A 57,671-nucleotide genomic window follows, 5' to 3' on the forward strand; every position below is an offset into this window, starting at 1 on the left:
ATTCCTTCAAAACAAATTGCTCAAGAATTAAAAAAACAATTTGATATTGAAGTTGATAAACGTAAAATTGAATTAGAAAGTAATCTAGCATCTTTAGGCTTTCATAATGTCCCTGTAAAGCTACATAGTGATGTCTCTGCAATAATTCGAGTAAAAGTTGAAGAAGTATAGCTTTTTAATTAAGAGGTGAAAAAATGGAACTTTCGCAAATGAATCAGATGCAGGCACCTCAAAATATTGAAGCAGAAAGATCAGTCTTAGGAGGACTTCTATTAGAACCTAAGAAGTTAGCAACAGTTCAGACCGTGATTCAAGAAGATGACTTTTATAAAGTAGCTCATCAACAAATATATGCAGCAATGGAGCGTGTCTTTGATCGAGATGGGACATTAGATCATTTGATGTTAAAAAATCAATTAGATGCCTTGGATCAATTGGAAAATGTAGGTGGATACGAATACATTATAGAATTAACAAGTTTTACACCAACGACTGCTAATATTGAAAATTACGCAAGGATTGTTAAAGAAAAATCCATTCTTCGCCAATTAATCTCTGCTTCATCAAAAATAACTCAAACTGCTTATGATGAAGATAATGAAGTAGAAGATATTATCGATCAAAGCGAGAAATTGATTCTATCAATAGGAGAAGGTTCTCAAAATAACCGTCCCCAAATGATGAGGCAACTCATAGCGGAAGCCTTTGACAAGATTGTAAAGTTAGCAGAAGAAAAACGCGACGTAGTAGGATTACCCACTGGTTATTACGAACTTGATAAGTTAACCAGTGGCTTTCAACCCGATCAATTAATCATCATAGCTGCGAGACCTTCTGTAGGAAAGACAGCTTTTGCTTTAAACATTGCACAAAATGTCGCAACAAAATCCAAGGTACCAGTGGTGATCTTTTCGCTTGAGATGGGTGCTTTAGATATGGTAAATCGAATGATTTGTGCAGAGGGAAGTATTCATGCTTCTAATTTACGAACAGGTCAACTGACAGATGATGAATGGAAGAGTTTTACAGTAGCTACGGATATCCTAAGAGATGCCCCAATTTATATTGATGATTCTGCAGGTATTCGTGTTTCTGAAATACGTGCAAAATGCCGCCGTTTAAAACAAGAAAATCCTGAATTAGGATTAATCGTTATTGATTATTTACAATTAATTGATGGTAATGGACGCGAAAATCGTCAACAAGAAGTCTCGGAAATTTCACGTCAATTAAAAAAGTTGTCTAAAGAGCTTTCGGTACCGATTATTGCACTTTCTCAACTTTCAAGAGGACTTGAGCAAAGACAAAATAAACGGCCTATTTTGAGTGATATTAGAGAATCTGGTTCAATTGAACAAGATGCTGATATCGTAGCTTTTCTCTATCGTGAAGATTATCACCAACAAGATAGTGGTGAAGATGATGGGCCTCAAGATGATTTACCTGATAATACAGTAGAAGTTATTATTGCTAAAAATAGAGCTGGTGCAAGGGACACGGTCAAACTCTTATTCAAAAAAGAATACAATAAATTCTCCAGTTTATCCTATCAAAAAGAACCTTTTACTGTATAATAGAGTAAAAGGTTCTTTTTACATTTTACTTTAATAGAGTATATGATTGACATTATTAAGGAGATACTATGGAAGATTATTTGACAGCTCAAGAATTTGCTGATGAATTAGAAGTGACTCGACAATTAATTTACTACCATGCTAAAAAAATTCCAAAGGAAGAGAAAGTCTATAATAAAGAGAACAAGCTTGTCTTTACTAAGGAACAACAGTATTTATTAAAATCATTTATGACTGACACCTTTGACACACAAACAGATCATGAAGCAGAGATGACAAAACAAAAAAATCAGACAAACATAGCAGATAAAAGTGACAAAGTGGATGATCTTGAACATTTGACAGAAATAAAAAGAGACTTTACTTACGATCCTGAATTGGCTAGACAAATATCGCTCGTTTTAGAAAATGAACGTGATTCATCCAATAGCCCACTAAGTGAAAATATTAAGGATCCAGAAACGATAAAGGCCAAGAATGCTATCGAAAAAGAAGAAAATGAAAAAACAAAAGAAGAATTATATTCGATGGAGCACATAGAAGCGATAAGGTCCTATATCGAAAACACGGTTAAAACGCAGCTTAAAGAAAAGTGGTTTAAAGATGAAGAGGAAAGAAAAATTCTGGTCAATGAGTTGAATGAGAAAAACAAACAAATCAATGATTTATTGCAGTTAGTTGATCAACAACAGCAATTGATGCTTTTGACAGAAAAGAAAAATAATCATTTACTTGAAACAATTGATAAGCTACAAATGGATAGTGGTTTAAATCAAACAATCTATAAATCAAATGATAAAAATACTGATTCGATTAATTCGCTGAAATCTAAAACTTGGCTTCAACGTCTATTTAGCTAGCCTAAAGGATCAGTAAGATATTTGAGGAGGAACTTATGAATTTTGAAGAAGTGGTAATTGTTTCGGCAAATCGTACGGCTATAGGACGTTTTGGTGGAAGTTTAAAAAATGTTTCTGTGATTGATATGTCAAGTCAATTATTAAAAAAAATGTTTGATAATATCGCTTTGGATCCAACGATAATTGACGAAGTCTACATAGGAAATGTACTTTCAGCGGGTTTAGGCCAAAATGTAGCTCGACAGATTGCTATTCAATCAGGTATTAGTGTAAAAACACCTGCAACGACTATTAATCAAGTATGTGGCTCAGGAATGAAAGCTGTGATGCTGGCCGCTCAATCCATCATGATAGGAGAAAATGAAATAGTTGTGGCTGGAGGATGTGAAAACATGAGTCAAGCTCCCTATGTTTTAGCTAACCACCGCTGGGGTCACAAGTTGGGAAATGATAGTATGATTGATACATTAGTTTTTGATGGATTAACCGATGCTTTTGAAGATTATCATATGGGAATGACTGCTGAAAATTTAGCTGATCAATATAATATAAGTCGACCAGAACAAGATACTTTTGCTCTAAAAAGTCAAAAAAAAGCAGAAAAAGCGAATTTAGCAGGTAAATTTATTCAAGAAATTATTCCAATTGTGCAAAATATAGGTGGTCAAGCAGTAATTTTTAAAGAAGATGAGAACATTCGCAAAGATCAAACGATGGATGATTTAGTAAAATTAAGACCTGTTTTCAAAAAAGATGGTACTGTAACCGCTGGCAACTCTTCTACACTAAATGATGGCGCAGCTTTTTTACTTATGATGTCTAGGAGCAAAGCTGAAGATTTAGGTTTAGAAATTATGGCAAGTATTTGTTCCATGGGTAAAGCAGGTGTTGAACCAGCTTTAATGGGAACAGCTCCTATTCCTGCTAGTAAAAAAGCCTTAAAAAATGCAGGCTTAACACTAGAAGATATTGATCTTATTGAAGGAAACGAAGCGTTTGCTGTCCAGTCTTTGGTTGTGAATCAAGAACTCGGAATTGATGAAGAAAAAATTAACGTTAATGGTGGAGCAATCGCACTTGGCCATCCAATTGGATGTAGTGGAGCAAGAATTCTTGTTACTTTGATTCATGAAATGAAGCGTCGCAATGCCCATCTAGGATTGGCTACCCTATGCATTGGTGGTGGTCAAGGTAATGCGGTCATTGTAGAAAGAGAGTTAAAATAATATGGTGCAATGTATATGCTTGCATGCAAAAAAGGAGTTTGTTAATTAACAAGCTCCTTTTTTTACTCATAAGGTTCTACATGAATATCAATATCCTTAATTTTGAATTGCTCCTGTAAAAGGGCTTCTATTTCTTCTGTGATTCGATGAGATTTTTGAACAGACATTTTAGGATCTAAAGCGATGGTGACATCTAGATAAACTTGTTGAGTGGCCATTCTTGCTCGAATGGCGTTAATCGCTATAACGTCTGGATGAGTAAGAATACATTTTTCATAGGTTAAAAGTGTTTCAGGGTCAAATCCATCCGATAATGTAAACGTCGATTCTTTAAATACCTCAAATGCAGAGAAAATAATCATTATGCCCACAATAATTGAAAGGAAAGTATCTACAATAGGAAAGCCCCATGTAACGCTTAAGCTACCTAAAAGAGTTGAAATTGAAATAAGTAAATCTCCTTGCATATCTTTGGCAGTGGCTTTTAAACCAACTGAATTAGATTGAACAGCTAATTTTTTTAAATAGCTTTTAGTTAAAGTAAGAACAATAATAGAAAAGACAGTAGCTAATAGTACATGGGGACTCGTTTGACTATATTCCTTTGAAATAAGTTGTTGAGTTCCAGCTAATATAACTTGAAAGCCAATGGTAAACATTAGTAAGGAAACAATGAAACTGGAAATGATTTCATACCTTTCGTGTCCAAATTTGTGATTATGATCAGCAGGCTTCTTGGATAGATGTAAACCAATCCAGACAGCAGAAGAAGCAATAATATCTGATAAGTTATTTAAACCATCAGCTTGTAAAGAACTAGCTTTAAAGATCGAAGCTGTAATTAACTTGATTAGAGCGAGCATTAAATATACACAGATGCCGATCACAGCACCCCGGGAGGCAATTTTATAATTATTCATTAAGAATAGACTCCTAACTATTTCGTTCTTAAGGAATAGTGAGTTAATCTTTATAGAAGGACCAATAATTAAGACCTTCATCTAGAAGAACATTTTCATCAATCGGTTGAAAACTGTACATTTTTTCAGGATTATCATTTGGATCGTTGACATAAACATAACCAGGTTCATAGCCACGAATAACGATAATATGGCCTACATCTGTGAAAAAACCTGGTTCAACAGAAGCAATAACTACTTGTCCGTTTTGCACAGCTTCCATAGCGGAATAAAAATTATTTCCATGATTATAAAAATTAAAGCCGTGATCGACTGCATAATCAGAGAAAATCGTCCAGGAAGTGCCTTGGTTCTCAACAAAATAGTCTCGACCTGACCATTCGAGTACTTCTTCAGGTTCAACGGTACGATTAGAGATGTATGAATAAACCATTGCTAAAGAGACAATTGCACAGCCGTTGTCTGCTAGAGTATCTTCTTTACTTACTCCATAGTCTATATTTGAATAAAGAGGCGACTTTTGTAAAATAAGGGGTACATCTAATTGTAGGTATGAGTTTTGACTAGCAGCAGCGGGTTGATCAGGTAAAAAGAGCGTACCCATATTTTCGATATTCATCTGACTATCATTTAGGGCTCTTAAAATGTCTGATTTTGCACTGAGTATATTCCCTTGATAATCAGATCGTATGATTTCATTAATAGATTGATGAATTTGTTGAACTGAGGCCCCCTCTTTGTCATATTGGGCTAAGAGATGGGTAAAAGTGTTTTCTTGATGATTGAGTGATTTATCTTTAGGCGTTTCATTTTTCATGACAGGAAGATCATTTGTTATAACAGGATTATTTGAGGGACTCTTCTCAATCTTTAGATCATTCTCTGTAGCGAGATGATTTAAATACAATGTTAAGCCCAAGCTTAAGAAGATAATGGTAATGGATAAGAAGGCAGCAAGACGATTTATCTTGTCTTGTAATGAATGCATAATTTTCCTCCTCAATAGAGATTCACTCCGGAAATTCTTGTTAATGATAGCATAAATTATAAGGGAAACCTATTGAAAAACAAAACTGAAAGATTTGTAATCAGATCGCAATTTGCCCACCATACATTTTAAAATATATTTTAATTGAGCACTAATTTGTGACTATTATAAGCCTATGTGTTTTAATAGAAGGGAAAAGAAGGGGGATAATTATGGAAAAGAATAGTTTAATGATGCAATATTTTGAATGGTATTTACCTAATGATGGACAACATTGGCTCAAGTTACAAAAAGATGTCGATCATTTACACGAAATAGGTGTCAATTATGTCTGGCTTCCCCCCTTTTGTAAAGCAACCTCAATTAATGATGTTGGTTATGGAATATATGATTTATGGGATATAGGTGAATTTGATCAATTAGGAAGTGTTCGGACTAAATATGGAAACAAAGAAGAATTGCTTCAAGCAATCCAGACACTTCATCAAAAAGGGATTCACGCGCTTGCTGATCTTGTGTTAAATCATAAGGCTTACGCAGATGGCAAAGAAAAGTTCCGTGTGATTAAAGTGAATCCTGATAATCGCCAAGAAACAATCTCAGATCCCTATGAAATTGAAGCATGGACTCATTTTTATTTTCCTGGTAGAAAGGGTAAGTACTCAGATTTTGAATGGCACTGGTATCATTTTAGTGGGATAGATTATGATGCGACGAATGACGAACAAGGTATTTATTTAATACTAGGTGATGAAAAGGGTTGGGCAGACGATCAGTCAGTAGACAATTCTTTTGGGAATTATGATTATTTAATGTTTGCTGATATTGATTACTCACATCCTGAGGTAAGAGAACATATTAAGAATTGGCTTGAATGGATGATTAAAGAAACCGGAGTAAGGGGTTTAAGATTTGATGCCTTAAAACATATTGATTCCCAATATATCAAAGGTTTATGTGAAGAAATTCGTGAAACTCAAGGTGAGGATTTTTATTTATTAGGTGAGTATTGGAATCCGGATCTTTCAAATAATTTGGATTATCTTGCGGCCGTCGATTATCAAATTGATCTCTTCGATGTGGGCTTACATATGAATTTCTTTCAAGCAAGTCAAGCGGGGAGCCAATATGATTTAAGTAAAATATTTAAAGGTTCACTGGTAGAGGATAATCCTTTAGTCAGCGTAACTTTTGTTAATAATCATGATACCCAAATTGGTCAACCTCTTGAATCACGTATAGAAAGTTGGTTTATGCAGCATGCATACGCCCTAATACTTTTACGCCAACAAGGAATCCCTACTCTTTTTTATGGTGACTATTATGGGATACAAAATGGCGAGAAATCTCCAGCCTATCAAGAAATAATTGATCCTTTATTACATTTAAGAAAATATCATGTATATGGCGAGCAAGTAGATTATTTTGATCATTATAATACAATTGGTTGGACATGTTTGGGTACACCTGAACATCCGTATGGTATTGCTGTCGTAATGACAAATGGTGATGAAGGCTTTAAAGAAATGACCATGGGTGAATTGAATGCGGGCGCAGTTTTTGTTGATTATCTAAACAATCACTCTGAAAAGGTAGAATTAGACGATCAGGGAGTAGGAGTTTTTCCAGTCAATAAAACATCTGTATCGGTTTGGATCGATCAAAAAGCTATTTGGAATTAATCATAAATCGAAGTTAGCTGTTAATAATTAAAATCAAGTTAAAGAAATTTTCATAAAGGATAGATAAATAGCAAGAGATTACGTATAATATTATTAAGCGTTTTCATTCAAACGGCTTATTTATCACGAAAAGAAAGGAAGTGAAATAAAATGAAAGAAAATAAGCGAGGATTTGAAGTCATAAAAGCTTATCAGGATAAATCAATTCGTTTACCTCAAAGGCAAACAAATTATTCAGCGGGTTATGATCTTGAAGCTGCTGAAACGGTAGTCCTTCCTTCTTTTTGGAAGCAATCCGTCTATTATTTATTGCATAATACGTTCTTAAAAATGAACGATCAAATTAGCAAGAAGCCAGAGGATTTATGGCAAGCAACACTAGTTCCAACGGGTCTCAAAGCTTATATGATGGAAGATGAATATTTAAAAATTGTCAACCGCTCTTCAGGCAGTTATAAACATCAAACAGCCTTGCCGAATGGAATCGGTATTATTGATCAAGATTATTACAATAATAAAAAAAATGAAGGTCATATTTATGTTCAATTAATTAATTATGGATTAAGAGATCGAACAATTCAAAAGGGTGAAAGGATTGCTCAAGGGATTTTTTCTAAATTTCTTTTAGTCGAAGATGACCAAGTAGTAAATCATGAGCGTAAAGGTGGTTTTGGCTCTTCCGATTGAAAGGAGTGGTGATGTGGCAAAAAATAAAATTATGTATGAATGTTTAGCCTGTGGTTATGAATCGCCCAAATGGCTAGGTAAATGTCCAAATTGTGGGAGTTGGAATCAGATGGAAGAACAATTAGTTCCAATGACTAATACGTTAACTTCTATACCGAAGTCTTTAGATGGAAGAGTTGGAAAGGCTACTCAATTAGATCAAATTCCAAGTCAAGTTGAAGAACGAATTGATACCCACATGGAAGAGTTTGACCGAGTGTTAGGTGGAGGAATTGTTCCTGGTGGTCTGGTTTTAATTGGTGGAGATCCCGGAATTGGCAAATCGACTTTATTGCTTCAAGTATCGATACGTTTGGCGAATTTAGGTCAACGGGTTCTCTATGTTTCAGGTGAAGAGAGTTTAACTCAAATCAAATTAAGAGCTGAACGGCTCGAATTAAATGGGAAGGATTTCTATTTATTATCCGATACAGATTTAGGTAATATTGTGAATGAAATTAAGGAAGTCAATCCAGCCATTGTGGTAATTGATTCCATTCAAACCATGTCTTCGCCAGAAAATCAAGGATTGGTTGGTTCTGTATCACAATTAAGGGCAGCAACTAATATTTTGATGCGGATTGCTAAAGATCATGAAATAGCGATTTTTATCGTAGGTCATGTAACAAAAGAGGGCAATATTGCTGGACCTCGAATGTTAGAACATATGGTGGATGCTGTTTTATATTTTGAAGGAGAAAAACACAATCGTTTTAGAATCCTAAGAGCAGTCAAAAATCGTTATGGTTCAACTAATGAAATTGGTGTCTTTGAGATGATTGATACAGGTCTTAGCGAAGTGACAAACCCTTCTGAATTATTTTTAGAAGAAAGAGTAGCTGGAGCGACTGGTTCCACTGTTGTAGCGGCAATGGAGGGCACACGTACGGTCTTGGCAGAAATCCAATCTTTAATGACCCCCACCGTTTTTGGTAATGCTAAACGCACAGCTTCAGGAATTGAATATCAACGTATTTCTCTTTTATTGGCAGTGATGGAAAAACATTGCGGACTTTTAGTGCAAAACCAAGATGCCTTTTTCAAAACGACTGGAGGGGTTCGCTTAGACGAACCGGCTATTGATTTAGCCATTGCTGTCAGTATTGCTTCGAGTTATTGGAATCGAGAAGTAAAAGTAGATGATGTCTTTATTGGAGAGATTGGCCTAACAGGAGAAATTCGTCGGGTTACTCAGATTGAAGAGCGGATAAAGGAAGCAAGTAAGTTAGGCTTTAAACGTATTTTTATTCCCTATAACAACCGCTCTAATCTTAAAAATCTTAATTTAAGTATTGAAATAATTCCTGTTAAAACAATTAAACAAGCAATTTCGTTAGTATTTCCTAAATAAATAAGATAGACCATTTAAAGGAGGTGATAATATGATAAAGAAAATGACCATTATTGTGATAATGATTGTAGGGTTAAGCTTTGGTTATACCCTTGGACCTGAAATTTGGCGTAGTATTCGCCTATACCACCAATTACTAAATAATCCTTTTGTAAATAGCTTGATTTTCGGACTTATTTTTATGTTATTAGGTATTTTATTTGCACCACTTTTTGAGCAGTTAATTCATAAATTACTTACTATTCTAGAAAAGCAATCAACGCCTAATCTTTTATTTGGAGCGTTAGGTGTCTTGTTAGGACTTCTAATCGGTTATATGCTGTCTTTACCGATAGGTTCGTTAAATATTCCATTCCTATCTAGCACCGTTCCTTTAGTCTTTACGGTCTTAGGAGGGATGATTGGTTATCTAATGATGATTAACCGTCGTGATGAAGTGCTTCATCTTTTTACGAAGTCAGGACATAAATTACAGTCTGTTTCCCAAGAAATGAACAAACAAGCTAAAAAAGATACGGTTGAGGCTGGTCAAAAACTTAAAATTCTCGATACAAGTGTTATTATCGATGGAAGGATAGCAGAAGTTGTTCAAACGGGATTTATTGAAGGCGGTTTATTAGTTCCTAAATTTGTTTTATCCGAATTACAACATATTGCAGATGCATCGGATTCATTAAAAAGAGCAAAAGGCAGACGTGGTTTAGATATTTTGAATCAATTACAAAAGTCTCCCAAAATAAGTATTGATTTTTTTGAAGGAGATTATCCAGATGTTGAAGAAGTAGATGCTAAATTAGTCCGTCTTGCTAAGGACCTTGAAGCAGTGCTAGTAACTAATGATTACAATTTAAATAAGGTTTCTGAATTTCAAAACGTTCCTGTTTTGAATATTAATGAGCTGGCTAATGCTGTAAAACCTGAAGTCTTACCGGGTGAAGAGATGCAAGTTCAAATTATTAAAGCAGGAACTGAACGGCGACAAGGTGTGGCTTATCTCGATGATGGGACCATGGTTGTTGTAGAGGATGGACAAGATCATATTAATAAGTATTTGGAAGTAGTTGTAACATCTTCCCTACAAACAGCCGCTGGTAGAATGATTTTTGCTAAAATTACTGATAACTAAGTGTATTTGAATCTAATAAGGTTAAGGAGTACAATAATCTTGATAGAATCAGATATAATTAAAGGAGAAATAAAATGAGTGAAAAAATTCGTGTGCGGTATGCACCAAGTCCTACTGGGGATTTACATATTGGAAATGCAAGAACAGCCTTATTCAATTACCTTTTTGCCCGTTCGAAAGCTGGCGATTTTATTATTCGTACAGAAGATACGGATACTAAACGTAACTTAGAACATGGTGAGCAAAGCCAGTTAGATAATTTAACTTGGTTAGGCATTGATTGGGATGAATCACCTGTTAATCCAGGAGAATATGGACCTTATAGACAGTCAGAGCGTTTGCATATTTATCAACCGCTGATTGATGATTTGTTGGCACGTGATTTAGCTTATAAATGCTATATGACTGAAGAAGAATTAGAAGCTGAACGCGAAGAGCAAAAAGCCCGCGGTGAAATGCCACATTATGGCGGTAAGCATGCACATTTGACTAAAGAAGAGCAAGCGGCTTTTGAAGCTGAGGGGCGCCAACCTGTTATTCGGTTTAGAGTGCCAGAAAATGTGACCTATCACTTTGATGATATTGTGAAAGGGCCAGTAACTTTTGAATCGAAAAATATTTCAGGCGATTGGGTGATTCAAAAGCGAGACGGAATGCCAACATATAATTTTGCCGTGACAGTTGATGATCATATGATGAAAATTACGCATGTACTTCGTGGAGATGATCATATCGCCAATACGCCTAAACAAATGATGATTTATGATGCTTTTGGGTGGGAATATCCAGTATTTGGTCATATGACTTTAATTATTAATGCTGAGACCAATAAAAAGTTGTCAAAACGTGATGGCGGTATTTTACAATTTATCGAACAATATCGCAATTTGGGGTATTTACCCGAAGCAATGTTTAACTTTATTGCCCTATTAGGTTGGTCACCTAAAGGAGAAGAAGAAATCTTCTCCCCACAAGAACTGGTTGAACAATTTGATCCAGAACGTTTATCAACTTCCCCTGCTTCATTCGACAAGAAAAAATTAGAATGGATTAATAATACCTATATGAAAGCAGCAGATCTGGATACAGTAGTCGCTTATGCACTGCCACATTTACAAAAAGAAGGCAAAGTGAGTGCGGACCCTGATCAAAATGAGCTAGCTTGGGTGAAAAAATTAATTAGCTTATATCATGAACAAATTTCATATGGTGCTGAAATTGTAGAAGCATCGAGCCTTTTCTTTAATGATAAACTTAATTTGACTGAAGAAGCTAAGGAAATCATGCAAGCTGAAACGGCTTCTATAGTCGTAAAAGCGATGCAAGAAAAATTACAAGCGCTCTCTGAAGAAAATTTTGTTGCTAGCACTATTAAACCATTAACCAAAGAAATTCAAAAAGAAACAGGAATAAAAGGCAAAAATTTGTTTATGCCCATTCGAATTGCGGTTTCCGGTCAAATGCATGGTCCAGAGCTACCTGATATGATTGAAGTATTAGGCAAAGAAAAAGTACTTAATCATATTCAGCAAGTTTTACAACAAATTTAATCTAAAATAATAAAAGTGGAGACCTTGGGGTTTCCACTTTTATACAGTTGTTGGTTAAAGCCGAATGCTTAAAATCTTTTTCTTGAGCTTTAAATAGTCTAATGTCATAATAAGAATGCACAAATATGAAGGAGGCTTTCTATGTATTTCGTAGATAATGAAAATAATTATGATGCAAGTGTCAATATTGCTTTAGAGACTTATTTAGTAGAAAATCGTTTAGTTGATGAGCCGATTTTACTTTTTTATATTAATGAACCGTCTATTATTATTGGTCGTAATCAAAATACCTTTGAAGAAATTAACCAAGCTTATGTGGACGAACATAACATTCGTGTCGTTCGCCGGATGTCTGGTGGCGGGGCAGTATACCATGACTTAGGTAATTTTTCTTTCTGCTTTATTAAAGATGACGATGGATCTTTTAGAGATTTTAAAGCATTCACTCAACCTGTAATCGATGCTTTACATAAGATGGGAGCTAGTTCCGCTGAGTTATTAGGCCGTAATGATTTACTCGTTGATGGGAAAAAATTCTCAGGTAATGCTATGTATGCTAAACGTGGTCGTATGACAGCTCATGGTACTATTCTATTTGACTCAGATCTCGATGAAGTGAATAACGCTTTAAAACCTAATAAAGCTAAATATGAATCTAAAGGTGTCAAATCTGTGCGTTCACGCGTCACAAATCTTAAACCCTATGTCGATGATAAGTATAAAGAACTGACCACTGAACAATTTCGTGACCTTCTCTTATTAGAAATTTTCGGTGTTGAAAAGCGTGAAGATGTTAAAGAATACCATCTGACAAAAGAAGACTGGGAAAAAGTCTATCAAATTCGTGAAGAGCGTTTTGGCAATTGGGATTGGAACTTTGGACATTCACCAAAATTTGATATTCAAGCTTCAAATAAATTTCCTTTTGGTTTCGTTGATATGCGCTTTAATATTAAAGATGCTATGATTACAGATACAAAAATTTATGGCGATTTCTTTGGACTAGGGGAAATTGAAGATTTAGAAAATGCTTTAACAGGTGTAAAATTTGAACGTCAAAGCATTCTTGAAGTTTTACAAGACATGGATTTGAAGAAATACTTAGGAAACGTAGAAGCTGAAGAACTGGTTGAGATGATTTTCTCATAATTGAATTGAAAAAGATAACTTAGTGGCCGGAAGATAATTCCGGCTCTTTTTAATCGTCTATTTTATAAAGACCATAAATCTAATACGACCCACCAGTATTATTCGAAAGTCAATGCTAGGAATGATATAATAAGCCTCAAGTTTAATGATAGAAAGAGGGTTCAAAAGATGGCCATTCAATTATTTAATACCTTATCACGTCAAAAAGAACTATTTCACCCAAACGAAGAAGGAAAAGTGAGCTTTTATCTTTGTGGGCCAACAGTATATAACTATATCCATATTGGTAATGCTCGTTCTGCTGTTGCCTTTGATACAATTCGCCGCTATCTTGAATATCGTGGTTACGAAGTGAATTTTGTAAGCAATTTTACAGATGTCGATGATAAAATTATTAAGGCATCTGAGAATGAAGGGATAACGGCTAAAGAATTATCTGATAAATATATTGCTGCCTATAAAGAAGATATGCGAGCAATTAATGTAAAACCAGCGACATACAATCCACGCGTCATGGAAAATATTCCTGAAATCATTCAGTTTATTCAAGTTTTAATTGACAAAGGCTATGCCTATGAAAGTCAAGGCGATGTTTATTATCGAACGGGTAAATTTGAAAAGTATGGCCAATTATCGGATCAATCAATTAGTGATTTGCGTGAAGGTGCCAGTCAAAGAATCACCGATGATGAACGTGAAAAAAAAGAAAATGCGATTGATTTTGCTTTATGGAAAGCCGATGAAAAAAGTGCTGTTTCATGGGACTCTCCTTGGAGCAAAGGAAGGCCTGGCTGGCATATTGAATGCTCAGTGATGGCAACAAAGTATTTAGGAGAATCCATTGATATTCATGGGGGTGGCCAAGACTTACAGTTTCCCCATCATGAAAATGAAATTGCTCAATCAGAAGCACATTCAAATCATGATCATCCTTTTGCTAAATATTGGTTGCATAACGGCTTTGTGACAGTGGGATCAAATGGTGAGAAAATGTCTAAATCCCTAGGTAATTTTGTGCTTTTGCGAGATATCTTAAAAGAATGTGATCCGATGGTTATTCGCTATCTCTTAGCCAGCGTTCAATATCGGCGCCCTATTCGATACGATCATAACGCGATTAATACCGCTAGTCGTGAAGTCGAACGTTTAAGAGAATTAGTCAGTCGACTGACTTATCGAATGGAGAATCCTGGAAGTGGTGAAATCAGTCTTGATATCGAACAAGAGGTTCGTCATGCGCTTGAAGTAGGACTTCAGTCATTTAATGAGGCCATGGAAGATGATTTCAATACAGCCAATGCTTTGTCAGCTGTTTTTGAAATGGCAAAGCAAATCCATCGCTATCTTGATCAGGAAAAGGTAGAACTTGAATTTCTACAAGAAACAGAAAATCAAATTAAACAAATCCTAGCAATCTTTGGTTTAGATTTAGGGACAAAAGAGGTCCTTGATAGCCAAGTTGAGAATTTAATTGAAGAAAGAAATCAAGCTCGAGCAGAAAAGAATTTTCACCGGGCAGATGAGATTCGTGATTGGTTGAAAGAGCAAAATATTTTACTAGATGATACCCCGCAAGGAACAAGGTGGAAAAGAGGATAGAAGTGACGATTGAAAACAATACCCTACCAGAAAAGTACTCTTTACTCAATGGAGCAGCATTAGCCTATGTAGGAGATGCCGTTTATGAGGTGGAGGTACGTAAATATGTGATTGAACTTGGCAAGACACATCCTAATAGATTGCATCGTGCAGCCATTAAATATGTTTCGGCCCAAGGACAGGCTAAAGTTATGCACCATTGGATTGAGCAAACAGACTTTTTGACACCAGAAGAAATTCAAATTTATAAAAGAGGGCGTAATCATAAAACCAATACGAAAGCTAAGAATGCCTCGATTGGTGATTATCGTCAGGCAACAGGATTTGAAGCCTTATTAGGGTGGCTTAAACTAAGTAATCAAGAAGAACGTTGTCAAAATTTGATTCAAGAAGCAATCCAATATATAAACCAAGAGGGAGCTTGATGAGATGAAAAAAAAGCACAAGACAGATATTTATAAGAAAAAACGCTCTGATCAAAACCTATCAGAGGAAGTTTCGTCACTCTCCAATTCTTTTGAAACGAAGGAAACGATATATGGTAAACATGCTGTACATGCCTATTTAGAAACGGGAAAACAAGCCAATAAGTTGTTTGTTCAAATAGGGATTGCAGGAGAAATAATATCTAGTATAATTAAAATGGCTAAAATTAATGGAATTGTTTTCCAAGAAGTGCCAAAGTCGAAGCTGGATGAGATGGTTGAGGGTGAAAGTCATCAAGGTGTTGTTCTTACTATTCCTCCTTTTGATTATGCGGAGTTAGAAGATGCTCTTCAATTAGCTGCTTCAAGAGGAGAAGATCCATTTATTTTAATTCTAGATGGGATTGTTGATCCACATAACTTAGGCTCGATCCTTAGAACAGCTGATGCTACTGGGGTTCACGGTGTGATTATTCCAAAACGTCGCTCTGTTGGCTTAACGAATGTTGTTGCTAAGACTTCTACGGGAGCAATTGAATATGTTCCAGTGATTCGAGTGGGTAACATTAAGCAAGTGATGGATCAATTAAAAGAAAGAGGGATCTGGATCTTTGCGACGGATATGTCTGGTGAAGATATGCGTCAATGGGATTCCCACGGGCCAATTGCTTTGGTAATTGGCAATGAAGGTCAGGGAGTTTCTGAACTTGTAAAAAAATCGGCAGATGGAATCGTTACAATTCCTATGGTTGGTCATGTGCAAAGTCTCAATGCATCTGTTGCAAGTGCAGTCTTGATGTATGAAGTCGCACGCCACCGAATTGGAAAGTAGGGATTACATGCGGTATAAACGTCAGGAAATTCTATTTGTTGACGGTTATAACATGATTGGTGCATGGCCAGAGCTCACACAACTTAAGAATATGGATCAATTAGCTCAAGCACGTGATCAACTATTATTTGAGCTTTCAGAATATCGAAAGTATCGTGAACTTAAGATAATCGTTGTCTTTGATGCGCAATTTGTTCCAGGAATAACACAAATTTATGATCACTATCAAGTTGAAGTTGTCTTTACGCAAGAGGGAGAAACAGCGGATTCCTATATTGAGCGTGAAGTTGCTGAGTGGATTTCTCCACTTAATCGCGTTGTGGTTGCGACAAGTGATATGGCAGAACAATGGTTGATCTTTCAAAGAGGAGCCATGCGAATGTCTGCAAAAGAGCTTTTAATGCAACTACAATACGACAAACGACAAGTTCGGCAAACCGTAAAAGACCATTACTCACAGTTAATCAGACGGAGGAGCCCTTGGAAGCTTGACCAATTGAAGCTATTAGATGATCTAAGATTTCGCTTAGATGATCACAAGAATGAGTAATGGAGCGATGAAATGAACGAGTCTAGCCACCTGACGAATGAAATGTTGATTATGCGTTTAAAACAAAATATCGCTGATGAGTTTTCATTTATGTTATTAGTTGATCGTTTTATTCCCCTCTTAAAGAAGTTTGCTTATAAAATGCCAATTGATGGCTATGAGCCAGAAGACATTGTTCAAGAAGGAGTAATTCTCATGTATCGGGTTATTCAACACTATAATCCTGCTTATGGAGGTTATTTTGCTCCTTATTTTGAAAGATCCATGTACAATTATTTAGTGAACTTACTCCGTCGAAATGCTAAAGATGCTGAGACTATTCGCTTTGGTATGGATGCTGAGCGTGACCAGATCGAAATTGGTGATTCTATTAAACATCAAAGTTTGAGTTATGATTATAAAATAGCGACCGTGCCCGAATTACAAGTTATCGTTAATGAAGAAAAAGAGCGTTATTATGCTAGTTTAAGTCCTTTTGAGCGACAAATTATTTATTGTTATAGTCATTTATCGATGAAGCCTAAAGAAATTGCAGAATATTTAGGTATTGACCGAAATCGTGTAAAAAACGCCTTAAGGCGAGCTAAAGATAAGTTGAAAGCAATTATCGCTGAGTAAAAAATCTTAAAAATTAACAACCAAGAATTAGTTAACGCAACGACTAATTCTTGGTTTTTTTATATGGTGATCTATTAAGACCTAGTCTTTACTTAAGCTTACGCCTTATGCTATACTACTTTTTGTTCATATGAACACTATGATTCTTCGGTGGATTAAGCCACCCTTTGTCCTTTGGTCATAGTAATTACTAGAGCTTGCTCTATAAAGGAGATTAATTATGAATAAAAATTTTACTACCAATGATCTTACACGAATATCTTTAGTAGCCGCTTGCTATACAGTACTGACATTAATCTTATCCCCTCTTTCCTTCGGCTTAGGTGTTCGAATTAGTGAAGGTTTGAATTTTTTAGCGATTTACGATAAACGTTATATTATTGGTGTTACTTTAGGTGTATTTATTAGCAATCGTTTTTCTCCCTTTGGCGGATGGGATATGATTTTTGGCTCACTCACTAGCTTTATTTTTCTACATCTAGCTTGTTTTTTAATTGATAAAATTATTCCTTTATTGCCTTACGATAAATTTAAGAGGCTAAATCCTTTATTAGTAAAATATCTGATTATAGGTTTGATGATGACAATATCTATGGTTAATATTGCTTTATTAGCTGTCTTTTTGGGCTCTCCTAAGGAATCTTTTATCGTACTTTTATTGAGCATGATGATGAGTGAAATCTTGTCGTTAATATTAGGCGGATGGATTATTTACTGGGTTAGTAAATATATTAATTTGACAAATTAATTTCCCTAAAATTACATAATTATATATTGTATGGATAATTCGTTTTTTAGAATGTAACTAGAGATGCTATTCTAAGCGCTAAAATGGATAATATCTAATTTACAATTTGGATAGAGAATGATAAAATGATGACAGTTAAATAAACGTAAAGTAAAGGGGAGCCTTGAGCTGAGAGTGGATTCGTTCCTGACCCTAGAACCTGATCACGGTTAAACGTGCGTAGGAATTACTTTGAAATAGGGCTTTTATGCCTTTTTCTCTTTACTTTGCAAAAAAATAGTAAGGAGTTTTTTTATGGGAAAAAATAAAAATGTATTACTTTTAGTGGAAGCGGCTATCTTCGCTGCGGTTGCGGTTGTTTTGTCACTATTACCAACTAATTTTGGGTCTTCATTAACTATTTCTCTAGGTATGGTGCCACTCACTATTTTGTCTTTAAAAAGAGGCGTTAAATGGGGTATTTTCTGTGGATTCTTATGGGGTTTATTACATTTTCCTTTAGGAAATGTATATTTTCTAGGAGTTTCACAGGTATTTATCGAGTATGTTATTGCTTTTGCTTTTGCTGGCTTTGCAGGATTAATGTCTGAACGATTCTATCATTCCACTAATAAAGTTTGGCCATTAATATCCGCAGTCTTTATTGGAACATTTGCGCGTTTCTTTTGGCACTTTATCGCAGGCTACATCTATTGGGGATCATATGCGCCGGAGGGATGGTCACCCCTATACTTCTCATTTGTGATGAATGGTGCCAGCGCCCTAATGACAGCTATTGTATCGGCAATTATTCTCTTTCTTATATATCAAACGGCTCCTCGCTTATTTCAACGAAAAAATAGCTAGAAATTAGACATATGAATAAATTGAAAAGTAGTGGTGAATGGGCCACTACTTTTTTGTGTAAAATTATCTAAGTAAAAAACAGAACATTCACAAATAAATATACAAACAAATCTTTATACATATGGTTTCCATATATTTTTTCACAAACTATAAAAAATATAAAACTATGTGAAATATCTAAAGAGTGTGTTATAATGCTTTTATGACTTGTGGCAGAAAGGTGGTGATTGTTTGTGATCGAATTAATGAATGTCGCGAAACATTATTATCTGAACAATGAACAGATTAAAGCTGTTCGTGGAGTGTCTTTAAGTATTCAGCAAAATGAGATTTTTGGCTTGGTGGGTGAGAGTGGCGCCGGTAAATCAACTCTTTTAAGGTTTATCAATCTTTTAGAAGAGCCAGATGAAGGGCGGATTATGATTGAGGGTCAGGACTTGTTAAGCCTTAGTCCATCTGAGCTTCGGCAGCATCGTAAATCGGTAGGAATGATTTTTCAACATTTTAACTTACTGAATAACAAAACTGTTGCAGAAAATATTACTTTACCGCTCAAACTGTTTAATTATTCTGACACTTTAACTCTCGATTCTGTTCTAGACTTTGTAGGATTAGCTGATAAAAAAAATCAATATCCGAGTCAGCTTTCTGGTGGACAGAAACAAAGGGTGGGTATTGCGAGAGCCTTAATAACTAAACCAAAAATTTTGCTTTGTGATGAACCAACTTCCGCATTGGATGTTATGCGCAGTAATGAAATTGTTCAGATTTTAAAAGAGGCGCATCAACAATTCGACATGACAATTATAGTTGTGACTCATGAGTTAGAATTTCTAAGTCAGCTTTGTGACAGAGTAGGGATTATGGAGAAAGGACAATTAATTGATGTTCTTGATAATCAGACCTCTCGAAATAAAGTTAAAGAGGGAAGTTATTATGATAAAGTAAAGGCGGTACTGACATAAGATGCGGGAAGAAATAATCATGCGTATTATTGAATATTGGCCAAAGTTATGGGAAAGTCTTCAAGAAACAAGTATTATGCTCTTCTTTGCCTCTGCAGCAGCTATTTTATTAGGTCTTCCTTTAGGAACGTTATTATTTTTAACCAGTCCAGGGCAACGGATGAATAAAGGCAAAAGTAATCGTTTTTTAAATAATGCCTTAAATTTGTTTGTAAATATCGTTCGTTCTTTTCCCTTTTTGTTATTAGTTGTCGCAATGCAACCCTTTATTCGATTGATTTATGGGCGAGCAACGGGGGACCCGATCGCAGCGTCATTTCCTATGATGTTAATTGCAATCGCTCTATATGCACGCTTTGTGGAACAGTCGTTGCATGACATTCCTAAAGGTGTTGTCGAATTAGCTGATTCTTTGGGAGCCAATACTTGGGAATTAGTCACTCAATTTTTATTTGTCGAGGCGCGGTCATCCTTGATAATAGGTTTTACTACTGCTTTTGTATCTTTTCTATCTTACTCAACGATTATGGGTGTAGTTGGTGGTGGCGGGATAGGAGATTATGCTATTCGCTACGGTTATCAAAGGTATGAAACGGATATTATGTATTTTGCAATTATCTTGATAATAATTATTGTTCAAGTTTTGCAATGGTTTGGTTTGAAAATTGCGCGTAGCTTAGATAAGAGATAATAGGAGGAATTAAATGTTTAACAAAAATATGTTTAAGAGTTTTGTAGCTTTTGTAGCAGTATCCTTAGGATTTAATAGCTTAATGTTGGTGTCTGCTCAAGAGGACAATGTATTAAAAATTGCTTCTCACTTACCACCTATGACAGATATTGTCGAAATTGCAGCAGATGTTATTGAAGAACCTTATTCCATAGAATTGGTTGAAGTATCTGACAATATTCAGTATAACGAAGCAGTCTTCAACGATGAAGTTTTCGGAAGTTTTGCCCAACATCGCCCATTTATGGAGATGTTTAATGATGAGCGCGAAGCGGATTTAGTCGCTATTCAACCGGTTTATAATGCAGTTGTTGGATTCTATTCACCAGTATACAAGACGATGGACGATATTGAAGAAGGTGCAGAAGTTGCCATCCCTTCTGATCCAGCCAATGAAGCGCGTGCTTTATTTATTCTTGAACAGCATGATTTAATTACTCTAGATGATGAAGTTGGTCTGCTTCCAACAGTGGATGATATAACAGAGAACCCTTATAATTTTAAATTTTCTCACGTAGATCTATTGAATTTAACAGGTGCTTATGAAGATGGTGTTGAATTAGTGTTCAATTATCCAACTTATATTGCTTCAATCGATTTAAAACCAGAAGATGCCTTATTCCTGGAAAAAGATGAAACAGATACTTTTGCGATTGTTCTTTCTGTCCGTGAAGGAAATAAAGAGAGTGAAGCTGCTAAGGCCTTACAAAAAGCTTTTTCATCTCCTGAAGTGCGAGAGTTTGTTGATAAATTAGCTGCTGAAGGACATTTAAAACCAGCTTTTGATTCAAAAAAAGATAAAGAAGAAGATCAAGCCTCTAGTGATCAAGGGGTTGAAGAGGAATCCTCAGAAGAGGCAAGCAAATAAACTTTTTACAAGCTGGCATTTTGCCAGCTTTTTTTATTGCAAAGCATCTGAACTAATGAATACGTTTACTTGCTGTTTATTAGAAATTTCTCTTGAAACGCTCATCGAATTCTAATAGAATAAAACTACTTTATTTTCTGGAGGGATTATTCATGAAGAAAAAAGATCTATTAGCTATTGGCTTTATGTTATTTGCTATGTTTTTTGGAGCAGGTAACTTAATCTTTCCAGTTGCTCTTGGACACCAAGCGGGTAAAAGTTTATTACCGGCCATAATTGGTTTTATCATTACAGGTGTTGGTTTGCCCTTATTATCCATGATCGTTGGTTCGAGTCTAAAAGGGGGTTATTTTCAAGCTTTAAAGAAAATTAACCCTGCTTTTGCGACTATTTTATTAACGAGTAATTATTTAATTATAGGCCCTTTGTTTGCCATACCAAGAACAGCAACAACGACTTATGAAATGTCAGTTCTTCCCTATATCACCAACGGTAATGGGTTTGCTCTATCTTTATTTACTTTAGTTTTCTTTGCCCTTGTTTTATGGATTTCTTTGAATAAACAGTCAATTGTTGATTCAATTGGTAGATGGCTGACACCTATCCTATTGCTTTCTTTGGTTATTTTTTTAGTAAGGTCTTATTTTCTTTACCGGACAAATACACCTCCTAAGGCTTTGATGATAGAATATCAATCCCATCCTTTGGCTGAAGGGTTTATTAAGGGTTACCTTACCATGGATACGCTAGCAACTTTGGCATTCTCAATCGTAGTAAAAAGTGCATTTGAAGCAAAAGGTATTTCGGATCAAAAGACCTTATGGAAAGAAGGAAGTAAAGCATCTCTAATTGCTGCAGGCTTATTAGGCGTCTTTTATTTTGGCCTCGCCTGGGTAGGCAATCATATCGCTTTAGTAGAAAGTCTCCCTCAAGGACAAAATCTAGGAACGTTTTTACTTCAAACTATTGCACATAATGCAATGGGGCAATCGGGTGTTGCTCTATTAGCTATAATAGTTTTCTTAGCCTGTCTGACAACTGCTTGTGGTTTAGTTACAGCAATCAGCCAATTTTTTCACGATTTATATCCGAAAATTTCTTATCGAAACCATGTTTATTTAATGACAACCGTCTCTTGGTTAATTGCCAATCAAGGGTTGGATCGAATAATAGCGACCAGTGGTCCAATTCTAAATATCATTTATCCCGTGACAATGTCTTTGATTTTTCTTCTCATCTTACACAGAATTCAACCACTTAATAAAATACAGTTTTTAGTACCCCTCCTATTCGTTTTGTTGGTTAGTTTACTGTCGGTGTTAGTTACTAACCATGTTATTGAATGGGGTTTAATTCAGCAGCTACCATTGATAAAAACAGGCTTTAGTTGGATACCAGTATTAATAGTTGCTACCGTAATGAGTTTATTACTGATGAATCGGTCACAAAAGTTAGATTTTAATGTCTAAAAGAGGATAGTATTGAAAAATAAAAATTTGTGTTAAATTTTCATTTTTAACTTTAAATAAATTGATAAAAAACGACTGGGGGACTTTCCCAGTTATTTTTTTGTTTAAATTTTTAGATAAAAATACACAAACTTGATTCATTTAAATTATTAAAAATTGAACAAATTAGATATTGTTAGATTGTGATAAAACTTTAAGAAAACATAATACACAGGCATAAAGTTTGATCAATTAAAAAAAATAAAAGACCATTTAAACACTAGTTCACAAACTAAATAAAATATTGTGTAAAAATTAATGGATAATTAAAAAAATATAGGGTTTTAAATTTTTTTATATTAATAGAAGTTTATAAAAATAACCATTTATTTTTTTGAAAAATGTGCTATTTATCAACAAAGAAAGCGTTGACAAATTTTAGAGTGAAAGGTAGACTAAAAATGTGAATCCGTTTGCAGCGGTCCAAGCATTTATGGAAGGAGGATAATTTTTTTCACTGATTGTTTTCTAAAGAATGTGAAGAATGTCACTTTATCGCAGATTTTATATCAAATAAATAAAGGAGCCATTATTATGAAAAGAAAATTAGGATTATTCGCACTATTATTAATGGGTGTATTTTTATTAGTGGGTTGTTCTGGAGGTGGATCTGGTGAAACCTTAACGGTTGCTGTTTCAGGAGATGCTATTTCTCTCGACCCTATAGCAACGAATGATAACCAGTCAAGTCATGTTATGACACAAATTTATGAAGGATTAGTAAAAATAAATGATGAAGGTAAACCAGAACCTAGCTTGGCCGAAAGTTTTGATCAACCCGATGAAAAGACATATGTCTTTAAATTAAAAAAAGGTGTTAAATTCCATAATGGAGAAGAATTGAAGGCGTCTGACGTTGTGTTTTCTTTAAAACGTGCGATTGAAGCACCAAACGTGAAGCACTTATTCGAAACAATTGATATTGACTCTGTAAAAGCTACTGATGACTATACAGTTGAATTCAAACAAACTGAACCGTTTTCAGGTATATTGGCTGCTTTATGTCACCCTGGTGCTTATATCGTAAATGAAAAAGCGGTAAACGAAGCTGGCAATGATTATGCACGTAATCCTGTAGGAACTAACGCTGTGAAATTTGTTAAATGGACCAAGGCTGACTCCGTTGAAATGGAACGTTTTGATGATTATCATGGTGAAAAAACGGAATACAAGAATTTAATTTTCCGTGTAATTCCTGAACCAAGTAACCGCGTTATCGAGTTAGAATCTGGGGGGGTAGATATTGCTTACGATATCTCAGCAATTGATCTCGAGAAGATTGAAAACAATGATAAATTACAATTATTAAAATCTTTTGACTATGGTACAACATACCTAGGTTTCAACATTGCTAAAGAACCGTTCAATGATCCAAAGGTTCGTGAAGCGATTTCTTATGCAATTGACATTGATTCGATCGTTAAAGCTGTATTTAAAGGATTGGGTCAAACTGCAACCGGTGTAATGTCACCAAAATTAGCTTATTCAATTTCTGATGAATATCAACCTCGTGCTCGTGACGTAGAAAAAGCTAAAGAATTATTAAAAGAAGCAGGCTTCCCTGATGGTTTTTCTACTTCAATTTCTACTAATGAGAATAAAGACCGTATTGATATGGCTACTGCAATGAAAGAACAATTATCAGAAGTTGGTATTGATGTTTCAATTAACGTATTAGAGTGGTCAGCTTTTAACGAGCTCATTAAGAACGGCAAGCACGATATGTTCGAAATTGCTTGGACTGCCGATTCTCCAGACCCAGATACTTTCTTATATCCATGCTTCCATTCCTCAGCTAAAGGTGAAGGTGGAAACTACATTTACTTAGAAGATGATGAATTAGATAAGATGTTAGAAGACGCTCGTTTCTCTCAAGACGATGCTGAACGTGCTGACCTTTATCGTCAAGCTCAAGAACATCTAATGGATATCACAGCTTGGATTCCAGAGCACAATAAAGAATTAACAGTGGGTGCTCAAAAGGATGTTAAAAATATTAAACTTTCTCCATTTGGATGGTATCAATTAGCTCCAGTTACTAAAGGAGAAAAATAGACTATTGTATTCTGGAGGAGATGGAAACATCTCCTCTATCTAAAGAAGAGGGTGCGTTAAAACATGCTAAAATATATATTAAAAAGGCTACTGTATTTGATTCCTGTTATTTTAGGCGTCTCTTTTATTGTATTTGCTTTGCTATACATTACGCCAGGAGATCCAGCACGTAATGCTTTAGGTCCTTCTGCTTCAGAAGCAGCTGTTAAAGCCTTAAGATTAGAAATGGGCTTAGAGGATCCCTTTCTTGTGCAATTTGGTCGCTATATTAAGAATGTGTTTACTAAATTAGATTTAGGAACTTCTTATATTACAAAATCTTCAGTTGCTGCTGAAATTTTTAATCGAGCAGGCTCTACAATTAAACTAGCTTTTCTATCAATAACTTTCGCTGTATTACTAGGGATACCAATTGGAATTATTTGTGCGATTAAACAGTATTCAATTTTTGATAACATCGCTATGATTTTTGCTTTAATTGGAATTTCGATGCCAGTTTTCTGGTTAGGACTTTTACTTATTATGTTATTCTCTGTTAGACTAGGCTGGTTCCCATCATCAGGTTTTTCTATGCCATCTCAAATGGTTCTTCCTGCTGTTGCCTTGGGATCCCAGTCTGTTTCGGTAATAACGCGGATGACTCGTTCATCGATGCTCGAAGTTATTCGACAAGACTATATTCAAACAGCAAAAGCCAAGGGTCAGCGACAAAATGTTGTCGTTTGGAAGCATGCGCTTGGAAACGCCTTGATTCCAATCATTACAATTGTCGGTACTCAGTTTGGTCAGCTTATGGGGGGAGCCTTAATGACAGAGGTAATCTTCTCAATTCCTGGTATTGGTCGTTTGATGGTTGACTCCATCAAGATGCGTGATATGCCGATGGTTCTGGGATGTGTTCTCTTTGTGGCGGTAACCTTTAGTATCGTTAACTTAATAGTTGATATTTTATATACCTATGTTGACCCACGAATTAAGACAAAATATGTGTAGGGGGAATCAACATGGAAAATCCTAAATTAAATTCAGAAAAAGAAGAAATAGTAGAATTAGATCGTGATCAATTAGACAGAGGAATAGAAGAAGAACTTCCTCAAGTTAAAGATCGTGTGAGACAGGAAAAAGAGCACCAACGTGGTCGCTTCCGTGGTTTACAGGATATATGGATCCGTATGAAGCGGAATAAATTAGCAATGGTTGGATTATTTATAATCGTGATGTTAGTTATAGTCGCTATTTTTGCTGACCAAATTGCTCCTTATGGTTTTGCTGAACAAAACCTACAAAATCAGTTTGCACCACCAAGTTCAGAACATCTATTTGGAACAGATGATTTGGGTCGTGATATTTTTTCTAGGGTTATTTATGGGTCAAGAATTTCCCTAAAAGTTGGTTTTATTTCGGTATCGATTTCACTGATTATTGGTGTAGCGATTGGAGCAGTGACAGGCTATTATGGTGGTCGAGTAGATAATATGCTTATGCGTTTTATTGATATTTTACAATCGATACCAGATATTCTATTAGCTATTGCAATTATGGCAGCCTTAGGACCTGGGCTTGCAAACCTTATGATTGCTGTGGGGATTGCGGCTATTCCAGGTTATGCAAGACTCGTTCGCTCATCTGTACTTTCGATTCGTGATATGGAGTTTGTTGAGGCTGCAAAAGCCAACGGATCGAGTGATTTTAGAATTATTGTAAAACATATTATTCCAAACTGTATGGCGCCAATCATTGTTCAAGCAACTCTAGGAGTGGCTTACGCAATTATTAACGCTGCTGGTTTAAGTTTTATTGGTTTAGGTTTGGAGCCACCAACACCAGAGTGGGGAGCTATGTTATCAGGTGGACGTTCTTATATTAGAGATGCTGTACATATGACCCTATTCCCAGGACTGGCTATAGTTACAACGATTTTTGCATTAAATGTCTTAGGTGATGGTCTGCGTGATGCACTCGATCCTAAGCTGAAACGCTAGGGGGCAAGATTATGGTTGATTTATTAGATTTAAGAAATGTTAGTGTGCAATATGAGACAGATTCGGGGACTGTTTATGCAGTCAATGATCTGAATCTATCAATTGGTAAGAAAGAAACCTTAGGATTAGTTGGAGAAACCGGTGCCGGTAAAACAACTACTGCCTTGGCCATTATGCAATTGATCCAAGATCCTCCAGGTAAAATTACTTCAGGTGAAATTTTACTCGAAGGTCAAGATTTGATGAATGTTAAAGAAAAGGATATGTTTAACATTCGTGGAAACAAGATTTCTATGATTTTCCAAGATCCGATGACTTCATTAAACCCGATCATGACAGTTGGGGATCAAATTAAAGAAGTAATTGAACTTCACCAGGATCTTTCGAAAGAAGAAACAATTGCTAAAGCAGAAGAAATGTTAGAGTTAGTTGGTATTCAAAAAGAAAGACTGAATGACTATCCCCACCAATTTTCCGGGGGTATGAAACAAAGAGTTGTCATTGCGATGGCTCTGGCATGTAATCCCGAGTTGATTATTGCCGATGAACCGACCACAGCATTGGACGTGACGATACAAGCACAAGTGCTAGAATTAATGAAAGAATTAAAAGACAAGTATGATACGTCGATGATTCTCATTACCCATGATTTGGGAGTTGTGGCTGAAATTTGTGATTATGTTTCTGTAATATACGCGGGAACGATCGTTGAACATGCTTCTGTAGAAGACTTGTATAATGAACCTCTTCACCCGTATACGCGAGGGTTGTTTGACTCTATTCCGAGTGCTGATGAAGATGTCGATAAATTGAAAGTCATTCCTGGAACAACACCGGACCCTTCTGATTTGCCGACGGGATGTCGTTTCCATCCAAGATGCAAACATTGTATGGAAATTTGTAAATATAAATTTCCTGAGTTTCGTGAAGCACGGCCAGGTCATTATGTAGCGTGTCATTTATACAATGAGGAAGGGGTGGAGAACCTTGACCAACAATAATCAAGAAGCACTCATCAGTGTGCGTAATCTTAAGAAATATTTTCCCACTAAAGCTGGCGATTTAAAAGCGGTCGATAATATTAGCTTTGATATTAAAAAAGGTGAGACCTTAGGTCTAGTAGGTGAGTCTGGCTGCGGTAAATCGACTGCTGGGCGTGCAATTATTCGTTTACATGAACCGACTGCAGGTGAGATATACTTAGAAGGCAAGAATATAATGGAATACAAGGGTTTAAAAGAGATGCGTTTGATGCGACAAGAAATGCAAATCGTTTTCCAAGATCCTTATTCTTCGCTTAACCCAAGAATGACAACTTTTGATCTTATTGCTGAACCATTACGTGTCAATAAGTTAACAAACAACCAGGCTGAGTTAGAGAAAAAAGTGTATAAAATGATGGAGACGGTAGGTCTAGCTAGACGGTTAGCTGGTTCATTCCCACATGAATTAGATGGCGGACGGCGTCAAAGAATTGGTATTGCTAGGGCACTTATTCTTCAACCGAAGTTCTTAGTCTTAGACGAACCTGTATCTGCTCTTGATGTTTCTATTCAGGCTCAAATTTTAAACTTGATGGATCAGTTGCAGGATGAATTTGGCTTAACTTACTTATTTATTTCTCACGACTTATCAGTTGTTAGACATATTTCCGACCGAATTGCAGTAATGTATCTTGGTCAGATCGTGGAATTAGGTACTTATGATCGTATCTTTGAAAATCCATTGCATCCTTATACGAGAGCCCTACTTTCTGCTATTCCAATCCCTAAAGTTGGTGTTAAACGAGAGCGGATTTTCTTAGAAGGAGACGTGCCTAGTCCGGTGAACCCTCCGGAAGGTTGCCGCTTTGCCGGTAGATGTAAGTACTGTATGGAAATTTGTAAAACGACTCCAGTTGAATTGAGAGAAATAGAACCAGGACATTTCGTGGCGTGTCATTTATACAATGATATTAAATTTGCACAGTCGGTAGAATTTCCTGAAGAACAAATGAAATTGATTTAAATTAATATCCCTTCTAAAACACCTCTGTACTAGGTAGTTAGAAGGGATTTTTTTAATGATTTTATTTCATTAAGCAATAGTTGATTTGTTTCTTTAGGAAATCACCGTTCATATAAGCGTAGTTAAAAGCCTTATCCTCATAAAAGCCTTCTAAATCAGAGGATTTATGCGAAGGGGATGTTTGAGCAAATCAATGCATAGGTTATTCGTTATTATTGAAGATAATAAATTTTTATTCTTGACAAGCTCACTTGGCAAATATATAATTAATGAAAAGTAAGCTTGGCAAGGGAGAATGGAATTGGAAAAAGATAATTTTTTAAAGATAGCTCAAAAGGAAAAAAATGATGAGAGAGAGATTTTTATTAATGATAAATCGAGCGTTTGGATTTCGAGGGCATTAATTGGTATCGCTGCATTTATTTCCGCTATTAAAGAATCGCAGAATCTACCTTTTTTGGATATTCTTGCCATGCTATGTCTTTCAATTGGCGTAGGAGAATTATATAAATACTTTGCAAGGAAAGAAATAAAATATTTATTTTTGTTTATCCTATTGTTTACAGTGGGATTAGTTGCAATAGTGTTTTTTTTAAAGGATCTTTATTATGGATGAAAAGTTAAAACTAAAGAATAATCTAAAAGGTTTACGAAAAGAGTTAAAACTAACTCAAGAAGAATTGGCAAAAATGGTTGGAGTATCTCGAAATACTATTTCCTCAATAGAAACAGGTCAGTATAATCCAACTGCAAAATTAGCCTATTTACTATGTTTAGCACTCGATAAGAAATTTGAAGAAATTTTTTATCTATCTACTGGAGATAATTAATTTATATTTTTTCGAACAGTCTTAATATTTATATACTATTTCAACTTTTATAATTTATACGATATTTTAATCAAAAATCATTCTGAACTAGGATTTTATATACTATAGTTTAAAATGTAGGTAAAATCAGTAGAGTTTCCAGCAGAAAAAATGAAATTGATTAAAATAAGAACCCTCTTAAACACCTTATCAAGTTGTTTTAAGAGGGTTTTACCTTTTGACTATTTTACTAATTGAGACAGTAATTAATTTCTTTATTTTTGAAATCACCATTGGCATAGCTATATTCATAGTCTTTAAATGCTTTTAAGGTATTTAAATCTAAAGATTCTTTTTGTAATAAATAGTTGAGTAGAGCCCCTCTCAATTTTTTACTGGTGGCTGAAGGAGCTTTTATGCTTAATTCTATATCCTTATAAAAGTTAATTTGAATGAGTTGCATTTTTTTAGGGTCTAATAAAGAAGCAAACTCATTAGAAGCCAGATTAATGACGGTTTGTTCTTCGAACACTTTATTGTAAAGAGGTTTCCACAAGCTTTTTAAGCTTTGATTTTTGATTTTTAGCGACGTATTAAAGTCTAAACGGTAGGGATTGATTGGTTGAATGGGAGAGATTGGCCCATATAAAGCAGACAGAATTTTAAGATGGTCATTGGCATAGTTCAAGTCAATTTTATCCCATTCGATTTGCCGAAAGGCAAGACCTTGATAGACTTGATAAGCCTGACGAGCTGTTTTTTCATTAATGACTTGATAACGATGATAGATATCTTGAGCAAGCTCAGCTGAGCATTTAAAGAGTTTTTCTAACTCAGTCGTATCTTTTAAGGCAAGCTCTTTAATAATGGCTTGGACGGGATCTGATTGAGGAATTAAATCATTACCGGCTACTGTATCCATCTCTTTACTGGGGGAGAAAATAATTAAAGTCATAGGCACACTCCTTTATTTAATCAGATAAGAAAAGCCCCTATTATAGAGGGGCCATTGTTTATTGAGCTTTAGCAACGGATGAAGCTTTTGGTAATTCAAAGCTAGGAAAATGTAGTTCGAATTGACCAATAATTGTTGATGAAACTAAAGTGGTAATAAAAGAAAAGATCAGATGTTGTGGTGCAATATACAGTAGTGAAAGTAATAAGACCACTCCATCTGTTAACAGATAGGCTTTTGTAATCGAGACGTGGGCTCTTTCAGAAATGACCATTGCTAGAGCATCATCGCCCCCTGCGGCACAACGTTGACTGATACATAAGCCACATCCAACTCCAATCGAAATTCCACCAAGAACTGCTGCCAAGAGGGGTTGGTTATAAAGACTCGGAAGAACAGGCCCTATCCATAAACATAGACGATAGAAAACGGCAAATAGAAATGATGCGTGAATGGCACGACGAATAAAATCTTTACCTAATAAGGATAAGCCGATAAGGTAGCAAGTAATATCTGCTAAAAAGCTTAATTTAGAAGGTTCCCAACCAAAGAAACGATAGCAGAAGAGAACTAAACCAATAACGCCACCTTCTGTAATTTTAGCGGGTATATGAATGTTTACCAATCCGAAAGCCATGATAAAGGCTCCTAATGCAATAACCAGTATTTCTTTTTTACTTAATAAAAAGCGACTCAGCAAGCGCTTAAGCATATTTACACTCCTAATTTTTTATTACACGAAGTCTCCATTAGGACACAAAAAAAGACTGCTTGTGTCGTAGGCTAACCTCGTACGGCAATCTTAAGATGGTATTGATGCTTTTTTTGTTTGCTAATTTTTCTTTAGGTAAAACTCTGAGCTTCTAGTAGTCTTTTTAGCCTTTGTAGACCCCACATCAGGTTTCAACTAGGCTCTTTATCGACTATATAGGCATCAGATAAACCCTACTGATCAAAACGATCTAACCAGTATCCATCGTAAAACGATACTATAAAAATTATAGCACGAACTAAGAATTTGGCAAATATAATTAACTTTTTAACATATATTTTTTCTTGAAGGATTAGCTTGCCTAACAAAATAGAATAGGGTAAACTAAGATTTAAAGGAAATGAAGTACTTCCTATTTACTTTAAGTAAAGTAGATAAACCGCTAATTAGCTGATGACTTCTGTGTGCTTATTTTTGCATGCAGAAGTTTTTTCATTTTAAAGGAGGAAATAAAATGTTGTGGAGTATTGGATTAGTATTAATTTTAGGCTGGATATCTGGGAAGTTATTTGAACAGTTAAATCTTCCCAAGTTGTTGGCTTATCTTTTAATCGGTATATTAATCGGACCAAATGTTCTGAATTTATTATCTGCAGACCTAACAAATTTAGCAGGTGAAATCCGTCAAACGGCTTTAATGATCATATTAATTCGGGCAGGACTCACTTTAAAAATTTCGGATTTACTAAAAGTAGGAAGACCAGCTATTTTAATGTGTTTTTTACCTGCAATTTGTGAAATTTTAGCCATTGGTTTGATTGGGCCTTATATTTTAAACATTTCTTATGTGGATTCTTTCTTATTAGCGAGTGTACTAGCGGCTGTATCCCCTGCGGTATTAGTGCCAAGAATGGTGGGGTTAATTGATCAAGGATTAGGAACAAATAAAGCGATTCCTCAGATGATCTTAGCTGGCGGAACTGCAGACGACATATTAATCTTTGTGTTGTTCGCAGCCTTTATGCAACTGGCTCAAGGTGAAGGGGTTTCAGCTACTACTATTTTATCGGCGCCTATTTCAGTGGGAACAGGTATTGGATTAGGTTATGTTATTGGGATAGGCTTAAGTTATCTTTTTGATAAATTTAAATGGGATGCTCAGCAATTTTTATTCCTATCATTAGCAATTTCCTTTTTAGTCCTTGGATTAGAAAATATAATAACAGATTTTCTACCATATTCCGGTGTATTAGCAGTTTTAGTTATATTTTTAGTGGTTCAAAGAAAAACACCCCATGTTGCAACTCAATTAACCGCATCTTATCAAAAAATATGGCAAATTGCAGAAATATTCTTATTCGTTTTCCTAGGTGTCGTAGTAAATCCAGTCCTAGCTTTAGAGGCTGGTTGGCCTGTTATCCTCATTATATTCATTGGTTTATTGTTCCGCATGGTCGGAGTGGCCTTATCCATTCTTAAGACACCATTCAATAAGCAAGAGCGTTACTTTATTATGGGTGCCTATCTACCTAAGGCTACAGTACAGGCTTCTTTAGGCGGTTTACCACTATTAGCGGGGATAGCAAGTGGTTCACTTATCCTTATCGCAGCAACCGTATCCATATTAATTACTGCTCCTTTGGGGGCAATCTTTATTGATCACTTTGCCCCTCGTTGGCTTGAAAAAGATCCTACCTTAAAATAAAAAAAAGGCCATCTAAGCACTCATTGAGAGATTAGATGGCTTTTTATTGACTAATCTGTTGCAAGACTTCCTGGCCAACTTGGGACACCTGTTGTAGCATATGTGACATTATAATTCATTTTACTTAAAAACTGGTAGGCTCTTTTTGATCTTCCAGAAGAATGACAAACTAGATAATAATCTTCATGAGGGGAGAGCGTCGTATATTTTTTTGGGAGCTCGTTTAAAGGTAGATTTTTTGAACCGGGGATATGCCCCTCACCGTATTCTTCCTTGCTTCTAACATCAATGATATTAAGAGGGCCTTCTTGTGTTTTTTGATACAGTTCTTGTATCGAAATAGTAGCTTCCATAAGTATTTTCCTTTCATCGTTTAATAAGGTAACAATTTAGTGCAAATAGTGTATTTGCAATTATTCTTAGTAGAAATAAACATTCAACTAAGCTATAATTAATATACCCATAGGGGTATATTAAACTAAAATGAGAATAGAAGTCAAGTAATCTGTTTATTTTATAAAAGATCTTAAGGAGAAGCTATGGATAATAAAGTTGAAAAGAAAAAAATAATTAATCGGTTAAAACGGTCTGAAGGTCAATTAAGAGGCATCCAAAAGATGATTGAGCATGAAAGCGATTGTATGGATATCATTACCCAATTATCGGCTGTGAGATCAAGTGTTGACCGAGTCATCGGGTTGGTTATTGTCGAAAATCTTAAAAATTGTTTATACGATTCAGAAGTAGACAAAGAATTACGTGATCGACGTCTTGAACAAGCCCTTTCTTTGATCATAAGAAAATAAAGCAAATAATTTGTTAATTAGATCATTTTGACGTATGATTTATTTATAATCATTATTAATAAGGAGTGAACGAGATGACATTTGATTTTACAGATCGTGGTAAGAAACCAGTTGTAGAGAACATTGAAGAGTGGACAAAAGCAAATGATAATTATCGGACAACGGTTTGGACTGGTAGCAAGATGCAGATGACACTGATGACTATTCAACCTGGCGATGATATTGGCTTGGAAGTTCATGAAGGAATTGATCAATTCTTAAGAATTGAATCTGGCAAGGGATTATGCCAAATGGGTCCAGCTGAAGATCAGTTAGATTTTGAACAAGAAGTTGAAGATGACTTTGCGATTTTTGTTCCGGCTGATACTTGGCACAATGTTACCAATACAGGAGATCAGCCTTTAAAACTATACACATTATATGCAGGGCCAGATCACTTACCAGGAACTGTTCACCCAACGCACGAAGACGCTGAAAATGATCCGAATGAGCATTAGTCAAATATAATGGCAGGTCTCTTGGACCTGCTTTTTTTATGGGATTTTCTGGCGTATCCAAGTCAAAGACTATACAATAGAATTAGGTTAAATAGGAGGTTGTAGATTTTATGACTCTTAGTGGAGCTCTCTATCAAACTAAAGTTGTTAACCGAGATGGTATTGAAGGCAAGACCTATGTTGATGAAAAAGAAGGGTTTGAAGTAGCCGTATCAAGTCCAATGAGTGAAAGAAAAGGAACCAATCCCGAACAACTTTTAGGGATGGCCTTAGCTACATGTTTAAAAGCAACAATCGAAGCAGAAGAAACTAGAAGAAAGATTGATCACCTTAGCCAAGTCTCAGTAAAAGTTGAATTAAGAGAAGATACTCTGGGGTACCAGTTTGTTTTAGAAACTGAGATCTCTATGCCACATCTTTCAAAACAAGAAGCTGGGTCCATTTTAGAAGTTGCGCTCCGACGTTGCCCGATGCATAAGTTATTAAAAGGAAATGCAACTTATCAGGTTCATTTAATATAATGACTGAATAGGAATAGATGGTAAATATAACGATAGGAGGATGAAAGAAATGAAAAAGGTATTTATACTTGCAAGTTTTTTAATAACTAGTTTCAGTACAGTTGCTTTTATTAAGGAGCCAGCAGAAGGTGTTTATGCTCAAAATGTGGCTTCAGTTTCGATAGACAAAGAAGTGAATATTCAAGATGTTAGACAAGCTATGAAACAATGGCAAGAAGTCGTTCAAACCTATTCATTAGAAAAGCCAAAATACACGATTGCAAGTCTTCAGGCAATGGGACCTGCTGAATTCGATCAATCTTACCATTGGATCATTTCTGATTTATATCAAGCCTACTACACTAATCTTATGGACTATTCTAGTCAAGAAGAAAAGGGAGCATCTATTGGTAATTTGAGAGAAGTTCTTTCGCATTCTTTTGGGCTGGAAAAAATGTTATTACCAGAACTAAGCAGAGCGGACCAAGATGCACTTAATCAATTACGTTTATATATAGTTTCTGCGATTATGGAATTTTATCAAGAGGGAATTCATGACAAATTACCGGGTTTCTTTACGGTTGAAGGAACAGATTTTGCAGCATATATTGATAAGTACTTAGCGCTCGATGACCAACATCTTGATCAATTAATTCGTATCAGTTTAGCCTCTAGCTTTGCACCTGAAGCATACAGTTTTAGTTTTGACGAAGAAATGTTTAATATTCCTGAAGAATTAGCTTATCCAAGTGAACAGTATGAAATGTATACAATTACGAACGGAGTATTTGTGCAAGATGTCGGTGGAACGACACCTTATTATTTCCACGTACCGACAGGTGAAATTACAGAAGGTCATTTAGCCTCTCCCGATCTCCATCCACTAGTAAGCTATAATTGGTCAGAAGTTTATGGTCGTGAGATTAAAAACTATTATCCAGCCTATCAAACTCAAGCCATTCAAACGAACGCGAAGAAATATCCAAGCGATTGGACAGCTGATCAAAGCCAGGAACTCGTTAAAGCAGTCAAAAACTGGGAAGTTAAAATGGGACAAAAGTATGAATTTGTTACTTCAGCTACCCCATTAAACTTTTTGGGCGGAGACCTTCCTTTAAAATCAATGATTATCTCTTTAGATGGTCAGGAGCGAAAAGCCTATTATCAAGCTGACCAAGTAAAGGATAACGAAATTAATATTTTAATGGCTATGACAGATATTCGTGATCAAGAAAATCCAAAGCCAGAACGTCATTTCTATTTATTTGTTGAAGATAAAGGACAAGCTCGTGTTTTAATTACTATGGAAGGCCCGGATGAATCTGCTATCCACCATTTTAAGGATACGGCCAATTCGGCATTAGACCAAATTTTTAAAACAATTTATTAACAAGTAGCTATTACTAGACAGATTCTCAATCAATCTGTCTTTTTTTGTGCTTCAATATCTAAAACTTAAAAGCTAAATCGCCTGAAAATGAATTGGCAAGCAATTTGATAAAATATATAATAGATCCGATTAGAAAAATTTTAGGAGTGATAAAATGGATGGGATTACGGTCACAGCAATTGGTGCTTTGTTAGGTCTTTTATTAGCAATCCTATTAATCTTTAAGAAAGTACCAGCATTTTACGCTTTATTTGTAGGTGCTCTAGTAGGGGGATTGTTAGGGGGCGCAAATTTAGTAGAAACTATTAGTCTAATGACTAATGGCGCACAGGGTATGACCACTTCGATTTTAAGAATTTTAGCAGCGGGGATTTTAGCAGGTGTCTTAATCAAAACAGGATCAGCAGCTGCTATCGCTCATGCTATTATTAAAGGCTTGGGACGCGAAAGAGCTTTGTTAGCGATTGCTATTGCTACAATGATCTTAACCTTTGTCGGTGTTTTTATTGATATTTCAGTAATTACCGTTGCGCCCATTGCCTTAGAAATCGGGAAAGAATTGGGCTATTCGCGTACGGCCTTACTCATGGCTATGATAGGTGGTGGAAAGTCGGGGAATATAATTTCACCCAATCCCAACTCAATCGCAGTATCAGACGGCTTCGGTGTTTCCTTAACGCAGGTCATGCTCGCTGGAATTATTCCCGCGCTAATTGGCGTTCTTTTTACAGCTTGGTTGGCTAAAACTTTAATTAAAAAAGGTAGTCAAATTGAAAACACAGGGACACCTATTGAAGAACAATCGGTAGAAAATCTACCCCACTTATGGAGAGCGCTTTCGGGTCCTTTTTTAGCTATTCTATTATTAGCTATGCGCCCATTATTTAATATTATTATTGATCCGATGTTAGCTCTTCCTTTGGGCGGTCTGTTCGGTCTTTTAGTAGTAGGACAATTCAAACACGTTCAAGAATATATCCAGTACGGTTTAAGTAAAATGATGCATGTGGCGATTATTCTTTTAGGTACAGGATTAATAGCAGGTGTCATTACGAACTCGACTTTAGGAGATGTCTTAACGAATAGTTTAAATAGTCTTGGCTTACCTGCCTATCTCTTAGCGCCTTTAGCAGGTATTTTCATGAGTGCAGCTACCGCTTCAACAACTTCTGGTTCAGCAGTAGGCTCAGCTGTTTTCTCACAAACGATTCTTTCATCGGGTGTGGCACCAATTAATGGAGCTGCAATGTTACATGCTGGAGCGACTGTCTTAGATCATTTGCCTCATGGTTCATTCTTTCATGCCACAGGAGGATCCGTCTCAGCGGATTTCAAAGAATGTTTAAAATTGATTCCGTATGAATCATTGGTAGGATTAGTCTTGACGCTTATTTCCACGCTTATTTATGGTGTGTTTGGAGGTTAGTATTAAATGAAAATTGTAATTGCTTGTGATTCTTTTAAAGAGGCTATTTCAGCCAAACAAGCTTGTTATGCAATAAAAAAGGGTATTGAACAAGTTTTTCCTGATGCAGAAATTGTGCAAGTACCTATGGCAGATGGTGGAGAGGGAACCACAGAAGCTTTAATCGATGCCAGTCAAGGAAGTTATCATAGGATTCAAGTTCAAGGACCATTGGGTGATGAGGTTCAAGCGCGATATGATCTTTTAGGAGACGGGCAAACAGCAGTCATTGAAATGGCAAGTGCTTCAGGAATTCACTTAGTTAAGAAAGAAAATCGTAATCCTCTGCTTGCTTCCACTTATGGGACAGGACAGGTAATTAAGACCTGCTTAGATCAGGGCATACGGTCCTTCATATTAGGTATTGGCGGATCTGCAACTAATGACGGAGGTGCAGGTATGGCTCAAGCCTTAGGCTATCGACTTTTGGATAAAAAAGGGAAAGAAATAGCGCTAGGTAATCAAGGGCTGGCTCATTTAGATCGTATAGATTCCTACTCTGCTCATCCTGCCCTAGCGGAGGCTCGTTTTAAAGTAGCATGTGATGTCAATAATCCGCTTTATGGTCCTCAAGGAGCATCGGCTGTTTTTGGTCCACAAAAAGGGGCAACCTCAGAAATGATTGCTCATTTAGACGCTAATCTTGAACATTTTTCCCGAATAATTTATCGAGATTTGGGACGTGAAGTAGCTCATGTTGCTGGGGCTGGAGCTGCTGGAGGGTTAGGTGCTGGATTATTGGCTTTCACTCAGGCTGAATTACAAAGAGGAATTGATATTGTTATTGAGACAGTACATCTGAAGGAAGCCTTAGAAGGTGTTGATATTTGCTTCACAGGTGAAGGTCAAATTGATCATCAAACCCAGTATGGTAAAACACCTTTTGGTGTGATGCGATTAGCTAAAAAAGTAGCTCCCCAATCAAAAGTGATTGCTTTGTGTGGGTCTGTTGGTAAAGAAATTGAAAATCTTTATCAATTAGGTTTTGATGGGATTTTTAGTATTACGCCTGGACCGAGTTCTTTAGAAGACTTATTACCAGACACGCAAGAAAACTTAACTGCAAGCAGTCGAGCCATCAGTCAAATGTTATTAAAATAAAGAAAACAAACCACCATTGATGATAAAATCAGTCAGTGGTGGTTTTATTACTCTATTGTGCTACCCAATGGTTTGGTTTCACTTGTGTAAGAACCTCTTTATTAAGTATTTCAGGATTAGCTTGATAATGGATTCGTTGACGTTGGCGTTCATAGTCAGGATCTGGTAAAGGAATGGCTGATAGTAATGATTGAGTATAAGCATGTATGGGGTTTGCATATAACTCTTCAGCATCAGCTAACTCTAAAATGCGTCCACGGTTCATAATCGCAATGCGATCACTCACGTATTTAACCATGGATAAATCATGAGCTATAAAGAGATAAGTGAGCCCCTTAGATTCTTTCAGTTCTTGCAATAAGTTAACTACTTGGGCTTGAATAGAAACATCCAAAGCAGATATAGGTTCATCAGCAACAATGAATTTCGGTTCGACTGCTAAGGCACGAGCAATGCCGATACGTTGTCGTTGACCACCAGAAAATTCATGAGGGTAGCGACTTGCATGATCGCTATTAAGACCAACATCTTTCAAGAGTTGATTTACCTTTTCGTCTCTTTCCTCTTTCGATTTTGCAAGTTGATGAATATCAATGCCTTCTGCAATAATATCACGAACCTTCATGCGGGGATTTAAGGAAGCATAGGGGTCTTGAAAGATCATTTGTATTTCTTTGTGAAATTTTAAGCGTTCTTTTTGATTGTAGTTACTAGATAAAGATTTACCTTGAAAGATAATTTCACCACTTGTCGGTTGATAAAGATTAACAATCGCTCGACCGATCGTTGATTTACCCGAACCGGATTCGCCTACTAGACCGAAGGTTTCACCGGGGTAAATTTCAAAGGAAACATCGTTAACAGCTTTAATTTCTTTATCTGTTCCTGGGTAGTAATATTGTTTTAAATTTTTGACTTGTAAGATGGGTGTTTTATCATTCATAAGAAACCTCCTTCCTAGCTAACTTGTCGTGTGTTTGTTTTTCTTGGTAGTGACGATAGCGTTCTTGAATAGATGCAGGAGGAGTTATTTTGGGGGCCATTGGATGCAATAGCCAGGTGGCCGCATAATGACCAGGACTCACTTCAAACATAGGGGGTTCTTCTTCAAAATCAATGGCTAGTGCAAATTCAGAACGATAGGCAAAAGCATCACCTTTTGGAGGGTTCAAAAGATCAGGTGGACTGCCAGGAATGGCATATAGATGATCTTGCTTAGAGATAGTTGGCATAGCGGTTAATAATCCCCAAGTGTATGGATGTTGGGGATGATAATAGATATCATCGACCGAACCGATTTCAACAATTTTCCCAGCATACATGACGGCTATTCGATCAGCCACGTTGGCAACAACTCCTAAATCGTGGGTGATAAAGATAATGGTCATATTTTTTTCTTTCTGAATCTTTTCTAACAATTCAATAATTTGTGCTTGAATGGTTACATCCAGGGCTGTCGTTGGTTCGTCTGCAATGAGCACTTCAGGATCACCTGCTAATGCAATAGCAATCACAATTCTTTGTCTTTGTCCTCCCGAAAACTGGTGCGGATAATGATCGATTCTTGTTTCGGCTTGAATAATACCACATAAATCTAATAAGTTTATTGCTTCTTTTCGCGCATCGGAATGACTAAATCCGCGTTTGCGAATTAATATTTCTGTTATTTGCCGACCAATCGTCAAAGTAGGATTTAGAGCAGTCATTGGATCTTGAAAGATCATGGCAATTTGACTGCCGCGAATATTTTCCATTTCTTTTTTGGACAGTTTTAAAAGATTCTGATCATGATAAATAATTTCTCCTGCTTCAATCGTGGCGTTTTTAGCAAGCAAGCCCATCAAAGAACGAGTGGTCACTGATTTCCCAGAACCTGATTCTCCAACAATAGCTAATGTTTCACCAGGATATAAGGATAAATCAATACCACGAATGGCTTTTAAATTGCCGGCATAGGTTTTGAAGGAAATAGTTAAGTCTTTTATTTGAATAATAGCCTCTGTCATGAAGTCACCTACTCTTTCATTTTAGGGTCAAATGCATCACGGAGTCCGTCCGCTAATAAGTTAAATGATAACATAATGAGCGAAATAACAGCTGCTGGGTACCACATTAAATGCGGTAGGAAACGAAATGTTTTATAGCCTTCACTAAGCAAGGTACCCAATGAGGCATTAGGCGCAGGGATACCAATTCCTATGAAACTTAAGAACGATTCAAAGAAGATAGCTGAAGGAATCGCAAACATCATCTGTACGATAATAATTCCTAACATATTAGGAAGAATGTGTTTTAATAGAATTTTGCTGGTTGATTGGCCTAAGACTCTTGCTGCTAAGACATATTCTTGCTGTTTTAAACGGAGAGTCTGTGCTCTGACGACCCTAGACATCGAAATCCAAGAGGTAAGAGCGATGGTAATGATAATGGATAATAAACCAGGTTGCAGAACTAAAAGCATCAAGACAACAATAACAAGGTTGGGAACTCCTGAAATAATTTCTAGTATTCGCTGCATTATCGTATCAATTTTACCACCTAGCCAACCAGATATCATACCATATGTGACACCAATTATAACGTTGATTAAAACAGCGATAACAGCTACTAAAAGGGAGATACGGGTACCGTATAATATGCGGGAGAGGAGATCACGACCTAACCCATCTGTTCCTAAATAATAATAAGTTCCTTCTGGAACATTCGCATTTTGATAGGCATCTACTAGAGCTCCCCCACGGTTAATACTCTTACCACTGAACCATGAGATCCCTTCTAATCCAGGAATTTTGGGAGGGAGATTGGCTTGTGCTGGATTTTGTTGGAAGGGTGAAGAAGGTGCCACCCAAGGTGCCAAAATAGCTAGTGCTAAGATTAAAACCACAAAGAATAGTGAGATCATTGCTCCTTTATTCTTTTTTAAGCGGCGCCATGAATCCTGAAGGAAGTTTAAGGAAGGGGCCTCAATTTTTTCGTTTTCTTCACTTTGAATGGAAATTTTTGGTTGAAAGAGAGTTGGATCAAAAGTTTGAGTAGAGTTCGTTTGAGAAACATTGCTGGATATATGAGTGGAATTTTCAAGGGTCATCTTTAACTACCTCCTTCAACTTGACGCATTCTTGGGTCAATAAAGCCATATAGAATATCAACGATTAATATTATGACAACTAGTAAAACAGAGTACATAATAGTGATTCCCATGATTGTTGGATAATCATTTACTAAGATTGATTTGGTAAACTGTTCTCCGATACCAGGGATAGAAAAAATTTGTTCAATCACTAAAGATCCTGTCATGGCGGCGGCTGTCATCGGTCCAACAATCGTTAATAGAGGGATGATAGCATTACGTAAAGCATGCTTAGTTACAACATAAAATTTTGAAAAACCTTTAGCGGTTGCTAATTCAATATAGTCAGAATGTAAAACTTCAATCATCTCTGTTCTAACGAATCGAGCGGATTCTGCCATTGGAGAAATAGCTAGAGCGAGGCTTGGTAAAATAGTCGAAGCATAACCGTCACGCCAGAAAGCGATTGGGAGCCAATCTAACCAAACGGCAAAGATAAATTGAAGCACAACTGCATAGACAAAATTTGGTACGGATCGTCCACCAATCGCAAAGACGGAGGTAAAGGTATCAATCCATGTGTTTTGCTTTACAGCTGCGATCATACCCAAGATGGTACCAATAATCACGCCGAACCCGATTGCTTGAGCACCCAAAATCATAGAAGGACCCGCTCGGTCAAAAATAATTTTAGTAACGGGTAAATTGTTATACTGGAAGGAAACACCTAGGTCACCTTTTAATATATTACCCAAGTAAGAAAAATAACGAATATATAATGGTTGATTTAAACCATATTTTTCATTCAGTAATTGAAGTTGTGTCTCAGTTAAGAGATCTTGATTGGCAAAGGGTGATCCAGGTAAAAATTGTAAAAGAAAAAAAGTTACCGAAATAATAATCCAAAGTGTGATTAACATATAAAAAATACGCCGGATCACAAATTTTGTATAGGAACTCATGTTCATCCACCTTTCATATAGTTTAATTCTAAACATTTTAAATGGCTTTGTCTTATAAATACCTTTCCAATCTGGAATTTATAAATAGTAAGATTATTGTATCAGCATTACACTTATCTTACTATGTGAAGTTGAATGGATAAAGTAAACTTATTTAGTTTTCAGATGTAGAGGCTGATAGGTCAAAGTAAACTATTTAGATTGTCATAAATGAGAGTAGTATACCGTATTTTTGTAGATTGACAAGTAAAATGCTTAAGCTATTCAGCAAAAATAGAAAAAAACTGTAAAATGAAAAGAAAAAGTTTTTTCATAATAATGATAATGGTTAAGCAGAGTATAAAAAAGATGAAGGGAAAATGCTGGTGATAGTTGAGCAAGCTAAAAAATTTATTAAGCTTTACGAATTAAAAAAAGCTCTCTCCAATGAATGATCGCTAGGAGGGAGCTTTAAAAATTTTTCAATGACTAATCGTTATTATTTTAAGCATGTGGATTTATTCTGCAGTTCGATAAGTTGTTCTTAAATTAATGGTCCGTCCAAATGGTAGAACTTCGAATCCTTCAACGGTATTATCAAGTAAGTAAGTGGTAGAAGCTTGATAAAATGAAGACTGTGAAGCTTCTTCACCGACCGCAATCTTTTCTGCTTCAATTAGTGCTTGACGACGTTTGTGTGGATCGTTTGCAAATTCATTTCTTGCTTGGTCAATTAGTTGATCAACCTTTTCGTTGGAATATTGGCCGAAGTTGATGCCGCCATCTGATTCCATTTGTTCTACAAAGTTGATAGCATCTTGATAGTCAGGCGCCCATGTTCCATAAAAGAAGTCAAAATCAAGCGATCTTTGTAATTCGAGACGGTTTTGTAAAGGGACTGATCGAATAGTAATCGTCAAGCCTGGAAGATTTTGCATTAACTGAGCTTGAATATATTCGGCTGTCCGACTTGCTAAATCGGAGTCTGAAATGAGTAATTGTAACTCAATTTGATCTTTGCCTAATTCTTCTTTCGCTGTTTCCCAATTTTTCTGAGCGGCTTCGACATTGTAGGTCAATAGTTCGCCAGCCTCTTCACGGTAGTCTACTCCATCATCATTAATATCAAAACCAGAAGGGACAAAACCGTTTAGAGAGGTTGAGCCATCTTGGATAACAGATTGAGTATAAGTATCTTTATCAATGGCTTGTAGAATTGCCCGACGGAGGGCGATGTTATTGGTGGGTTCTTTAGTAGCATTGAATTGTAAATGACCGATAGTGGCTTTTGGAATTTGATGGAAGAATTCAGCTCCTGTGTATTGACCAACAAACTGATCATTAAGAATAGTGTAGTCTAATTCACCTGCATCAAATAGATCCGCCCCAGTACCTGTTTCTTTTACAACCGATACTTGTACTTCATCTAAAAAGACATTTTCAGCATCCCAATAGTTTGGATTTTTAACTAATTTCCATTCTAAGCTAGTTCCTTCCCAACCTTCAATTAAGAAGGGTCCATTCATGGCAATAGCATCTGTACTTGTACCATAAGACTGGCCTTTTTCTTCGACTACTTTCTGGTTAACAGGCATAAAGCGAGAACCAGTGAGTAATTTTGGTAAGTAGGGTGCAGGATATTCTAATTCAATAACCAATGTTTTTTCATCCGGAGCGGTAACTCCTAATTCTGAAAGTTCTGCTTCACTATTACGAACTTTACTAGCATTTTTAAAGACTTCGACAGATGAAGAAGTATTGGCATTGTTTGGGTCTACAAGTCTTTGATAAGTGAAGACATAATCCTCAGCTGTAACAGGGTCACCATTAGACCAAACCAAGCCATCTCTTAAAGTAAAGGTATAAGTTAGTCCATCTTCAGAAATATCGACTTTTTCAGCTTGTCCAAGTTCAACCTCGCTACCCGTTGATACACGATAAAGACCTTCAAAAATTTGACCGATCATATCCGAAGAAGGGGTGTCATTATATAGCATTGAATCTAACGTTGCCAATTCTCCAATAGACATGATGGATAACTTTTGTTCGACATTTGGATCGATTTCTTGCGCTGAAACAGTCGAAAGGTTTCCAACAAGAATAACAGTGACTGCGAGGGAGATAGTGATAAGTTTGAATAATTTATTTTTCATAAGCCACTCCTTATATTTTTTCTTTAATATATCACAGATAAGTAAAAAACTCACAAAATAAGATTGATAACAATTGATAAAAAAAGATAAATCCTATCTTAATTATAAAGATAGGATTTATTGTGAGTGAAGCAAAACTTTTATGAGGTTTTATTTTACAAGTCTAGAGACCACAACGTAATTGGGCATTACAATTGGTACAAGTGTTGCATCCACCAATATCTTCGACAATTCCTTTACGGCATATCGGGCAAGTATCGCCTACTTCTGAACCATAAACAACATCATCGGTGTGACCACTTTGGGTAAAATGATCTTTTTCGGCTAAATCCACTAAATGACGTAATTCATCTACTTCATCCACCACCCGAATTTCTTGTTCTTCTACTTCAAATAAAGCGATATTTTGATCTTTTTCGTTTTCTTCTGCTTTCAAAGTAAGAACTTGAGAGTCTCGAGAACCGTCCACATAAACCGTTCCTCCTTTAGCTCCCCCACTATATAACCGTTCATAAATTTCTTCAACTTGCTGAACGGTATAGCCTTTAGGAGCATTTACCGTTTTAGAAATAGAAGAATCGACCCAGCGTTGGATGGTTGTTTGTACATCAACGTGTTCTTCAGGTTTTAATTCCATTGCTGAGACAAATATTTCAGGTAGATGGTCCGCATCTGCTTCAGGATGACGGTCTAAGTATTCTTGAACAATGCCTGCATTAACTTCAATGAATTTACCTAGGCGGCCGGAACGATAATATTTAAAGGCAAAATAAGGTTCAAGACCGGTAGCCACACCTACCATTGTACCTGTTGAGCCAGTAGGAGCAACGGTAAGTAGATGTGAATTTCTGATACCATAATCTAAAATGCCTTGATGGATATGCTTAGGCATTTTTTGCATATAACCTGTTGAAATAAAATTTTGACGCAATTTTTGTGTCTCTTCATCCGTCGAACCAATTAGGAAGGGGAAGCTTCCTTTTTCTTTTGCTAATTCAATAGAGGTTTCATATGCAGTGACTGCAATTGTCTCAAAGACTTTATCGATCAATTGATTACCGGAAGCAGACCCGTAACGTTGATTGGTATAGATTAATAAGTCAGCTAATCCCATAACGCCTAGGCCAATCCGTCGCTCCCCTAAAGCTTGTTTGCGGTTAGCTTCTAAGAAATAAGGAGTGGCATCAATCACATTATCTTGCATGCGCACACCGACACGTACAGTTTCTTTTAATTTAGCAAAATCAATCGTTTGCTCTTCTTTGTTAGCCATATTCGCTAAATTGATCGCTGCTAAATTACATACTGAATATGGTGCTAATGGTTGCTCTCCGCAAGGATTGGTAGCTACTACTTTTTGACCATAAGCTTTGGCATTTGTATCATTATTTGCATTATCAATAAAGAAAATGCCTGGTTCTGCGGAATAAGTGGCACAAATATTAATCAGTTTCCAAAGCTCTCTCGCAGGGATACTTCGATAGGTTCTTACTGCATAGCCCATGGCTTCCCAATCGCGCACATCTCCAACTTGGTGCCATTGAGTATTGTATGCATCCATTTCTTCTTGGTTATAGTGTTCTACATCGGGAAAACGTAATTCCCATTCTTGATCTTTTTCAACAGCTTCCATAAATTCAGAAGTGATAGTTACGGATATATTGGCTCCGGTTAAGAAGTCTTCATTATGGACTTCATAAGCTCCTTTATCACGTAAAAGTGCCTTAGAATGTTCAATTATATCGGCGTTGAAGCCACCAAAATTTTCTGATTTTTGGTAAGCAGCGATCTGTTCATGCATAATTTGTTCATTCGGAGTTAGAGGAACAAACTTAAGTTTCTCTTGAGCTAGTTTTTGAATGAGTTCATCCTTTGTTTGTTCAATTAAATAGCGTAAAATACGAGGATTTTGCATTTTCGAAATGATAAACTCGATAATATCAGGATGCCAATCGGCTAACATGATCATTTGAGCTCCTCGTCGTGAACCGCCTTGTTCAACCAGGTGGGTCAATTGGGCGATATCGTTGAGCCAAGATACGGATCCAGAAGACTTTCCATTCACTCCTCTTGCTAAGGTGTTTCTCGGTCGTAAGGTTGATCCATTGGTGCCCACTCCACCTCCGCGAGACATGATCTCCATTACTTCTTTACGATGCTCGGCAATACCTTCACGCGAATCAGGAACAAAAGGCATTACATAGCAATTAAAGTAAGTAACATCCGTTTTCGAACCAGCACCATAAAGTACTCGACCTGCTGGGACAAAGTTCATAGTGGAGAGTTGGTCGTAAAAAGCCTGGAAAGACGATTGCTGTTTTTCTTTATCACTTTCTATTTCAGCTAAACCAATAGCATTTCGATGTGCGATTTGTTCATAATAAATTTCTAATGGTTTATCGAGGCTATCGATATTTCGAGTAATTAAACCTGTTAATCGTTCTTCTTCATTTTCCAGATTACCACGATATTCTTCTTCTAATAAGATCATGGCTTGTCCTTTTTCCCAATCGAGGCTTTGAACGATACCGATTCCTCGAGCTGGATAAGAGGGGTCAGGTTTGACGGTAAGTACCACCATATCACCAATGGTTAATGTTTTTTTGGCAGTATCTTTAAAAGCATAGCGGTCCAACATGACCATCCTTGAAACACCAGAATGGGTGATTTTCATGTCAGGTGTTACAGGTGTTACTTGAGGGAATTCTTTGATTGCATTGTTTAGCCCTTGAAGATTCCATTTAATGGTTTCAGAAGGTAAGATATTTGTTTCCATGATTAAGTTCAGCCTCTCTATATGAAGATTTCATCAGTTATGTGTACGCTTTGGAACACAATATATAGGATTAAATGATAAGGAGTAGCCCAATATATTGTGTTTAATCTTTTCTGTAATTTAGTATACTTGCTAAAAAACAAAATTTCAATCTGAAAAAGATAATCTGCGAATGAATATGGAAAGTAATAATTATTGGGTGAAGATTAAAAACAATCAAATATCTTTTCAAAAAGAAAAAGATTGTGTATAATGGTCAAAGAAAGTCAATGTTAAAGAATCGTGGCTTAAAGGAGGGGTGAATTTGTCTAGAAGAAATATGTCCGATATAATTGAAGCTTATCTCAAATCATTTCTGCAAGATGCTGAACATGTCGAGATTAAACGTAGTGATATTGCAGATCAATTTGATTGTGTCCCTTCGCAGATCAATTATGTGATTAATACGCGTTTTACTCAAGAGCATGGGTATCTTGTAGAGAGTAAGCGTGGAGGTGGCGGCTATATCCGTATTTTAAAAATTCAATTAACTTCGGATGCAGATGAAGTTGCTTCCATGTTGGACTTAATTGGCAATCAAATATCTTATCGCAATGGTGTGAACATTATCGAAACGCTGATTGAACGAGAAATTATTACCCAGCGCGAAGGAAGGCTCATTTTATCAGTGATCGAAAAATCGGTCTTACATGCTATATCAAATCAAGATCAAGCAGCTCGTGCTATGCTTTTAAAGACCTTTCTCCATCAGTTACGTTATGAATTAACTAGTCAGGCCTCAAATGAGGACTATTAAATAGAGGTGAAAAAAATGTTTGAAGAATTATTTACAGAAAGCGCTCGGCAAGCCATGTTGTTCGCCGCTGAACATGCCTATGTTTTCCATCACCAAGCAGTAGGTACCGAACACATCCTTTTAGGATTAGCGCGTGAAGAAAATGGTATTGCAGGTAAAGTCTTAAGAGATTATGGGGCAGAATATCCTGCCTTATTAGATGAATTAGAAATGATTCATGGTAAAAGTTTAAATACAGGAAGACGTGGGGAAGTAGTAATTCCTTATTCTCCACGTGCAAAAAAGATTATTATGAATGCTTCGAATGATGCAAAACGTCTAGGAGCTCCTAAAGTAGGAACTGAACACCTACTTTTAGGTCTTCTAAAAGAAGAAATCTTAGCCACTGTGTTGTTGAAAAATTTAGGAATTGATCTTGCTGAATTACGTAAAGGTATCTTTGATGAAATTGGGATTAACCAACAAAAGCGTTCAGACAGTCAAAGTAAAAGAGGTCGTCGTCAACAAAACGCGAACAATCAATCTAATACTGCTACTTTAGACGGAGTTTCAAGAGACTTAACTCAATTGGCACGTGATGGCAAATTGGATCCAGTTATTGGTCGTGAAAAAGAAATACGTCGTATGATTCAAATTATTTCCCGTAGAACCAAAAATAACCCAGTTCTCGTTGGGGAGCCTGGAGTTGGTAAGACAGCTATTGCAGAAGGACTTGCCCAAGCAATGGTTACGGGAAAAGTGCCTAGTGAAATCGCTGAAAAGCGTTTAATGATGCTGGACACAGCTGCCTTAGTTGCTGGAACCAAATACCGTGGTGAGTTTGAAGAGCGAATGAAGAAAATTATTGAAGAAATTGCTCAAGACGGCAAAGTGATTCTCTTCATTGATGAGCTCCATACTTTAATCGGTGCTGGTGGAGCAGAGGGAGCAATCGATGCTGCAAATATTCTTAAACCAGCCTTAGCAAGAGGAGAAATACAGACTGTTGGTGCAACAACTTTTGATGAATATCAAAAACACATCGAAAAAGATTCAGCTCTAGAACGTCGTTTTTCTAAAATTGTGATTGAAGAGCCTACTCCAGCTGAATCTATTCAGATAATTACTGGCTTGCGTGCTAAATATGAACAGCATCATCATGTGGAAATTACCGATGAAGCCATTGAAGCGGCTGTTAAATTGTCATCGCGTTATATGAATGAACGCAAGTTACCTGATAAGGCAGTAGATCTGATCGATGAAGCTTCTGCCAAAGTCAGAATCGAAGAGGGTAATCAAGCTGAGAATATAGCAGAATATGAATTGCAATTAAAAACACTGGCTAATCGTAAAGAACAAGCCATTCTTGATCGTAATTTTGAGTTGGCAGCCGACATTCGAAAAGACGAACAAGAATTAGAAAAGGAAATTGAGAAAGCTAATACCAAAGCTAAAAAAGAGAATAACAAAGAGGAATTAACGTATCCAAAAGTGACAGCTGAGCATGTAGCAGAAGTGACAGCTTTAGCAACCGGAGTTCCGATTTATCAAATGGATGTTGCGGAAGCTAAACGCTTAGTGCATTTAGAGGCTGAATTACATGAACGAGTGATCGGACAAGATTCAGCAGTTTCATCGGTCGCACGAGCGATTCGAAGAGCCCGCTCCGGCCTAAAAAGTCCTCAAAGACCGATTGGGTCCTTCTTATTCTTAGGGCCAACCGGTGTTGGTAAAACTGAATTGGCGAAGACGCTTGCTAATTCAATGTTTGGTTCTCAAGATAATATGATTCGGGTCGATATGTCAGAATATATGGAAAAACATGCTGTCTCTCGACTTGTTGGTTCTCCTCCAGGATATGTTGGTTATGATGAATCGGGTCAATTAACTGAAAAAGTACGTCAAAAACCTTATTCAGTAATTCTTTTAGACGAAATTGAAAAGGCTCATCCTGATGTTTTTAACATTTTATTACAAGTTTTTGATGATGGTCACTTAACTGATGGTAAAGGACGACGTGTCGATTTCAGAAACACAATTATCATTATGACGTCTAATATTGGTGCGACAGCCCTTCGAGATGAGAAATCAGTAGGTTTTGGAGCAGTAAGTTATGCTGATGACTTTAAAGCGATGGAAAAACGTATTATGGAAGAATTAAAACGTGCATTCCGTCCAGAATTCTTAAACCGAATTGATGAAACAATTGTTTTTCATTCATTGGATAAAGAACAAATTAAAGAAATCGTTAAACTGCAAACCAATGAAATTGTTAAGCGTCTTGATGAACTAGAAATCAACGCTCGTATTACCGATACAGCTATTGATATTATTGCAGAAGCGGGATTTGATCCCGAGTATGGCGCACGTCCAATCCGACGAGCCATTCAAAAACAAATTGAAGATGAATTAAGTGAGATGCTATTGAACGGAGATATTGCCTTAGGCGATAACATAACAATTGGTGGTCGCTCAGGTTCAATTAAGATAAATAATCGTTCAAAATAATGAACAACTAACCAATGTCTTCTTTATGCGTAGTCGGATAAGTTCTGCTTATTCGGCTACGCTTTTTTTAATTCATCGCAATAGACTAACCTTCATTCTATGAAAGCATTTTACTGTCTATTTAAGCTGTTTAATGATAAAGTTAAGTTGTAGAAAAAGAAAATTTTAAAAAAAGAGGAGGATTTATATGTTATTTAATAAAAAAAATAAAATCACAAATATTATCGCAGGAACAGCTATTGTCGCAGCTGTAACAGGGGTTATACTTTATGCTTACCTAGATGATGACGCTAACGAACGTGTTAGAGGGATGATTAATCGTGAAAAAGTTAAAGCTTATGTTAAGCATACTTTAAATGGATCCGATCATTTAGTAAATATGGTAAATGATTTGTCTGATGAAGAGGTTAATACCTTAATCGGTATTGCTAATAAAACAAAAGCGACTCAGTCACATATGAGTGAAGGATTCAAACAAATTATTAACCGTGCAAAAGAACTTGCTGATGATGCTGGTGAAAAAGTAAATAATTTGTTCTAATCTAACGCAAAAATATACATAACAAAAGCAACCTATACAATGAGGTTGCTTTTTGTTATAAATGACTAAAGTAGTTTAATTAGGAGTCGGATAAATGGAGAACATACTTTTTAAAGAATTAGGACCGCACGAACAAGACCTACATAAAAAATGGATGCTAGAAGCGATTAAAGAAGCTGAAAAGGCTAGAGCAATCGGAGAGGTGCCCATTGGTGCTGTTGTAGTTCATAATGAAGAAATCATTGGACGAGGGTTCAATATAAGAGAAAGTCAACATCAAGCAACTGGACATGCTGAGATGATAGCGATTAGGCAGGCTAATGAAAGGCTTAAAGCATGGCGTCTACAAGGTGCTAAATTGTACGTTACATTAGAGCCCTGTCCGATGTGTGCTGGAGCATCCGTATTAGCTCGACTTGATCAAGTCATTTTTGCTGCGAGAGATCCTAAGGGTGGCTGCGGTGGTAGCTTAATGAATCTAATGCATGAGGAACGGTTTAATCATCAAGTAGAAGTAATCGAAGGAGTTTTAGAAGCAGAGTGCAGTCAATTGATGTCTGACTTTTTTAGACAACTTCGGTTAAGAAAAAAAGAAATTAAAGCGAAGTACATTTCATCGGTCAATATCCACAGATAGTGTGTGGAAAAGTCAACTTATACACAGACTTATGCACAGTTCGATTTAAAAAGGTGATTTTCTAGCTTCAATTTTACAAATTAGTTGGTTCATGTTACAATAATATAAGGCAATGATGGATTCACGAACCGAGTCAGGACCGGAAGGTAGCAGCTATAAGTGATGAAGTCATGTGCCTATTTTTTTTGGCTTAAAATCCTGATTTTATATGTCTTCTTAGCTTGATTCCCTATTATTAGAAGCGTGTCTACTAATTATTGCTATAATTGCTAAATTTTCAGAAACCTTTAAAATCATGGTTCCTCATTTAATTAATCATCACTCATTAAAAACTTAACTTTTTAGTAGTTCAGATAAGCAAGCCTAAATGTATTTTTCCTAGCTAAGCTAGGCTTTTTTTATGTATGAAAACCTCGTTTCCAAATTTACAAATAATTTACGTGGAATTTACTAGAAGTTAATACTCACATGCTATATTTTTGTTAACGGTCATTTTAATAAGATCGAAAACGAGGAGGAAGCATAATGAAAAAAACATTTAAGAAATTGATGGTAGGGTTACTATCAGCTTCGATAGCTACAGTAAGTGCTTTACCACTAGCACAAACGGTTCAAGCTGCAGAACCCGTCAAATTATCTTTCTGGCATGGAATGGGTGGATCAACAGGAGACGCTTTACAAAAATTAGTTGATCAGTACAACGAATCACAAGATGCTGTAGAAGTTGAAGCCCAGTATCAAGGATCTTATGATGAAACTCTAACCAAATTACGTTCTTCTGCCTCTGGATCTGAAGTTGGTGCAGATGTGGTTCAAGTATTTGAAGTTGGAACAACCTTTATGATTGATTCCGGTTTAACTGTTCCCATTCAAGAATATGTAGATAAAACTAACTTTGATTTAGATTTATTAGAGCCTAACTTATTAGCTTATTTTACGATTGATGGTAAGTTAAACTCAATGCCTTTCAATAACTCAACTCCTTTAATGTACTATAATAAAGATATTTTTGATAAAGCAGGGGTAGAAGTTCCTACAACCTTAGAAGAACTTATTGAAATCGGTCCTAAATTGCAAGAAGCTGGAGCAGCTATGCCAGCATCGATCGGAATTTATGGATGGTGGATTGATCAATGGTTCAATAAAATGGAAAAAGATATCTTTGACCATGCGAATGGACGCGATGGTGCACCTGAATCCGTAGCTTTTATTGAGAATGGTGGTATGGAAAAGATTTTAACGATGTGGAAAAAAGGTGTGGATGAAGGTGTTATGCCGAACGTAGGTCGTGAAGGTGGCCATCCAGAATTTATTGCTGGTCAATCAGCAATCACTTTTGGATCAACAGCCAGTTTACGCCAATTATTAACTGAAGTAGATGGTCGTTTCGAAATTGGTACGGCTTACTATCCTGGTATTGATTCAGAAGACAAGGGTGGCGTTTCCATTGGTGGAGCATCACTTTGGATGATTCAATCTGACGATGAAGCGAAAAAAGATGCAGCATGGGACTTTATTCAATTTTTAGTATCTCCTGCTTCTCAAGCACAATGGAATGTTGACACTGGATACTTCCCGGTTAATTTAGCAGCTCATGACGAACAGAACTTTAAAGATAACTTAGAGGAATTTCCGCAATTCCAAACTGCCATTGATCAATTGCATGATTCTACAGCTGATGATCAAGGGGCTTTAGCTGGAGTTGCTCAAGAGTCACGTCAAGTTTTCGAAAACGAAGTTGAAAAAGTACTCAATGGCGAAACTGATCCAAAATCTGCTGCACAAGCAATGGCAGACCAAATCAATAAAGCGATTGAAAATTACAATAAAGCTAACCAATAATTTAATGAATTAAATGCTTAGATAATCGGGAGAACTTCATTATTGGTGTTCTCTCGATTTTTTATTTTGAGGAATATATGCAAGAAGAGGTGGCAGAGATGGAAGAAGAAGTCGTAATAATCGAACAAGAACGAAGTCTTGTAGAAAAAATTAAGGGATATGGCTATTTACTGCCAGCGATTTTAATCCTATCGGTATTTATGTTCTGGCCTTTTTTTCAAACCATCTATCGAAGCTTATTTTTGACCAACAATCTGGGTCAAAACGCTGAGTTTCTAGGCTGGGGGAATTATGCAGAACTATTTTCAAGCGAAAGCTTTTGGAACAGTGTACGGGTGTCTTTTAAATTTGTTGTGATTGTGGTGATCGTAGGCGTTCTATTGGGCTTTATTACAGCTCTTTTGTGTCAAAAGACCTTCCCAGGTATTAAATTGTTTTCGACCTCCTATGCGATGCCAATGGCGATTGCGTCTGCAGGGATGGCTATGATTTTTCAAGTCATGTTAAACCCCACTGTCGGGATTATTAATCGAATCCTAGGAACATATGTGAATTATTTGTCTCAACCAGGGAGTGCTTTGTTAGTTGTGGGAATTTTAACAGGCTGGCTAAATTCAGGGATGAACTTTTTGTATTTTTCATCTGGCTTAGCCAGTATAGATGATGCACTTTATGAATCTGCTTCAATCGATGGTGCGAATGGATTAAAGAAATTTATTTACATCACCATTCCGTCTTTAAAACCCACTTTGTTTTTTGTGATTGTGACCAATGTTATTAACGCTTTCCAAGGGTTTGGACAGATAAATATATTGACCAAGGGTGGGCCAGGCCAAGCATCTAATGTGATTGTTTATGATATTTATCGTAATGCCTTTATGAACTATCGTTATGGCTATGCTTCAGCCGAGTCAGTTATTCTATTTTTAATCGTTATGATCTTGACCATTATCATGTTTAAAATCCGTGGAAAGGAGAGAGTATAATGGCAGAACTTATTAAAGAAAATAAGAAAAATACAGTTAAAAAAAGACGCGAACCAATCACTGTATGGAGTATTGTACGATTGCTTATAAATATAGTTATGTTATTGATTGTTCTTTCGCCTTTATTGTACGGGCTAATGATGTCCGTTAAACCCTCTGGTGAGTTATATGATCCTGAGAGTGTTTGGTTTCCTAAAAATCCGACATTAACTAATTTTCTTGATGTTTTCGAAATGGCACCAATTGGCACCTATATAAGAAATTCAATGATCGTAGCGGTAGCTATCACTCTTAGTCAGTTAATAACTTCTGTCTTAGCAGCTTTTGCCTTTCGCTTTTTAAAGTTTAAAGGTAAAGGGCTATTATACGCATTAATCTTATCGACAATGATGATTCCAGGCGAAGCCGTTATTATTTCGCAGTTTTTAATGGTTTCATCTTGGGGTTGGAATGATTCTCTCTATGTTTTAATCATCCCTTTCATTATATCTGCCTTTAATATCTTCTTATGTGTTCAAGCCTTGCAGAACTTTCCCTATGAAGTGTATGAAGCTGCTAAGGTAGATGGTTGTACCGATTTACGATTCGTTTTAACTATTTTGATGCCTTTGATAAAACCAACCTTAGGAGCTATGTCTGTTCAATCATTCCTATCGGGATGGAATATGTATATGTGGCCACTACTAGTGACAAATAATGATCAGAATCGGACCGTTCAAATCGGAATTAGCATGCTCAATTCAGTCGATTCTCAGTCACTTGTTTTAATGGTGGCAGGTGTCATGATCTGTATGATTCCGAGCTTGCTTATCTTCATTGTGGGTTCAAGAAATATGGTAAAAGGTCTTACGGCCGGAGCGGTGAAAGGATAGGGGAAAATAGAGATGGCTAAATTAAGTTTAAGAAAAGTTGCTAAAATATATGACGATGGCTTTAAAGCGGTTAAAAATATTGATTTAGAAATTGAAGATAAGGAGTTCATCGTATTAGTAGGTCCTTCTGGCTGTGGCAAGTCAACAACTTTACGTATGATTGCTGGTTTAGAGAGTATTTCGGAAGGAGAACTCTGGATTGGCGATTTACGAGTTAATAATTTACAGCCTAAAGATCGCGATATAGCTATGGTTTTCCAATCTTATGCGCTTTATCCACATATGAATGTTCGAGATAATATGGGTTTTTCTTTAAAAATGAATGGTATAAGTAAGAAAGATCGTAATTTACGTGTTGAACAAGTTGCGGAGGCCCTACAATTGATAGATTTACTTGATAAGAAACCAGGGGCTTTATCAGGGGGACAACGTCAAAGAGTAGCCTTAGGAAGAGCTATGGTTAGGAGTCCAAAAGTGTTTTTATTAGATGAGCCCCTTTCAAATTTAGATGCAAAATTACGGGTAACCATGCGGTCTGAAATTACCCAGTTACATCGTGAATTAGGAACGACCTTTGTTTATGTTACCCATGACCAAACAGAAGCCATGACAATGGGAACACGAATAGCTGTGATGAATGCTGGACGTATCGAACAATATGACACACCGGCGAATTTGTATTATAATCCATGTAATAAGTTTGTTGCTGAATTTATTGGATCACCTATGATTAATATGTTCAATGGTAGGTTAGTGATTAAAGAGGGGAAAGTAAACCTTAAAATTGCTGATCAATCGTTTGAGCTCGCTGAAGAAGTCAAAGATCAGTTACTTGTTGAAGTAGAAGACCAGGAAGTTTATATTGGCATTCGCCCGGAGGACATGCACCATAAGGCCGAGGGTTTAAACACCTCAGGTTTGAATGTTATCGCTAAAAATGTTGAGCAAGTGGGTTCGGATACTTTTGTTTATTTCGATCATCCGACCTCTAGTCGCGAATTAGTAGCACGATTTTCACCCGCTCGACCCGTTAAAATTGGCGAAGGAGTTCAGGTTCAATTAGACCTAAATAAAATTATGCTGTTCGATCAAAAGACCGAAGCTTCGATACTCAATCGAATAGTGGGAGAGGATTTTGATAAATAATGGTAAAAATTATTGCACATCGCGGTTACTCGGGATTATATCCTGAAAATACCATGTTAGCTTTCAAAGAGGCGGCAAAATTTCCTATCGAAGGCATTGAATTGGATGTTCATTTAACCAAAGATCAAGAGGTGGTCATCATACATGATGAAACCATTGATCGTACTTCGAACGGAAGTGGTTATGTAAAAGAGATGACTTTAACGGAATTACGTCAGTATAACTATTATGCTAACTTCAAAGAAACACAAGTTAATTCCGCAAGAGACATTCAAATTCCGACTTTGCGTGAATTTTTTGAATGGATGAAGCCTTTAACAATTAAAGTGAATATTGAATTGAAAACTAATATTTTTCGCTATGAGGGTATAAATGAGAAAGTATTAGCATTGATTAAAGAATTTGATTTGGAAGACCGTGTTTTGATTTCGTCTTTTAATCACCATAGCGTACGTGATTTTGTGCGATTAGCAGGTGATAGTAAAATTGAATATGGTTTTTTAACGGCTTCCGGTCAATTAAACCCTGGTAAATATTGTAAGGAGCACGGTGTAGGTCATTATCACCCTGCCTTTGTGACTTTAGATCCAGAAGATATT

At 36.3% G+C, this 57,671-nt stretch carries 55 protein-coding genes, 1 other RNA gene and 2 riboswitches (2 of these 58 cut by a window edge); of the genes, 45 read left to right on the forward strand and 11 right to left on the reverse strand.

The window, feature by feature from the left end:
- From rplI to HF969_RS05320, 4 genes are all read left to right on the forward strand, one after another.
- Positions 1–171: the 3' end of a 50S ribosomal protein L9 gene (gene rplI, locus HF969_RS05305; protein ID WP_090289859.1), read on the forward strand. It extends 282 nt beyond the left edge of the window; 171 of the gene's 453 nt are visible here — the last part of the coding sequence; its start codon lies off the left edge, out of view; the stop codon is at positions 169–171.
- A 23-nt stretch (positions 172–194) separates the two neighbouring features.
- Complete coding sequence (dnaB, locus tag HF969_RS05310; RefSeq protein ID WP_245694834.1) at positions 195–1,574, forward strand: replicative DNA helicase; 1,380 nt, start codon at positions 195–197, stop codon at positions 1,572–1,574.
- 68 nt (positions 1,575–1,642) lie between these two features.
- Positions 1,643–2,434: a hypothetical protein gene (locus HF969_RS05315; RefSeq protein WP_090289858.1), complete on the forward strand. Its 792-nt coding sequence runs from the start codon at positions 1,643–1,645 to the stop codon at positions 2,432–2,434.
- A gap of 35 nt (positions 2,435–2,469) precedes the next feature.
- The gene (locus HF969_RS05320; RefSeq protein ID WP_090289857.1) at positions 2,470–3,660 is read left to right on the forward strand and encodes an acetyl-CoA C-acetyltransferase; all 1,191 of its coding nucleotides are present in this window, start codon (positions 2,470–2,472) and stop codon (positions 3,658–3,660) included.
- Positions 3,661–3,722: 62 nt separating this feature from the next.
- Here HF969_RS05320 and HF969_RS05325 read toward each other — a convergent pair whose 3' ends face one another.
- Both HF969_RS05325 and HF969_RS05330 read right to left on the reverse strand, forming a co-directional pair.
- Entirely contained in the window at positions 3,723–4,580 is an 858-nt protein-coding gene (locus HF969_RS05325; RefSeq protein WP_090289856.1) for a cation diffusion facilitator family transporter, read from the reverse strand.
- A gap of 43 nt (positions 4,581–4,623) precedes the next feature.
- Positions 4,624–5,568: a C39 family peptidase gene (locus HF969_RS05330; RefSeq protein WP_090289855.1), complete on the reverse strand. Its 945-nt coding sequence runs from the start codon at positions 5,566–5,568 to the stop codon at positions 4,624–4,626.
- Positions 5,569–5,780: 212 nt separating this feature from the next.
- On the opposite strand from HF969_RS05330, the gene HF969_RS05335 reads away from it, so the two are divergent.
- From HF969_RS05335 to HF969_RS05450, 24 genes are all read left to right on the forward strand, one after another.
- Complete coding sequence (locus HF969_RS05335; RefSeq protein ID WP_090289854.1) at positions 5,781–7,250, forward strand: alpha-amylase; 1,470 nt, start codon at positions 5,781–5,783, stop codon at positions 7,248–7,250.
- Positions 7,251–7,400: 150 nt separating this feature from the next.
- The gene (locus HF969_RS05340; protein ID WP_090289853.1) at positions 7,401–7,937 is read left to right on the forward strand and encodes a dCTP deaminase/dUTPase family protein; all 537 of its coding nucleotides are present in this window, start codon (positions 7,401–7,403) and stop codon (positions 7,935–7,937) included.
- A gap of 13 nt (positions 7,938–7,950) precedes the next feature.
- Positions 7,951–9,327 carry a DNA repair protein RadA gene (gene radA / locus HF969_RS05345; RefSeq protein ID WP_090289852.1) on the forward strand — a complete coding sequence of 459 codons (1,377 nt, stop codon included), beginning with the start codon at positions 7,951–7,953 and terminating at the stop codon, positions 9,325–9,327.
- 31 nt (positions 9,328–9,358) lie between these two features.
- Positions 9,359–10,453: a PIN/TRAM domain-containing protein gene (locus HF969_RS05350; RefSeq protein WP_090289851.1), complete on the forward strand. Its 1,095-nt coding sequence runs from the start codon at positions 9,359–9,361 to the stop codon at positions 10,451–10,453.
- A 74-nt stretch (positions 10,454–10,527) separates the two neighbouring features.
- Positions 10,528–12,003, forward strand: a complete 1,476-nt coding sequence (gltX, locus tag HF969_RS05355; RefSeq protein ID WP_090289850.1) for a glutamate--tRNA ligase — start codon at positions 10,528–10,530, stop codon at positions 12,001–12,003.
- A gap of 141 nt (positions 12,004–12,144) precedes the next feature.
- Positions 12,145–13,152, forward strand: coding sequence for a lipoate--protein ligase (gene lplA, locus HF969_RS05360; protein WP_090289849.1), 1,008 nt, complete (start codon positions 12,145–12,147; stop codon positions 13,150–13,152).
- 168 nt (positions 13,153–13,320) lie between these two features.
- Positions 13,321–14,751 (forward strand): cysteine--tRNA ligase, encoded by a 1,431-nt coding sequence (gene cysS / locus HF969_RS05365; RefSeq protein WP_090289848.1) that lies wholly within the window; start codon positions 13,321–13,323, stop codon positions 14,749–14,751.
- A gap of 2 nt (positions 14,752–14,753) precedes the next feature.
- Positions 14,754–15,176, forward strand: a complete 423-nt coding sequence (locus HF969_RS05370) for a Mini-ribonuclease 3 (protein ID WP_245694833.1) — start codon at positions 14,754–14,756, stop codon at positions 15,174–15,176.
- Positions 15,177–15,180: 4 nt separating this feature from the next.
- A complete protein-coding gene (gene rlmB, locus HF969_RS05375) occupies positions 15,181–16,008 on the forward strand; it encodes a 23S rRNA (guanosine(2251)-2'-O)-methyltransferase RlmB (RefSeq protein ID WP_090289846.1) in 828 nt (275 codons plus the stop codon).
- A 7-nt stretch (positions 16,009–16,015) separates the two neighbouring features.
- The gene (locus HF969_RS05380) at positions 16,016–16,558 is read left to right on the forward strand and encodes an NYN domain-containing protein (protein ID WP_090289845.1); all 543 of its coding nucleotides are present in this window, start codon (positions 16,016–16,018) and stop codon (positions 16,556–16,558) included.
- Between the two features lie 12 nt (positions 16,559–16,570).
- Positions 16,571–17,176 (forward strand): sigma-70 family RNA polymerase sigma factor, encoded by a 606-nt coding sequence (locus HF969_RS05385; protein WP_090289844.1) that lies wholly within the window; start codon positions 16,571–16,573, stop codon positions 17,174–17,176.
- A gap of 220 nt (positions 17,177–17,396) precedes the next feature.
- Positions 17,397–17,924 (forward strand): QueT transporter family protein, encoded by a 528-nt coding sequence (locus HF969_RS05390; protein WP_090289843.1) that lies wholly within the window; start codon positions 17,397–17,399, stop codon positions 17,922–17,924.
- 144 nt (positions 17,925–18,068) lie between these two features.
- A riboswitch (TPP riboswitch) is annotated at positions 18,069–18,167 on the forward strand.
- Positions 18,168–18,218: 51 nt separating this feature from the next.
- Entirely contained in the window at positions 18,219–18,770 is a 552-nt protein-coding gene (gene thiT / locus HF969_RS05395; RefSeq protein WP_090289842.1) for an energy-coupled thiamine transporter ThiT, read from the forward strand.
- A gap of 233 nt (positions 18,771–19,003) precedes the next feature.
- Positions 19,004–19,735, forward strand: coding sequence for a methionine ABC transporter ATP-binding protein (locus HF969_RS05400; protein ID WP_090289841.1), 732 nt, complete (start codon positions 19,004–19,006; stop codon positions 19,733–19,735).
- A gap of 1 nt (position 19,736) precedes the next feature.
- Positions 19,737–20,426, forward strand: a complete 690-nt coding sequence (locus tag HF969_RS05405; RefSeq protein WP_090289840.1) for a methionine ABC transporter permease — start codon at positions 19,737–19,739, stop codon at positions 20,424–20,426.
- Positions 20,427–20,439: 13 nt separating this feature from the next.
- Positions 20,440–21,333 (forward strand): MetQ/NlpA family ABC transporter substrate-binding protein, encoded by an 894-nt coding sequence (locus HF969_RS05410; protein ID WP_180363665.1) that lies wholly within the window; start codon positions 20,440–20,442, stop codon positions 21,331–21,333.
- A gap of 152 nt (positions 21,334–21,485) precedes the next feature.
- A complete protein-coding gene (gene brnQ / locus HF969_RS05415; RefSeq protein ID WP_090289839.1) occupies positions 21,486–22,802 on the forward strand; it encodes a branched-chain amino acid transport system II carrier protein in 1,317 nt (438 codons plus the stop codon).
- A gap of 573 nt (positions 22,803–23,375) precedes the next feature.
- Positions 23,376–24,896, forward strand: a complete 1,521-nt coding sequence (locus HF969_RS05420) for an ABC transporter substrate-binding protein (protein WP_090289917.1) — start codon at positions 23,376–23,378, stop codon at positions 24,894–24,896.
- Between the two features lie 63 nt (positions 24,897–24,959).
- Complete coding sequence (locus HF969_RS05425; RefSeq protein ID WP_090289838.1) at positions 24,960–25,889, forward strand: ABC transporter permease; 930 nt, start codon at positions 24,960–24,962, stop codon at positions 25,887–25,889.
- A gap of 11 nt (positions 25,890–25,900) precedes the next feature.
- Positions 25,901–26,878, forward strand: coding sequence for a nickel transporter permease (gene nikC / locus HF969_RS05430; RefSeq protein WP_090289837.1), 978 nt, complete (start codon positions 25,901–25,903; stop codon positions 26,876–26,878).
- An 11-nt stretch (positions 26,879–26,889) separates the two neighbouring features.
- Positions 26,890–27,879 carry an ABC transporter ATP-binding protein gene (locus HF969_RS05435; protein WP_090289836.1) on the forward strand — a complete coding sequence of 330 codons (990 nt, stop codon included), beginning with the start codon at positions 26,890–26,892 and terminating at the stop codon, positions 27,877–27,879.
- The gene (locus HF969_RS05440; RefSeq protein WP_245694832.1) at positions 27,866–28,885 is read left to right on the forward strand and encodes an ABC transporter ATP-binding protein; all 1,020 of its coding nucleotides are present in this window, start codon (positions 27,866–27,868) and stop codon (positions 28,883–28,885) included. Before HF969_RS05435 ends, HF969_RS05440 begins: the two co-directional genes overlap by 14 nt.
- 301 nt (positions 28,886–29,186) lie before the next feature.
- The gene (locus HF969_RS05445) at positions 29,187–29,501 is read left to right on the forward strand and encodes a DUF6442 family protein (RefSeq protein ID WP_090289834.1); all 315 of its coding nucleotides are present in this window, start codon (positions 29,187–29,189) and stop codon (positions 29,499–29,501) included.
- Complete coding sequence (locus tag HF969_RS05450; protein WP_090289833.1) at positions 29,494–29,715, forward strand: helix-turn-helix transcriptional regulator; 222 nt, start codon at positions 29,494–29,496, stop codon at positions 29,713–29,715. Before HF969_RS05445 ends, HF969_RS05450 begins: the two co-directional genes overlap by 8 nt.
- Positions 29,716–29,944: 229 nt before the next feature.
- Here the strand turns inward: HF969_RS05450 and HF969_RS05455 are convergent, their stop codons facing one another.
- Both HF969_RS05455 and HF969_RS05460 read right to left on the reverse strand, forming a co-directional pair.
- The gene (locus tag HF969_RS05455; protein WP_090289832.1) at positions 29,945–30,649 is read right to left on the reverse strand and encodes a YaaA family protein; all 705 of its coding nucleotides are present in this window, start codon (positions 30,647–30,649) and stop codon (positions 29,945–29,947) included.
- A 58-nt stretch (positions 30,650–30,707) separates the two neighbouring features.
- Complete coding sequence (locus HF969_RS05460; protein ID WP_090289831.1) at positions 30,708–31,361, reverse strand: YitT family protein; 654 nt, start codon at positions 31,359–31,361, stop codon at positions 30,708–30,710.
- Positions 31,362–31,748: 387 nt separating this feature from the next.
- Positions 31,749–31,831, forward strand: a riboswitch (Fluoride riboswitch).
- A gap of 44 nt (positions 31,832–31,875) precedes the next feature.
- Between HF969_RS05460 and HF969_RS05465 the strand changes: the two genes are divergently transcribed.
- Positions 31,876–33,066: a cation:proton antiporter gene (locus HF969_RS05465; RefSeq protein WP_090289830.1), complete on the forward strand. Its 1,191-nt coding sequence runs from the start codon at positions 31,876–31,878 to the stop codon at positions 33,064–33,066.
- 50 nt (positions 33,067–33,116) lie between these two features.
- On the opposite strand, the gene HF969_RS05470 is transcribed toward HF969_RS05465, so the two are convergent.
- On the reverse strand, positions 33,117–33,419 hold the full coding sequence (locus HF969_RS05470; RefSeq protein ID WP_090289829.1) for a rhodanese-like domain-containing protein: 303 nt from the start codon (positions 33,417–33,419) through the stop codon (positions 33,117–33,119).
- Positions 33,420–33,605: 186 nt separating this feature from the next.
- Here HF969_RS05470 and HF969_RS05475 point away from each other — a divergent pair, with 186 nt between their 5' ends.
- The 6 genes from HF969_RS05475 to HF969_RS05500 all read left to right on the forward strand — a co-directional run bounded on the left by HF969_RS05475 (position 33,606) and on the right by HF969_RS05500 (position 38,825).
- The gene (locus HF969_RS05475) at positions 33,606–33,872 is read left to right on the forward strand and encodes a metal-sensitive transcriptional regulator (protein WP_090289828.1); all 267 of its coding nucleotides are present in this window, start codon (positions 33,606–33,608) and stop codon (positions 33,870–33,872) included.
- Between the two features lie 74 nt (positions 33,873–33,946).
- Positions 33,947–34,369 carry a cupin domain-containing protein gene (locus HF969_RS05480; RefSeq protein WP_090289827.1) on the forward strand — a complete coding sequence of 141 codons (423 nt, stop codon included), beginning with the start codon at positions 33,947–33,949 and terminating at the stop codon, positions 34,367–34,369.
- 110 nt (positions 34,370–34,479) lie between these two features.
- Positions 34,480–34,890: an OsmC family protein gene (locus HF969_RS05485; RefSeq protein WP_090289826.1), complete on the forward strand. Its 411-nt coding sequence runs from the start codon at positions 34,480–34,482 to the stop codon at positions 34,888–34,890.
- Between the two features lie 49 nt (positions 34,891–34,939).
- Positions 34,940–36,259: a DUF4767 domain-containing protein gene (locus HF969_RS05490; RefSeq protein ID WP_168427167.1), complete on the forward strand. Its 1,320-nt coding sequence runs from the start codon at positions 34,940–34,942 to the stop codon at positions 36,257–36,259.
- A gap of 154 nt (positions 36,260–36,413) precedes the next feature.
- Positions 36,414–37,685 carry a GntP family permease gene (locus HF969_RS05495; protein WP_090289824.1) on the forward strand — a complete coding sequence of 424 codons (1,272 nt, stop codon included), beginning with the start codon at positions 36,414–36,416 and terminating at the stop codon, positions 37,683–37,685.
- A 6-nt stretch (positions 37,686–37,691) separates the two neighbouring features.
- Positions 37,692–38,825, forward strand: a complete 1,134-nt coding sequence (locus tag HF969_RS05500; protein WP_090289823.1) for a glycerate kinase — start codon at positions 37,692–37,694, stop codon at positions 38,823–38,825.
- Positions 38,826–38,877: 52 nt separating this feature from the next.
- Here the strand turns inward: HF969_RS05500 and HF969_RS05505 are convergent, their stop codons facing one another.
- The 6 genes from HF969_RS05505 to HF969_RS05530 all read right to left on the reverse strand — a co-directional run bounded on the left by HF969_RS05505 (position 38,878) and on the right by HF969_RS05530 (position 47,765).
- Positions 38,878–39,768, reverse strand: a complete 891-nt coding sequence (locus tag HF969_RS05505; RefSeq protein ID WP_090289822.1) for an ABC transporter ATP-binding protein — start codon at positions 39,766–39,768, stop codon at positions 38,878–38,880.
- Positions 39,761–40,831: an ABC transporter ATP-binding protein gene (locus HF969_RS05510; protein WP_090289821.1), complete on the reverse strand. Its 1,071-nt coding sequence runs from the start codon at positions 40,829–40,831 to the stop codon at positions 39,761–39,763. The genes HF969_RS05505 and HF969_RS05510 overlap by 8 nt, the downstream gene beginning before the upstream one ends.
- Positions 40,832–40,839: 8 nt before the next feature.
- Positions 40,840–41,913 (reverse strand): oligopeptide ABC transporter permease, encoded by a 1,074-nt coding sequence (gene opp3C / locus HF969_RS05515; protein WP_090289820.1) that lies wholly within the window; start codon positions 41,911–41,913, stop codon positions 40,840–40,842.
- Positions 41,914–41,915: 2 nt separating this feature from the next.
- A complete protein-coding gene (locus tag HF969_RS05520) occupies positions 41,916–42,857 on the reverse strand; it encodes an ABC transporter permease (RefSeq protein WP_090289819.1) in 942 nt (313 codons plus the stop codon).
- 497 nt (positions 42,858–43,354) lie between these two features.
- Complete coding sequence (locus HF969_RS05525; RefSeq protein ID WP_090289818.1) at positions 43,355–44,989, reverse strand: peptide ABC transporter substrate-binding protein; 1,635 nt, start codon at positions 44,987–44,989, stop codon at positions 43,355–43,357.
- Between the two features lie 163 nt (positions 44,990–45,152).
- Positions 45,153–47,765 carry a vitamin B12-dependent ribonucleotide reductase gene (locus tag HF969_RS05530; RefSeq protein ID WP_090289817.1) on the reverse strand — a complete coding sequence of 871 codons (2,613 nt, stop codon included), beginning with the start codon at positions 47,763–47,765 and terminating at the stop codon, positions 45,153–45,155.
- A gap of 304 nt (positions 47,766–48,069) precedes the next feature.
- On the opposite strand from HF969_RS05530, the gene HF969_RS05535 reads away from it, so the two are divergent.
- The 10 genes from HF969_RS05535 to HF969_RS05580 all read left to right on the forward strand — a co-directional run.
- Positions 48,070–48,561 carry a CtsR family transcriptional regulator gene (locus HF969_RS05535; RefSeq protein WP_090289816.1) on the forward strand — a complete coding sequence of 164 codons (492 nt, stop codon included), beginning with the start codon at positions 48,070–48,072 and terminating at the stop codon, positions 48,559–48,561.
- Positions 48,562–48,576: 15 nt separating this feature from the next.
- Positions 48,577–51,048 carry an ATP-dependent Clp protease ATP-binding subunit gene (locus HF969_RS05540; protein WP_090289815.1) on the forward strand — a complete coding sequence of 824 codons (2,472 nt, stop codon included), beginning with the start codon at positions 48,577–48,579 and terminating at the stop codon, positions 51,046–51,048.
- A gap of 187 nt (positions 51,049–51,235) precedes the next feature.
- On the forward strand, positions 51,236–51,589 hold the full coding sequence (locus HF969_RS05545) for a hypothetical protein (protein ID WP_090289814.1): 354 nt from the start codon (positions 51,236–51,238) through the stop codon (positions 51,587–51,589).
- Between the two features lie 94 nt (positions 51,590–51,683).
- The gene (gene tadA, locus HF969_RS05550; RefSeq protein WP_090289813.1) at positions 51,684–52,226 is read left to right on the forward strand and encodes a tRNA adenosine(34) deaminase TadA; all 543 of its coding nucleotides are present in this window, start codon (positions 51,684–51,686) and stop codon (positions 52,224–52,226) included.
- A 98-nt stretch (positions 52,227–52,324) separates the two neighbouring features.
- Positions 52,325–52,415, forward strand: an RNA gene (ffs, locus tag HF969_RS05555) — signal recognition particle sRNA small type.
- Between the two features lie 336 nt (positions 52,416–52,751).
- Positions 52,752–54,068 carry an ABC transporter substrate-binding protein gene (locus tag HF969_RS05560; RefSeq protein ID WP_090289812.1) on the forward strand — a complete coding sequence of 439 codons (1,317 nt, stop codon included), beginning with the start codon at positions 52,752–52,754 and terminating at the stop codon, positions 54,066–54,068.
- Positions 54,069–54,145: 77 nt separating this feature from the next.
- Positions 54,146–55,054: a carbohydrate ABC transporter permease gene (locus tag HF969_RS05565; protein ID WP_245694831.1), complete on the forward strand. Its 909-nt coding sequence runs from the start codon at positions 54,146–54,148 to the stop codon at positions 55,052–55,054.
- Positions 55,054–55,926: a carbohydrate ABC transporter permease gene (locus tag HF969_RS05570; RefSeq protein ID WP_090289811.1), complete on the forward strand. Its 873-nt coding sequence runs from the start codon at positions 55,054–55,056 to the stop codon at positions 55,924–55,926. Before HF969_RS05565 ends, HF969_RS05570 begins: the two co-directional genes overlap by 1 nt.
- A 12-nt stretch (positions 55,927–55,938) precedes the next feature.
- On the forward strand, positions 55,939–57,072 hold the full coding sequence (locus HF969_RS05575; RefSeq protein ID WP_090289810.1) for an ABC transporter ATP-binding protein: 1,134 nt from the start codon (positions 55,939–55,941) through the stop codon (positions 57,070–57,072).
- Positions 57,072–57,671, forward strand: the 5' portion of a protein-coding gene (locus HF969_RS05580; protein WP_090289809.1) for a glycerophosphodiester phosphodiesterase. 135 nt of this gene lie beyond the right edge of the window; only the first 600 of its 735 coding nucleotides appear in the window; it begins with the start codon at positions 57,072–57,074; its stop codon lies off the right edge, out of view. Before HF969_RS05575 ends, HF969_RS05580 begins: the two co-directional genes overlap by 1 nt.

Origin of the sequence: Facklamia miroungae (assembly GCF_012396555.1) — a bacterium.
Taxonomy (GTDB): domain Bacteria; phylum Bacillota; class Bacilli; order Lactobacillales; family Aerococcaceae; genus Facklamia; species Facklamia miroungae.

Excerpts from the sequence above, each read along its gene's own strand:
- dnaB (WP_245694834.1), top strand. The coding sequence starts at position 195 with ATGGAACTTTCGCAAATGAATCAGATGCAGGCACCTCAAAATATTGAA.
- HF969_RS05315 (WP_090289858.1), top strand. The coding sequence starts at position 1,643 with ATGGAAGATTATTTGACAGCTCAAGAATTTGCTGATGAATTAGAAGTG.
- HF969_RS05320 (WP_090289857.1), top strand. The coding sequence starts at position 2,470 with ATGAATTTTGAAGAAGTGGTAATTGTTTCGGCAAATCGTACGGCTATA.
- HF969_RS05325 (WP_090289856.1), bottom strand. The coding sequence starts at position 4,580 with ATGAATAATTATAAAATTGCCTCCCGGGGTGCTGTGATCGGCATCTGT.
- HF969_RS05330 (WP_090289855.1), bottom strand. The coding sequence starts at position 5,568 with ATGCATTCATTACAAGACAAGATAAATCGTCTTGCTGCCTTCTTATCC.
- HF969_RS05335 (WP_090289854.1), top strand. The coding sequence starts at position 5,781 with ATGGAAAAGAATAGTTTAATGATGCAATATTTTGAATGGTATTTACCT.
- HF969_RS05340 (WP_090289853.1), top strand. The coding sequence starts at position 7,401 with ATGAAAGAAAATAAGCGAGGATTTGAAGTCATAAAAGCTTATCAGGAT.
- HF969_RS05350 (WP_090289851.1), top strand. The coding sequence starts at position 9,359 with ATGATAAAGAAAATGACCATTATTGTGATAATGATTGTAGGGTTAAGC.
- gltX (WP_090289850.1), top strand. The coding sequence starts at position 10,528 with ATGAGTGAAAAAATTCGTGTGCGGTATGCACCAAGTCCTACTGGGGAT.
- lplA (WP_090289849.1), top strand. The coding sequence starts at position 12,145 with ATGTATTTCGTAGATAATGAAAATAATTATGATGCAAGTGTCAATATT.
- cysS (WP_090289848.1), top strand. The coding sequence starts at position 13,321 with ATGGCCATTCAATTATTTAATACCTTATCACGTCAAAAAGAACTATTT.
- rlmB (WP_090289846.1), top strand. The coding sequence starts at position 15,181 with ATGAAAAAAAAGCACAAGACAGATATTTATAAGAAAAAACGCTCTGAT.
- HF969_RS05380 (WP_090289845.1), top strand. The coding sequence starts at position 16,016 with ATGCGGTATAAACGTCAGGAAATTCTATTTGTTGACGGTTATAACATG.
- HF969_RS05385 (WP_090289844.1), top strand. The coding sequence starts at position 16,571 with ATGAACGAGTCTAGCCACCTGACGAATGAAATGTTGATTATGCGTTTA.
- HF969_RS05390 (WP_090289843.1), top strand. The coding sequence starts at position 17,397 with ATGAATAAAAATTTTACTACCAATGATCTTACACGAATATCTTTAGTA.
- thiT (WP_090289842.1), top strand. The coding sequence starts at position 18,219 with ATGGGAAAAAATAAAAATGTATTACTTTTAGTGGAAGCGGCTATCTTC.
- HF969_RS05405 (WP_090289840.1), top strand. The coding sequence starts at position 19,737 with ATGCGGGAAGAAATAATCATGCGTATTATTGAATATTGGCCAAAGTTA.
- HF969_RS05410 (WP_180363665.1), top strand. The coding sequence starts at position 20,440 with ATGTTTAACAAAAATATGTTTAAGAGTTTTGTAGCTTTTGTAGCAGTA.
- brnQ (WP_090289839.1), top strand. The coding sequence starts at position 21,486 with ATGAAGAAAAAAGATCTATTAGCTATTGGCTTTATGTTATTTGCTATG.
- HF969_RS05420 (WP_090289917.1), top strand. The coding sequence starts at position 23,376 with ATGAAAAGAAAATTAGGATTATTCGCACTATTATTAATGGGTGTATTT.
- HF969_RS05425 (WP_090289838.1), top strand. The coding sequence starts at position 24,960 with ATGCTAAAATATATATTAAAAAGGCTACTGTATTTGATTCCTGTTATT.
- nikC (WP_090289837.1), top strand. The coding sequence starts at position 25,901 with ATGGAAAATCCTAAATTAAATTCAGAAAAAGAAGAAATAGTAGAATTA.
- HF969_RS05435 (WP_090289836.1), top strand. The coding sequence starts at position 26,890 with ATGGTTGATTTATTAGATTTAAGAAATGTTAGTGTGCAATATGAGACA.
- HF969_RS05450 (WP_090289833.1), top strand. The coding sequence starts at position 29,494 with ATGGATGAAAAGTTAAAACTAAAGAATAATCTAAAAGGTTTACGAAAA.
- HF969_RS05455 (WP_090289832.1), bottom strand. The coding sequence starts at position 30,649 with ATGACTTTAATTATTTTCTCCCCCAGTAAAGAGATGGATACAGTAGCC.
- HF969_RS05460 (WP_090289831.1), bottom strand. The coding sequence starts at position 31,361 with ATGCTTAAGCGCTTGCTGAGTCGCTTTTTATTAAGTAAAAAAGAAATA.
- HF969_RS05465 (WP_090289830.1), top strand. The coding sequence starts at position 31,876 with ATGTTGTGGAGTATTGGATTAGTATTAATTTTAGGCTGGATATCTGGG.
- HF969_RS05470 (WP_090289829.1), bottom strand. The coding sequence starts at position 33,419 with ATGGAAGCTACTATTTCGATACAAGAACTGTATCAAAAAACACAAGAA.
- HF969_RS05475 (WP_090289828.1), top strand. The coding sequence starts at position 33,606 with ATGGATAATAAAGTTGAAAAGAAAAAAATAATTAATCGGTTAAAACGG.
- HF969_RS05480 (WP_090289827.1), top strand. The coding sequence starts at position 33,947 with ATGACATTTGATTTTACAGATCGTGGTAAGAAACCAGTTGTAGAGAAC.
- HF969_RS05485 (WP_090289826.1), top strand. The coding sequence starts at position 34,480 with ATGACTCTTAGTGGAGCTCTCTATCAAACTAAAGTTGTTAACCGAGAT.
- HF969_RS05490 (WP_168427167.1), top strand. The coding sequence starts at position 34,940 with ATGAAAAAGGTATTTATACTTGCAAGTTTTTTAATAACTAGTTTCAGT.
- HF969_RS05495 (WP_090289824.1), top strand. The coding sequence starts at position 36,414 with ATGGATGGGATTACGGTCACAGCAATTGGTGCTTTGTTAGGTCTTTTA.
- HF969_RS05500 (WP_090289823.1), top strand. The coding sequence starts at position 37,692 with ATGAAAATTGTAATTGCTTGTGATTCTTTTAAAGAGGCTATTTCAGCC.
- HF969_RS05505 (WP_090289822.1), bottom strand. The coding sequence starts at position 39,768 with ATGAATGATAAAACACCCATCTTACAAGTCAAAAATTTAAAACAATAT.
- HF969_RS05510 (WP_090289821.1), bottom strand. The coding sequence starts at position 40,831 with ATGACAGAGGCTATTATTCAAATAAAAGACTTAACTATTTCCTTCAAA.
- opp3C (WP_090289820.1), bottom strand. The coding sequence starts at position 41,913 with ATGACCCTTGAAAATTCCACTCATATATCCAGCAATGTTTCTCAAACG.
- HF969_RS05520 (WP_090289819.1), bottom strand. The coding sequence starts at position 42,857 with ATGAGTTCCTATACAAAATTTGTGATCCGGCGTATTTTTTATATGTTA.
- HF969_RS05525 (WP_090289818.1), bottom strand. The coding sequence starts at position 44,989 with ATGAAAAATAAATTATTCAAACTTATCACTATCTCCCTCGCAGTCACT.
- HF969_RS05530 (WP_090289817.1), bottom strand. The coding sequence starts at position 47,765 with ATGGAAACAAATATCTTACCTTCTGAAACCATTAAATGGAATCTTCAA.
- HF969_RS05540 (WP_090289815.1), top strand. The coding sequence starts at position 48,577 with ATGTTTGAAGAATTATTTACAGAAAGCGCTCGGCAAGCCATGTTGTTC.
- HF969_RS05545 (WP_090289814.1), top strand. The coding sequence starts at position 51,236 with ATGTTATTTAATAAAAAAAATAAAATCACAAATATTATCGCAGGAACA.
- tadA (WP_090289813.1), top strand. The coding sequence starts at position 51,684 with ATGGAGAACATACTTTTTAAAGAATTAGGACCGCACGAACAAGACCTA.
- HF969_RS05560 (WP_090289812.1), top strand. The coding sequence starts at position 52,752 with ATGAAAAAAACATTTAAGAAATTGATGGTAGGGTTACTATCAGCTTCG.
- HF969_RS05565 (WP_245694831.1), top strand. The coding sequence starts at position 54,146 with ATGCAAGAAGAGGTGGCAGAGATGGAAGAAGAAGTCGTAATAATCGAA.
- HF969_RS05570 (WP_090289811.1), top strand. The coding sequence starts at position 55,054 with ATGGCAGAACTTATTAAAGAAAATAAGAAAAATACAGTTAAAAAAAGA.
- HF969_RS05575 (WP_090289810.1), top strand. The coding sequence starts at position 55,939 with ATGGCTAAATTAAGTTTAAGAAAAGTTGCTAAAATATATGACGATGGC.